We start from the raw sequence: 56,313 nt of genomic DNA, 5'->3' as shown, positions 1-56,313 counted from the left end.
TCCAGGCCAATGGCACGGCCTATCTGGTGATGGAGCTGGTCGACGGCGAGACGCTGCACGAGCGTATCGCTCGCGCCGGCCCGCTCGATGCTGCAGAGATCGACCGCATCCTTGCGCCGTTGCTCGATGGCCTGGAGCAGGTTCACGCCGCGGGCTTCCTGCATCGCGACATCAAGCCGGCGAACATCTTGCTCGATGCCAAGGGGCAGCCGACGCTGATCGATTTCGGTGCCTCGCGAGTTGCCATTGCCGGCCGCACGCAGGCCATGACGGCAGTGTTCACGCCGGGCTATGCGCCGGTCGAGCAGTTCACCTCCGCGCCGCAGGGCGCGTGGACAGACATCTACAGCCTGGCCGCCACGCTCTATCACGCCCTCACCGGCGAGCCTCCGCTGAACGCCATCGACCGCATGGTAGACGACGAGCTTGTGCCGCTGGCGGGCTCGGGGCGTGCCTTTCCGAAGGCGCTGCTCGCCGGAATCGACGCCGCCCTCGTCGTCCGAGCCGCCGGCCGGCCGCAATCCGTGGCGGCATGGCGGGTGCTCCTGACAGGCAGCGGCGGTGCCGCAGCGCCGGCGACGGTAGTGATGGCGGCCAAGTCCCCTGCATCGCCATCGCTTGCATCGTCGCCGCTCGCCGGGACGCCTTCCACGTCGCCGCGTGGCGCGCACGCTGGCATGAAGATCGCCGCCGCCGCCGCCGCCGCCGCTCTGCTGCTTGTCGCAGCGGGTGGCTGGTTCGCGCTGGGCTCCGGCGTGCCGCCTTCGACGAGGCCGCCGCCATCGTCGGCATCGCCGTCTCCGATGGCAGACCAGGCGCAGGAAGAACTGGAGCGGGCGCGCCGAGAGCAGCGCACGGCACAGGAGGAGGCGGCACGTCTGCGGGCGGAGGCGGAAGCGCGCCGCAAGGCCGACGAGGAGGCTGCACTCCGGACGCGCATCGAACAGGAACTTCGCGAGAAGGCGGCGGCGGAAGAGGCGGCTCGGCAGAAGGCGGCTGCCGATGCCAGACGCCAGGCCGAGGCGCAGGCTGCGGCCGACGCCGCGGCCAAAGCAAAGCCCGATGCCGAAGCCGATGCGAAGGCCCGGGAGGAAGCCGCGGCACGGCTACGCGCCGAGGAAGCCGATCGCAAGGGGGCCGAGGCCGCCGAGACGGCGTTGCGGCTCAGCCATTCGGACCGCCAGCGTCTTCAGGTCGCGCTCACGTCGCTGGGCTTCTCGACCGGCGGCACCGACGGCGTCTTCGGCGTCCGCTCGCGCGAGATGATCGCGGCGTGGCAGAAGAAGGCCGGCCAGGCCGCGACGGGATACCTCACGCACGACCAGCAAGCGACGTTGCAGCGCGAGGCGGCAACCGCCCTCGCGCGCTATGACGAAGAGCAGAAAAAGCTCGCCCTGGCCGCAGCCGCACCTGCCGTCGCACCGCCCGCTTCGGGGCCGGCAGCGCCGCCGGCATCGCCATCCGCAGCAGCACCGGCCGCCTCGGGGCGACAATGCGAAGGCACCTATCGGTCGCAATGGTGCCGTGCCGCGTACCAGGGATTCCCCCCGAGCTGCTGGTACGCCAGCATGACCATCCGCAACGGCGAGATCAGCGACGGCTGGGTGTCCCAGGCCGATGCCACCAAGCGCAACGTCGTCAGCGGCCGCATCGACGCGGCCGGCAACGTGTTTTTGACCTACGAGGGTATTGGCCAGCAAACGCACGTGAATCAGCGCTTCGTTGCGCAGATGTCGGGCAGGGTCGCCAATGGCCTGCTGACCGCCGCGGGGCGGGGCGGGACGAGCGGCCGGGATTTCAACGTTACCGTTCGGTGTCGCTAGGACCGCCCTTGCAGGCCGGCGTGGGGGTGTCGGGGGAGTATCCGGTGGAGCCAATGCCGAGAGCGCCCGGCCGGCCGTCCTACCAGCGGGTCCGGCGCTGCTGGCCTCGGCCGCCGTCGCGGCGGCCCGAACTGCCTACGGATTGAGTGACGTCCCGCAAGGTTCCCCACGCCATCAGAACGGGAGCCGAGTAGGCCATTCTTATTTTCTGAATCGGCTCATCCTGCGGCAAGCCTTCTTGGGTTAAGTCGTCTCGCGATGAGCTGTTCTGGTCATTATTGTCGTTCATCTCGCCCCAAGTCCCCAATCTGCACGATCAAGTCCCGCTCAATCGACAACCCCAGATTTTCTCGATTGCCGACGATCAGTCAACCTGGGAACTGGCCGATCACATGGCAGATGGGGGCCCGGCTCAGGGGATGTTCTGGCGCAGCCATTCCGTTCCCTCTTCCCTGGCGCGTGCGGTAGCCCAGCTCTTGGAAGGATCGAGCTCCAGCACGACCAGCGACTCGTCGCTGTCCAGATGAACCATGACCGCGTCGCGAAGTTCGACCGCGGTCCAGTCCAGGGAGATCAACCACAGCGAATCGAGGAGGCGAACGCCGCCGGCTTCTTCGAGGGCCGTCCGGAATGCCTGGTCGTCGCGCACCTTGTGGCAGTCGTAGCTGACGCAAAAGATCGCCAAGTCACCCTCCTGTCCCGGGGGCCGGTTCTGCGAACGGGCCGGCAGACCCGACCCGAAGGCCCGCTCCCAATCCTTGGCGATTCCGATGCTGGTCGAAACATCGGCCAAGCCTTCGATGCTATGGGGCTTCTTCAGCAAAGCAGCGCCGATACTCCGTCGGCAATTTGACGTCCTTTGGGCAATTCCCGGTGTTTTTCATGCGTCGGGTCGCAAACGCAACTTCGGTGCGGTGCGTCGCGTTGACGGGTTTCCGCGACTTCGAGGGCAAAGAAGATGATCGACGTCGAGAGCATTATGACGACCCTGGCAACCATCATGACGACGTACGGTCTGCGAGCCGTCGGCGCCATCGTGGTGATGATTGTCGGTTGGCTGGTGTCGCGGATGGCCTATCGCCTGATCAAACGCCTTTGCGATCGGGCGACGCAGATCGACAGGACATTGGTGCTGTTTCTGGCGAACGCTGCCCGCTATGCCGTGCTGACGTTCACCGTCGTCTCGGTCCTGACCACGTTCGGAATCGCCACGACGAGTTTCGTTGCCGCTCTCGGTGCTCTGGGGCTGGCGATAGGATTGGCTCTGCAGGGAACGCTCAGCCACTTCGCCGCCGGCATAATGCTGATCATCTTCCGACCCTTTCATGTCGGCGACACTGTCGAGACGGGCGGGGTCTCCGGCGTCATCAGCATCGTCAACGTCTTCTACACCGAGCTCGAGAACGAGAACGGCCGCGTCGTCGTGCCCAACGGAAAGCTCTGGGGCGAGATCGTCAAAGTGCCGCTCAAAGGACGCGGCTGAGAGACGACTGGCTGGCGAAGATGGAACGAGGAGCGGGGCGTCTCGTTTCCCATATCAGGTCGGCACAGGTCGCCGGCCTGCACGCTTGTCCGAGGGAGTAAGTCATGGAGAAAACGGTCGTCGCGAGTTTTGCCACACGACGCGATGCGGAGATCGCCGTGGAGCATCTTGTCCAGAAGCACGGCATCGAACGCGCGGACATCTTCATTCGAGCGCCCGGGCGCGCCAATACCGCTGGCGTCGAGCCTGCCGGGGCGGATGTCGAAAGCGGGCATCCGGGGGTGCCGCGAAGCGGGAAGCCGGAACTGAAAGGGCCGGTCGAAGTTTCGGTCGAATGTCATGGCAAGCACACCGATCATGTGCAGGCCACGTTCAAGGAGGCGGGAGCCCTGCGACTGCAGCTGCAGTAGCGCATGCCGGCGGGCTTGGTGTGCCGCACCGGGCGATGATGAGAACTACGTCAACGCCATGGCCCTCCAAGCGAAGTCCGGAGTGACCTGAGCCCCTAGATCTCTGTCAGATCTCCGCCAGTGGAAGCGACTGGTCATCGCTTCAATCCCAGCCTGATCTGCTTTTCGATCTCGATGATCGCGAAGAAGGCGGCACCTACGCCAACGATCAGGAGACCGTCCGCGAGAGGTACGGCTTTGGTGCCGAGGATCGCCTGGAGTGGGGGCAGGTAGGTGACCGCGAACTGCGCAGCTGTGATGACGATGACGACGATCCAGACCACGCGCGTGCCCTTCGCCGCATCCCAGGTCAGAGATGTGCTGTGTAGGTTGCGGATGAAGAAGAGGTGGAAGATTTCCAGCACCACCAGCATGTTCAACGCTATGGTCTGCGCGAGTTCGAGCGGGTATCCCCTGTCGATCGCGTAGGTGAAGACTCCAAATACCGCCGCGAAGAACAGCAGCGCGACAAGCAGCACGTGCCAGATCAGTTCCCCCGACAGGATCGGCGTGTGCCGGGGCCGCGGCAGGCGCCCCATGGTGCCGACTTCGGTGGGCTCGAAAGCCAGCGCGACGCCCAACGTGACGCCGGTAATCAGGTTGACCCATAGGATTTGCACTGCCGTCACCGGCAGCGTGAGGCCCGCGAGCAAGGCCAGGACCACCACTATCGACTCGCCGGCATTGGTGGGCAGTGTCCAGCTGATGACCTTCTTCAAGTTGTCGTAGACCGTGCGTCCCTCGCGCACGGCGGCGGCGATTGTGGCGAAGTTGTCGTCGGCCAGCACCAGATCGGCAGCTTCCTTGGCGGCTTCGGAGCCCTTGAGCCCCATGGCGATGCCCACATCGGCCCGCTTCAGGGCGGGCGCGTCGTTAACCCCGTCGCCGGTCATGGCGACCGACACGCCGTTCGCCTGCAGCGCGGTCACGAGGCGCAGTTTGTGTTCCGGGCTGGTGCGGGCAAAGACATCGGCCGAGGCAGCCTCCAGCGCCAGCTGCGCATCGTCCAGCTTGTCGAGATCGTGGCCCGTCAGCACGCGGTTTGGGTTTTCCAGCCCGATCTGGGCGGCGATCGCGGCGGCGGTTCCAGCATGGTCGCCGGTGATCATCTTCACCCGGATTCCGGCGCCGCGGCATTCGGCGACAGCAGCAATGGCTTCGGGGCGCGGCGGATCGATCAGGCCGACGAGGCCCAAAAAGGTCAGCCCGCTCTCCAGCGCGGCGGCGTCGAGCCGCTCACCCGTTTCGCTTCGCTCGGCCAGCGCCAGCACCCGCAGGCCCCGCCTTGCCAGCGTGTCGGCCCGGTCGTGCCAATGCGCGTAGTCCACCCCGCCGCACATGCGCAGTACCCGCTCCGGCGCGCCCTTGACGTAACTCGTGCGGCCCCAGGCGCCGTCTGCAAGCACAGCCATGAAGCGATGGCGACTGTCGAAGGGAAGGGTATCCAGCCGCCGCGCCGCCTGGTCGCCTCCAACCTTGGCCGCAAACGTCAGGAGCGCTCCTTCCATCGGGTCTCCTTCAACCGTCCATCTCCCGGCTCGCTCTTGCAGCGCCGCGTCATTGCACAGCGCAGCCGCCCTTGCGAGGCGCGAAAGGTCTCCCGCCGGCGTGATCTCCCCCAGGGGTGCGTAGCCCGTGCCCGCCACCGTGAAGCTGCCTTCGGGCGTCTCCGCCGCGACGACCACCATCTCATTGCGCGTCAGTGTCCCTGTCTTGTCGGTGCAGATGACCGAAACGGAGCCGATTGCCTCGATCGCCGGTAGTCGACGGACAATGGCGTGGCGTTTGGCCATGGCCTGCACGCCGATCGCCAGCGTAACTGTCATCACCGCCGGCAGCCCCTCGGGGATTGCCGCGACGGCGATGCCGACCACGGCCATGAACATCTCGGAAAACTCGTGATGCCCGACGAAATAGCCGTAGACGAGCAGAAGAGCGGCCGCGAGCAGGATCAAAAACGAAAGCCAGCGCGCGAAATGGTCCATCTGCGCGACAAGCGGCGTGGTCAACTGCTCCACCTCGGCCAGAAGCCCGCCGATGCGGCCGATTTCGGTGGCGGTGCCGGTCGCCACCACCAGCCCCCGCGCGGTGCCTTGCGTGACCAGCGTGCCCGACCAGAGCATCGAGCGCCGGTCGCCAAGGGGCGCATCGGCAATGACGGGATCCACGCTCTTCTCGACCGGCACCGATTCGCCCGTGAGGATCGCCTCCTGCGCGGCAAGCCCCCGCGCCTCGATCACGCGAAGGTCGGCAGGCACCTTGTCTCCCGCTTCGACCAGCACAATGTCGCCGGGCACGATCTCCGCCCCCTCCACCGTCAGCCGCTGCCCGTCGCGCAGAACGGCGGCGCGCGGTGCCAGCATCTGGCGGATCGCCGCCATTGCTGCCTCGGCCTTGCCCTCCTGGATGAAGCCGATCACCGCGTTGGCGCATACGACGGCCAGGATCACGCCGGTATCGACCCAGTGCTGTAGGATCGCTGTTACCACCGCTGCGCCCAAGAGCACGTAGATCAGCACGTTGTGGAACTGCATGAGGAACCGCAGAAAAGGCCCGCGCCCTTGCACCTCGGGCAGGCGGTTCGGCCCGTGCTCGGCCAGCCGCCGCGCCGCCTCGGCTCCGGTCAGTCCTTCCGGCCTGGCGCCCAGCGCCGAGAGGCAGGCATCGCTGGAACGAGCGTGGGGTTCTGTAAGCGGCGACGTCATGGAACAGTGAACCCGCCGACTATCACGATCTCATCCACGCGCCATTGGCTGTCGCATCATCCTCCTTGCGCGGAGCCGTCTCGCGAGCTTTCAGCAAGCACTTCAGATCGGCATCGGTTCGCCCTTGAGAGAGCGGGGGCGAGACGCAATTCGCCATAACGATGCTTGGCATGCTGTTGGGGTGGTCACTCAAGCGGTAACTCATGGCTGTCCTTCGTTACTTCGACGCGCGCGCAACCAACCTAGTGAGCCGGCCATATAACCAAGGTGTGCCACCCGCCGTCCCATCCCGTCATGTGCGGCCCCCTAACGTATCGGTCAGTTTCTGACGGCGCCTGCGCCCACGCAGTGCGCCGCAGAAGGAGCAAAGCGAGGCCTTTTATGGCGACCGACATCATCGAACCTTTACGCATCGGCTCGCTCCATCATTGACAATGACCTTTGTACGTCGGCGATCGACGCGGCACTTTGCGCTCGATCAAATGGAGCCGGCCAGCTTGATCGCCACTACAGTGACGGTCGGCTCAGGTAGCATGGTGGTCGAGGATCTTGCTGGGCTCGAGAGCCAGTGCGGCCGTCTTGTCTGGGATACCCTGGGTGGGGCGCCGCGGGAGCATGGTCGCTCAGACGAGGGGTGCAGTGGACCTTGCGCGTTGCGCGCAGCCGGTTCACCCAAGCATAGCCGCTGCGGCTGGTCGACCACGGGAGCAGCTGGCTTGTCTGCCCCGCGAGTGCCTGCAAAAAGGCCCGGAGCGACGCGGCACTCCGGGCCCGGGCGAGCGCTCGAAGCCTTTTGACTTCCTAGAGTTGCGGCAGATGGCGCGGCCACGACGCCGGCGGCGGCGGCGCAGCGCCCGGTCCGCCCTCGACCATTAGGTCGACCGTATCCACCAGGGCTGCGGCCGAGCATGGCTTGCTGATCTGCGGTCGATGGGCGTGATCGTGCGGCAGGGCGCTGGTGTTACTCACCAGGAACGCGAACGGCACCCCCGCCGCCGCCAGCCAGTCAGCCACCGAGTACGGTGCGCTCCGCCGGGAATCGGCGTCGATCACCGCCGCATCGAGGCCGCCACGGCGCACGAGGCGCGTAACCTCACTCTGGCTTCCGGCCGGACCGACGATGCCATACCCCGCGTTACGCAGAGTTCGCTGGATTTCGAGCGCCACGGGAACTTGGTCCTCGACGATGAGAACGCGGCCGCGTGGTGGCTCGTCGATGGTGGGCGACCTCGTAAAGGCTGCCGGATAGGCGGCCGACTCGTCGACCCTGGCGAAGGGGTCGGTAAGAACATCAGGCCGGTTGGCTGCCGACCATGCGATCATGACGAACCTCCTGAAACAGACAGGTAAGGAAGACGATGGGTGGAAGCTGCAGGGCAGGTGCCCGCCGCCCGTTACCGGAAGCGGCGGACCCTGTCCTCCAAGCGGGCTTTCGGCCCTATTGCTTGGTAATGCGCGGCGTCGAACCGGCCTCGATTCGGATCGCGCGCGCCTTCTTTTCCTCCGGGATCTCGCGCCTGAGCTCAATCGTCAGCAGCCCGTTGGCCAAGCTGGCGCCCATCACCTTCACATGGTCGGCGAGCTGGAAGCGCCGCTCGAATTCGCGGCTCGCGATGCCGCGATAGAGGAATTCTTTCTCCTCAGCGCCCGGCTGGACCTTGCCCGTGACCAGCAGTTCATCCTCCTTCTGCGTGACGTTCAGCTCGGCCTCGGCGAAGCCCGCCACTGCCATGACGATGCGGTAGGAATCATCGTTGGCTTTTTCGATGTTGTACGGTGGATAGCCGTCGGAAGAGCGCTGGCTCACCACGGAATCCAGCATATCGAACACCCGATCGAAGCCCACGGTGTCACGATAAAACGGCGAGAAATCGAAAACAGTGCGCATCTTCATCCTCCACTCTTGAGCGATGTTTTGCGGAGCGGCCCCCCCGAGAGGCAACCGCCGGGCAGCGCTTTGGGCGATGCCGGAAAACGATCTAGGAGCGCGTCAGGCGGCTTCAAGGCCAGTCTGGAAAATTTTTTGACCGGCCGGCTCCTGCCGCCATCTCGGGCCTCGGTGTCGCCGGAAGGGTCGAAAGGCCGATGCCAGGTCGGAGATAGGGGGCGAGAGAGAGCCGAACCGCTCGGCATCCTCGGACTTCTCGAAGGCGATACGCATTTCGGGACGAGGGCTTCGAACCGTCTGATGGGCAAATCTACCAGTCGGCGAAAGCCTGCACATGTCCGGGCGGCGAGATTGAGGCCCAGGCAATAAATGCCAGACAGATCCGGGCCCTTCGCGACCTGTCTTAAGCGTACGTCGGCCGGCCTGGTTCGAGCTGACCTCACATACCCGCCTTGGTTGCCGCATCAGACCATGCCACGCAGAAGGCCCAGCGCAGCGGTCAGCAGATTGTCGTAAACGGCGAAAGGATGGACATAGTCGGGAAAGCCTGTCGCAAGAGCTTTTGCACCCAGTCCCGTTTTCACCAGCACCCGGCGGCACCCGACATGAAACGCGGCTTTCAGATCGTCGGCCTGATCGCCGACAAAGGGTGTCTGGTCCGACCGCGCGCCATAGCGCTCCAGGGCTTCGCGCAGCATCCCGCCGCACGGCTTGCGGCGCGGATTCTTGGAGGCGCTCGTGCAGGCGAAGACGTGGTCAACCATGGCGCCTTGCTCTCTCAGCCGTAAGAGCAAGGCGGTGTGGACATTCTCGAGCTGGGCCAAGGTCATTGCCCCTCGCGCGACCTCCGGCTGGTTGGTACATATCGCAACCGTGAAGCCGGCGCCGTTCAGCCTGGAGATGGCTTCGGCGGACCCCTCGATGAGCGAGATGTCGGCCGCCGTCTTGACGTTGGTCGGACGGTTTACGAGCACGACGCCATCCCGGTCCAGAAGGGCGAGCTTCATGACGGCACCTTCCTCAATCTGGCGCGGCGTCAACGCCGCGAGCGGTAACGGCGTTGCACAGACGGGGCATGGCTCTCTTCGGCCAGAGCACCGGCCCTCAGCCGGTCGCCGCCGATGCGTGGATTGGCCCGACGGGAGATTCGCTTACGTTGTTGGCCCCGATTTGAAAACGAGTGGAACCGGCGGCCTCTGGCTGCGTTTTCTCCGCCGCTTGGGGAGGGACCGCCATGGACAATTTCGATGAGACGATTCGAAGCGCCTTGTTCGAGGCTTGCAGGAGCAAGGGCGTCGAAGTGCGGGCACTTTCGATCGATGTTGGGTTCGGCGTCCTGAATGTCAGAGGAACCCTGCCGACGGAGGAGCAGCGTCGTCGCCTGTGGTCGATCCTTGAGACGGTAGATCGCAGGGTGGGCGATATCGACTGCAAGGTAAGCGTCGTCCCCGCGGTCCCGGAGATCGCGACAATGCCCGTCCCCCCGCAGCGGAAAGCACCTGCCGGCGAAACCTGCTGAAGCTCTGCCGTTCAAACGCGGGGAGACCGCAAGGCTGCTGCGCGACGAGGCTCGAGCGGTCACGCCGGACGTACAGCGGTACTTCGAGGGGTTTCACCCTCAAGAACGACCGCTGCATATTAGGAGGTCATGCTGCCGGAGCCGCTAACGCGCGACACAACATAGTAGGCGAAGGTGGCGGCGATTGAGGTCAGGAACGTGCCCCAAGCACAGTCGACAAGGGTTACCACCAATGGCCAACTGCGCAACGTCGCCTGGTTGGTCAAGTCATAGGTTGCATAGGCAACGAGGCCCAGGCAGGCGCCAGAGAGAGACGCAGTAATCAAGGATCCGGCTTTGAGTGCCGGCACGACGGCGAAGACAACGATGCCGAATGTATAGATCAAATAGAAGAGAAGCGCCGGCATCAGGTCGAAACTATCGGCCAGGAGATGGCCGATATGCTGCCTGTATAGGCGCTCCGAGGCCAGATAGAGCCAAACGACATCGACCAGGAAGAATGTCAGGCCGGCGACGAGATAGGCGATCGCGTAGGTTTTCACAGTGTATTCTCCCGAGTTGGATACGAGCCGACGTCGGCGTTGGATCACGACCGGCGAGGCCTTCGTTGCGAGCGGACCGATTGGTCCTGCAACCCTTGCCCGGGCAACTGCAGCACCAGATGCGGCCCCTCCCCCTGAAGGGCGGGCCGCTTTTTGCGCTTCACGGCAAACGTCAACTGATCGATTGGGGCGGGAACGATCATTTGTTCAGCACGTAGCTCCTGTATCGCCGGCTCGCTTCCAATGAGCGTCGGCGACTGAGAGACAGCGGCATCATGCGATGTCCCGGGCTCCTGCTCGATGCGAAGCTCCGGAGCTGCAAATGCCCAAGGTCCACTGGCTGGACGTACCCCATACCTCTTCCTATCGCATGGTCATCGGCGTCATTCCGGCAGAGGAAGGGAGTGACATGCTCTATTCGACGGAGCTCAAATCCAATCTCTACCTGATTGCCCGGGCGTGCAGCAGGCTGCATCTGAAGGGACGGTATGCCCTCCAGGCCGTCCGCAGCCCGCAGCTCGAAGTACGGATGGTCTTTGAGAGAGCCGAGGATGCGGAGGCAGTCGGAGCCATCGTCGGCCTTGTGCCACCGCTGCCGGTCGAATCTTCATTTCTGCTGGATGCGCGAAATAGCGCCCAGCTGGAGATGATTGGCGGCCCCCCTGACCTTAGAGGGGCCGGTCGGCAGGCACGCGAGCGTGCAGCGAGGTAGGGAAGATCTGGCTCGACCACGGAAGAGCCTCGACCCGATGCCCCGACCCTGGAGCGGAATCAAAAAGGAGCAGGGCCTGCATCCAGTCGGATGCAGGCCCGTTTCGCTGGCGAATCAAGGGAGACTTTCATGAATATTGAACAGCGTAACGAGCTTCTGCAGCAGATGCTCGAGACCGAAATCGGTGGCGTCCCGGCTGAGCGCCAGCGGTCTACGGCTGGGGCCGGTTGCTAGGGACGCTTGCCACCGACCTCGCCCGCCAGGTGCGCAGCAGTTCCTCGCCAAGCGGAATCGCGCCCATCACGATCGCCGCGCCGATAACGGCAACAAGGTACCAAGAGGGTAGGGGCTGGTGCTTTGCGATCAAGTCGAAGCTCGGGGTTCCCTTGCCGAGCAGCGTCCGGACTTCGGACCAGTGAAGCATGGCTACAATCGCCGTTGCGATGGCCGGCGATGCTTCCAGCACCCCGTGCAGGTGCTGCTCCAGCGGCGGCACTCGGCGCGCCGCATTGGCATAGCGAACGTCCCACATTGCAGTCGCTTGATGGAGGACGACGCCAATGATCATGAGGAGCAGAACCGCGGCGTTCACCTGCAAGAAGAGCATCGCCAGGAGCGGCACGCCAACCAGGCCGAACTGCAGAAGGTGGAGCAGGGATTCCTTGAAGCCGCTAGTCCGTTCGATGCGGGCGATGCGGTGGCAAAAATAGTCACCCAATCCGGCAGCCAGCCAGAGCGGTACGACCACATACATCAGGAAGAGGAGCAACAGGTCCGCAACGGTCATCGTTATGGCTGACCAACGAAAATCCTAAACAGGTGGTTGCAATGCCCGCAGAAGGGGGCGCGGGCGGGTGACCTGCTGGCCATGGCCAAGGTGTAGAGCGCGGCCGGACGGTCTACTTTCGAGCCGATTTTACGTACGCCACCAAAGCTTCGATCTGCCCATCCTGGTAGAAGTGTTTGCCGAGCCTCGTCAGCGTGTACAGGTCCCGGTCTTTTGCGATGAGTGCGAGCTTTTCCAGGTGATCGAGGTCGCGTTTGGGTAGTTCGCGCCATGGCGGGACCCGATGAGCGACACGCCGTAGCGTGATCTCCGCATTCAGACTGAGGGGCGCAGTCTGACCTCTCGCCGTCGCATCCTCCTTGTCGGAGACAAGGTCAGCTAGCCCACTTTCTGCCGGCGGGCGCAAGGTCAACAAGCAGCCGTCGAACTGTAGACTGTGCTGCACGGCAGTCGAGGTCCGAGGGCGATGCGTGGTTCCGGAACAAAGCGTACCAGATGTCGTTGCCGGCGATGGGCGACATCGACCTGACGCCGGACGAGGCAAAAACCTTGGGCTTGATCGTACGGGGCCATCACCAGTGCCTGCGCGCCTACGATCTGGTGAAGCTCAACCTGCTTCGATTGATCATGACGAGAGGCACCACGACCTTTGAACCCACGGCGCTGGGCTGCGCCTGGTATCGGCAACACACGGAGGATCGGCATGGCGGCAAAGAAGAAGGCAGCAAAAAAGGGCAGCGCCAAGAAGGTGGCCCGCAAGAAGACGGCAAGGCGTGAGCTGATCGACACCGGCAGCAACAAGCTCTTCGTGCGCCGAAACGCTCGCGGCACCTCGTTCAAGGAGGTCGAGGATGTCGGCCGGTCGCTGGCCGCCGATCGTCGCAGGAAGGCCAAGACGGTGGCAAAGCCCGGGCAGGGGGATCGGGGCGATCGCGCCCGCCGCAAGAAGCGGACCTAGTGTCGGGTCGCACAACGCAAGGGAAATAATCCATCTTGAAGCGCAGCCCGGAGCCATCCGGCAACCTTTGAATGGTTGGTAACGACTCCAGCAAGGGAGGCTTGCATGGCGGGCTATGTTGAAAGGAAGCAGCAGAATCAGCCACCGCAACAGCAGGAAATGCCCGGGACGACCGCCGAGATGCGACCGCGCCCCGACCATGGCGAGATAAGTTACAAGGGGGCGGCACGCCTCGAGGGCAAGCGGGCTTTGATCACAGGTGGCGATTCCGGCATTGGCCGTGCCGTAGCGATCGCTTTCGCGCGCGAAGGTGCGGATATCCTCATCTCCTATCTTTGCGAGCATGAGGATGCGAACGAGACGAAGCGCTGGATTGAGGAAGCCGGCCGCAAGGCCGTGCTGGTGCCGGGCGACATTCAGGACTCGGCACACTGTCGCGAACTGGTCGACAGGGCGGTCAAGGAGTTGGGCGGCCTCGACATTCTGGTCAACAACGCCGCACACCAGGCGACCTTCAAATCTCTCGACGAGATTGGCGACGAGGAGTGGGAGGCGACTTTCCGCACCAATATTCATGCCATGTTCTGGCTGACGCGCGCGGCCGTGCCGCACATGAAGAAAGGCAGTTCGATCATCAATACCGCGTCGATCAATTCGGACGCGCCCAACCCGACGCTCTTGCCCTATGCGACGACGAAGGGCGCGATTCACAACTTTACGGGTGGCCTGGCGCAGATCTTGGCCAAGGACGGCATCAGGGTGAATGCCGTTGCTCCAGGACCCGTCTGGACACCCCTGATCCCATCGACGATGCCGCCGGAGACCGTGGCGAGCTTCGGCAGCAACGTTCCGATGAAACGGGCCGCACAGCCTGCCGAACTCGCAACGGCCTATGTCATGCTGGCGGATCCGCGCTCAAGCTACACTTCCGGTGCGACCGTGCCGGTAACGGGCGGCAGGCCATTCCTCTGAGCATCGAGCGTCCGACACCGCACGGCCGATAGGGGAAGTCGCGCTCTTCTGCATGACGCCATCTGAGACAAGTCGGCGTGCTCGCGCAGCTGGACCGAGCGCTATCTCAGCCTCGGTCAATCAATCTCGGCAAATCCATAAGTGAGAGCAACCTTCATCTCAATTCTCCTTTGAGCGCATGGCGAATTATCGCTCACCATTGGAGGACTTCATGAAGAAGGTAGTCGTGCTGGCCGTCGCTGCCGCTGCAGCCAGCATCGTGGCCACGCCCGTGTTGGCAGCCACGGATGCGGAGTGTCGGGACATGTGGGCCAAGGCCGATTCCGACAAGGACGGCAAACTCACCGGCATGGAGGGTGTTCGCTACATAGCGTTCATGAGGATCAACGATCGCATGCTGGCGACTGAAGGTACGGTTACCCAGGCCGAATTCATGGAGGCCTGCAAGGCCGACACCTACAAGACGCGTCAGAACGACGCCGGTGCGCCACTCAAGGGTGCCAACTCGTTCACGGAGGCTCAGGCCAGAGACCGTGCCGTCGCTCAGGGGATCACGAACGTCGCAGCGATGAAGAAGGACGACGATGGCATCTGGCGCGGCACTGGCACGGCCGAAGGCAAGCAGGTCCAGATTGCCGTCGACTACAAGGGCAACGTCGTCACCTCAGCTCAACAGTGATCGCACTTAGGAGAATCGGAATATGAAGACCATCAGCCGTGCGTACGACAGTTACGCGCAAGCCCGCGCCGCCGTCGAAGCGGTCGAGAAGGCGGGGATCCCGGGTGCCGATGTCAGCATCGTCGCTAACAAATACGTCTCGGCCGAGTATGCCGACGTCGACGACGTGAACGGCGCTGCCGCCGGCGCCGGCATTGGCGGCGCACTGGGTGCCGGGGCCGGTCTGCTGGCAGGGCTTGGTCTGCTCGCCATTCCGGGCCTCGGCCCGGTCGTGGCCGCAGGCTGGCTCGCCTCAGCCGCGGCGGTGGCTGCCGGAGGCGCCGTCGCCGGCGGCATTGTCGGCGCGTTGGTCGATGCAGGGACGGACCGCGAGCACGCCGACGTCTATGCCGAGTCGGTGCGCCGAGGCGGCACGCTGGTCACGGTTCGAGTACCCGACCAGGATGCCGCGCGGGCAGAGGCTCTCCTGGATCAGTACCGTCCGGTCGACCCGGTGGCGCGTGGCGCCGAATATCGTAAGGGCGGGTGGAAGACCTTCGATCCGAAGGCGCCGCCCTATCGGCCGACCGACACCGAGATCGAGCGCCTGCGCTCCAACTGGCCTCGTTGACCGGGGGCTCCCTCGACCGAAGGGGCGGGCTGCAAAGCCCGCCCTGGAGGGCGATAGGAACGCTGAAGCAAATCTGGTCCGCCTTGCGTTCGGAAGTGACTGCCACCAACCACGGAGCCGAGGTGCGTTGTCGGCCATGGACATCGACATGCTGATCGGCGGCGCAGCCGCTCTCCTGACCACCGCTTCGAACGTCCCTCAACTCAAGAAGTGCTGGGAAACCAGGTCGGCCGGCGATCTGTCCCTGAAGATGTTGCTCGCCTTGGCAAGTGGCGTCGCGCTCTGGATTGCCTACGGCGGCTTAAAGGCGGACTGGGTCATCGTCGCGGCCAACACTGTAAGCCTCGCGCTAGTCCTCGGCATTCTCTACTTCAGATTGCGTGAACCCTAAGGGGCCGCGGCAAGGCGTGCGGCCCCTTAGCTTGGGACAATCCGAACGGTTCTCCCGCCTGGCGTTATGTCGATGATCTCAACCGACGAGGCTACCCGCCCAAGCTGTCAGGTTCCGGCATGGAGCGGGCTGGTCGCTCATTGTGAACCGTACGAGGATGCAATTCATGCAAGAAGGCTGCGAGCTCCTCGCGCATGTTTGCCTTCGATGACTCGACCGCTGATTCGAAGAGTTCCTGTTGCACGTTCGTCGGGAGCTTTCCCCACACGGCGGTAACGGCGCGACCAAGCGCCGTCGTCAATTCTTCGGAGTTCATCTTTGAAGTCATCACGTCGGGTCCGCTTGATGGCGGCTCTGATGGGCCGATTCCTCCGAAGTGCCCGTCAAGGGCGAGCGGCCACGGCCGTCGGCGCTGTCGCTGGGCGGGACGTCCCGGACTTCCAGCTCAATCGCATGCGCTCCTGCAAGGGCCTCCAACGCGCGTGCGCGTTGCTCCGCCGATGGCACGGATCCGCGGATGGTCGCTTCACCGCTGTTCACTTCCACGTTCACCATGCGAGGGTCGACGCCGACTGCCGTCAGCCGATCGATGAGTTTGCCGCGGACCATTTCGTCACGTTCGTTCATGGTAGTCCTCCTGTCTTCGCCCGATCCGTCACGTGCTCAGTTTCGGCCACCCTTCAGAGCCGGATCACGAGTATGGTGGGAGTGGCGTTCGCCCCCGCCGCCGGAAATGCCAGTGCGCTTGTCGCTGAGGGAGTCCTCCGGGCGACTGCCCCGTGGCCGCGACTTCTCCGGGACTTTCCGGTTCTCATGAGCGGCTCCAGGTCCGCCGATGCGTTCGGTGCTTGGATGCTTTTTGGGCATGGCTAGCGATCCTGCTGATAGCCTTGGTGGCGCGTGTTCTGCTTGATATTGCCGGCCTCGCCCTGCTGCTTGAGATTGTCGATTCGGTTTGCGCGTTTGGCATCTTCGCGCGAGACCCTTTCCTTTGAGCCTTGCACTCCGCCCGCTCCTTTGGAGTTGTGGCTGCCTGGGGGGACGGGAATAGGCTTAGTCATCGAGGACCTCCTGGTTTTTGAAGCTGGATGGTCAACTTGCCTCCTGCATCGGCGTTCCCGCCAAGCAGCAAGGGCGACAGGGAGGAGCTCGGCCGTCCCCCATTAGAACGTGAAGGCCTTTCATCGGAGGAAACGCCAGGCATGGACGCCTGTTGCACATGCGGGCGGTTTTGGAATGGCGATGTACCCCGTGGCGTTTCAGTTCGCCGGGGCTGCTTTTGAAGGAATTGAGCCCGCAACTGATGAGCGGCAAACGGCATTCATCCACGGAGGGGAAGTTACACGTTGCGGCGGCGATGGCTGGTCGCTTCGTCCCTGACGGTCCTTACGGAAGTCCGCGTTTCCTGCCGCGTCTCGCACATGCGCAGGGACCGCGGGCTTCTTGCTGCGCCTCGGAGGACGCGCGTTCGCGGCAGCAATCAACGTGCTTCCAACGGCTGTGAATCCGACCGCGCGTCGTGCCGCGCCTGTGGCCGCCCGGCCCGAGCGGACCGCGAACACAAACCGACGCAAGGGGAGGGCGGCATGAGCAGGAAGCCGTCTCCCAAACTATCTCCCAAGACATCTCCCAAGACATCTCCCAAGACATCTCCCTCGGGCCTGCCTCCCGAGAAGGAATACCAGCGTCTCAACCCGGGGGCGGGCGGGCCGCCGAGCCAGCAACAGGAACGCGGCAAGCCCAGTCCCGAAGTTACGCGCGACGATGGCGGCGCCGGCATTCCGGGCAGCCAGAACGAGGACGTGAAGGGCCGCAAGCCGCGCGGCCCTCGTGGCGCCAGTACATGAACCCGGTGCAGCTTTGCCTGCCGGCGAACCGGGCCGGCAACGTCCTCCGCAGAGCGATCAGAGCGGCCGGCTGGAACGCTTCTCACGACCATTCACGCCCACTTCTCACCGGGCGCGAGAGTCCATGAAATCCATATTCTACGGAATCCGGCCTTGGCGCTCCCTACGGGATTCGAACCCGTGTTTCAGCCTTGAGAGGGCCGCGTCCTAGGCCTCTAGACGAAGGGAGCAGAGGCGGAGGGCGGACAGATAGTCGAACGGCTGCCCGCGCGCAACCCCTCCCGTTCAGGCGGGTTTTCGCCCCGTCACCCGCGACAGCACGCCCGGAACGAAGGGGTGGACCGCGACATCGGCAAAACCTGCGCCCTGCAGATATCCCTTCACCTCGGCTTCGGTGTGGGCGAGGCCGGTGCTGCCCTGGACGGCTTCGTTCAGGCCCCACAAGGCGGCCGACAGCGGACCGCTTCGGTCGTCGTGCAGGGTCTCGCCGATCAGGTGCATCTCGCCGCCGGGCTCCAGCGCTGCGAACGCCTTTTTGACGACGAGGCGGATCAGGGCGGGCTCGTATTGCGGCAGGTTGCTCGCCATCACCACGACGTCGACGCCGCTTGGAAACTCCGTGCTCGTGAAGTCGCCGGGCAGCGTGCTCACCCTGTCGGCCGCATCGTTGGCGGCGATGTACTCGTCGGCGACGACCGCGACGGGCGGCAGGTCGAGCACGATCGCCTTCAGCCCGGGATAGGTCTTGGTCGCCACGATGCTGTAGGCGCCGGAGCCGCCGCCGAGGTCGAGCAGCTTCTTGCGTCCGGTGAGATCGACGCTGCGGCTGAACAGACGCGCCGCGCCCATGCCGATGGAATAGGTGGCGGCGTGGTAGCGCCGGGCATCGTCGACCGAGAAGTCGACATAGGCGCCGAGCTTGGTCTCCTCCTTCCGCCGCAGCCGGTCCGACAGTTCGCCGAACGCCGTCCAGCGCGGCTTGGTGAACAGGATCCATGGCCCGGCATAACGCTCGCCATCCTTGACCAGGAAGCGCTGCACGTCGGGCGCATTGGTGAAGCGTTCGCCCTCACGCGACAGCAGCGTCATGGCCGCCAGCACGGTCAGGATGCGTTCGGCGTTGCGCTCGGTGATGCCGATGGCTTTGGCGACGGCCGGGATCGTGTCGTGGCCGTGGGCGATGGCCGTGAATATCTCCAGCTCGACCGCCGCCATCAGGGCGGCGCTCTCCCAATAGGCTTGGGCGATCTTCTGCAGGCGGGTCGTGTCCAGGCGCTGCTTGTCCGACATCGATATGTTTCCTCCTTGGTTGCCCGATCCTAGCGCGTGTGCCTAAGCTTCGTCGCTGCCTGCGGAGGGCTGGTCTGAAGGAGAGCGCGTGATGGATATGCCGATTGCGTCCGAACTGCCGCTCACCGGCATCGACATCGACACGCTGCCGCCCGGCGACGGCGAGTGGGTGTTGCGCCGCCAGCTCGCGGCCGCCTATCGCCTGGTGGATCATTTCGGCTGGACGGAACTGATCTATGGCCATCTCACCGCGCGAGTGCCCGGCGAGGCGCCGCACTTCCTGATCAATCCCTTCGGCCTCAACTACGACGAGGTGACAGCCTCGAACCTGGTGAAGATCGACCTCGACGGCAAGATCGTCGAGCCGAGCCCGCATCCCGTGAACTACGCGGGCTTCGTGATCCATTCGGCCGTCCACATGGCCCATGCCGAACGCCATAAGGTGGTGATGCACACGCACACCCGCGCCGGCATGGCGGTCTGTGCGCTGAAGGATGGCCTGCTGCCGATCTCCATGACGGCCACGGCCTTCCACGGCAAGCTGTCCTATCACGACTATGAAGGCCCCAGCCTCGACCTCGACGAGCGCGAGCGGCTCTTGAAGAACCTCGGCGACAACCAGGCGATGATGCTGCGCAACCACGGCCTGCTGACCACCGGCCGCTCGGTGCCGGAGGCCTTCCTGCGCCTCTACCGGCTGGAGCGGGCCTGCCAGATCCAGGTCGATGCGGCGGCGGCCGGCACGTTGAACGTCATGGGCGACAATCTCGCGGCCAAGTCGGGCGCCGACATGGATCGCTTCTCCGAGAGGGAGTCGGCCGTGGGCATCGGCGATCTCGAATTCGCCGCCTTGCTGCGCAAGCTCGACAAGACCGATACGAGCTGGCGCCACTGAGCGAGTCGAGTCCGCGAGGCGCTAGGCCCTGAACTCCGTGCGGTCGGTGCCGGCGTAGAGCGCCTTCACGGAGCGTTCGACGGAATCGCGATGGACAGCCAGCGCCGCCTCGTCGAGGTCGGCCTTGGGCGAGGGCTCCAGGTCGAAGTTGCCGTGGGTGTCGCGGCCGCGCACCAGCATGGCGGAGTCGCGCACCTTGAGCTGCTTCACATGGGGCGGGATGTAGCGCATGGCAAAGCCGATGCGCCGGTCGTGCGTGGTGTTGGGGCCCGAGCCGTGGACCAGCAACACGTGATGCAGCGACATGTCGCCGGCCTTCAGCGCCACGTCGACGCCTTCGCCGGCCGGCACGTCGACGGCGATCTCCTGGCCGCGGCTCAACAGGTTGTTCTTGTCGAACGTGTCGCGATGTTCGAGCTGGTTCTTGAGGTGGCTGCCCGGCCAGAACTTCATGGCGCCGCTCTCGACCGGCGCGTCGGCGAAGGCCACCCAGGCGGTGATGACGTCGTCGGTGCTGAGCCCCCAGTAGGTCGCGTCCTGATGCCAGGAGACGAAGGCGGGAGTCTGCGGCTCCTTGATGAAGAAGGTTGTGCTCCAGCAGAGAATGTTGGGGCCGATCACGTCCTCGACGGCATCGAGCACGGCGGGATGACGCGCCAGCTCGTTGGCCCAGGTGAAGAGAAGGTGCGTCTTGTGACGCATGTTGGACGCAATCGGTCCGCCGATCTGCTGCTCGTAGGTTTCGAGCTTGCGGCGATAGCCCAGGGCCTCGTCAGCCGAGAGGACCGGCAGGGGAAAATAGAATCCATCGCGGCGGTATTGGGCGACTGCTTCCGCGCTGAGACGTTTGGCCATTGGGTTTTTCCTCCAGCCGTCAGTTTAGGGCGGACGAAGGCTCAGAAGAAGCGCCAGAAGACGAAGATCATGGTCGCGTAGATCGCCATGATGACGCCGGCGCCGAGGAAATGGACGGCAAGGGCGTTCCTGTGGGCGGCAGGCTGCAACCACCAGCCGAAACGGTTGGCGACCCACGGCACGAGGAAGCCGGTGAGGCCGACGCTCACGATGTTGCCGATGAACAGCGAGGCCGCGAAGGAGAGGTTGGACAGGTATGGCAGGCCGATCCAGACGCTCCACAGGAAGACGATAGGGTAGAGCATCAGCAGGACGAGCATGTCCATCTTCCACACCGGTAGCTTCGCGCCTGCCGGAGCGACGTCGCGGAACCACTGCTCGAACCCTGCGCTGGCGATGCGGGCGTGGAATTCCTCGGTGAGCGGCGCGGCCTCGTCGACCAGCCTTTTACGTTCGGGCGAGTCGAGCCAGGCTTGGAGATTGGCTTCGGTGTCGAAGCGCAGGATGGCGACGTAATCCTCCTGCACGCCGGGCACCGGCGGCTCGAAACGGTAGCCCTGCAGGCCGCGCGCCTTGGACTGCGCGGCGGCGATCTTGCGTTCCCAGGCGCGATACTCGGCTTCCTTGCCCGGCAGGACGCGCGTCGAGATCACGGCCGACACCGGGGCCGGCTTGATGCCGCCGGTCTCGTCCTGGACGATATGCACGTCGTCGCGGCCGACCAGCATGGGCGCCGCGCCTTCGATGCGCTTCTGGCGTTCGGCGGAGCCCAGCCAGCGCCGAGCATCGGCCAGGCTGGCAAAGCGTTGCAGGATCACCCAGTCGACCTGCAGCGGCGGTGCGGGCGGCAGCAGGCGCTGTTCGATGAAGCCCGGGAAGCTCTGGATGAGCGAACTGGTCTCGCTCTGCCAGCGCGCAAAGTCGTCCGCACGCTCTGGCCGCACGCAGGTCTGGGTGACGATGCTGACGCTGCGGCTTGCGACGGAGGCGGCTTTGCTCATGACGTCGCCAGCTTGTCGAACAGGCGGTCCGGTGTGAAGGGCAGGTGGGCGAAGCGCACGCCCGTGGCATCGGCCAGCGCGTTCGAGACCGCGGGCGCGACCGGATTGATGGCGCATTCGCCCTGGGACTTGGCGCCGAGCGGCCCGATCGTGTCGACGGTGCCCGCCAGGAAGAGGTCGGTGCGCGGCGCGTCTGCCCAGGCGGGGATGCGGTAGTTGCGGATCTGCGCGTTCACCATGTGGCCGCCGTCATGGACCATGTTTTCGGTGAGTGCCCAGCCATAGCCCATGGTGATGGCGCCATCGAGCTGGCCGCGGCACTGCATGGGATTGATCGGCCGGCCGATGTCGGCAGCGTGGATGCTGTGCAGGATGCGGATCTCGCCGGTCACGCGATGCACGGCCAGCCGCACGCCCTGCACGTTGAAGGCGATGGTGCGCGGAGACAGGTAGGCCTTCCGGCTCACGGCAAAGCGATGTTCGGCCTTGGCGCCGGCCGCGTGCAGCTCGGCGAGAGGCACCCGCTTGTTGCCGCAGATCACGGCATCGCTGTCGAGGCGGCAGTTGGCCCGGTCGGCACCGGTGTGGCGGCTGGCGAAGTCGAGGATGTCCTCGCGCATCGCCTCCGCGGTGAGGTGGACGGCCTTGCCTGCCACCACCGTGCCAGTGCTGGCGAAGGTGCCGGTATCGTAGGGGGTGCGGTCGGTGTCGGCGATGACGACGTGGATGTCGCGTGCCCGCACGCCCACGATGGAAGCGGCGATCTGCTGATGGGCGGTCGCGATGCCGTTGCCCATCTCGCAGGAGCCGACGGCGAGGTGGTAGCTGCCGTCGGCCATCAGCCGCATTTCCGCACCGGAGCGGTGCTCGGTCGGCGGGCCGCATTCCAGCATGGCGAGCGCCACGCCTGTGCCGGTGGCCCAGTCCTCGCCGGCGGGCTTCTCGACGCCGTTCCCCTTGGTCAGTTCGCGCTCGACGATATCCAGGCACTCGTCGATGCCGTAGCTGCCGAAGCTGGCGTCGCTCGGCTCCTTCCAGATCGATTCGATATTGTCGCCGGGGCGGACCACGTTCTTGCGCCGCATCGCCATCGGGTCGATGTCGAGCTTGCGCGCCAGGTCGTCGATGGCGCATTCGATGGCGAAGGTCGTCTGCGAGGCGCCGTAGCCGCGGAAGCCGCCGGCCGGGATCATGTTGGTGTAGACGGCGTAGCCCACGCCCTTCTTGTTCTCGCAGCGATAGGCCGCGATCGGGCTCGCCATGGCGGCCGCCAGCGTCTCGCTGCCGTGGTTGCCATAGGCCCCGGTGTTGGAGACGACCTCGACATCCATCGCCGTCAGGGTGCCGTCCTTGCGGGCGCCGAGCCTGATCCTGGTCGTCATCTGGTGCCGCGTCGTGGCGCCGATGAACTCCTCCTCGCGCGTCCATTCCCACTTCACGGGGCGGCCGAGCTTCATGGTTGCAAACAGCACGAGGTCTTCGGAGACCATCTCCTGCTTGCCGCCGAAGCCGCCGCCGACCCGCTCGGTGAAGACGTGCAGGTCGCGGGCACGCAGGCCCATCAGGTAACAGAGCTTCTTCTGGGCGGCGAACGGCCCCTGCGAACTGGTCCGCACATGCCAGCGTTTGTCCTCGCCCTGCCAGGCGATCGAGCCGTGTGTTTCGAGATGGACATGCTGCACGCGCGAGGTCGAATAGGTCGCCTCGTGCACGACATCGGCCTCGGCGAAGCCCTTGGCCACGTCGCCGATCTCGCCGTGCAGGTCGCAGTAGATGTTGCCGTTGTCGGTGAGGACATCCTTGTCGTGCAGCAGCGGCGCGCCGGGCGCCATGGCCTCGACCGGGTCGAAGACGGCCGGCAGCAGCTCGTAGTCGACATGGACCGTCCGGCAGCCTGCTTCGGCTGCGGCTTCGCTTTCGGCAACGACGGCGACGAGGCGCTGGCCGACGAAGCGCGCGACATTGTCGAGCATGTAGGTGTCGTCGGGATCGACGAGATGGTCCTCGTGCAGGGCCGTGCTGTAGAGCCGCCGCGGCACGTCCTCCCAGGTATAGACCGCGACGACGCCGGGCACGGCTTCCGCCTTGCTCTTGTCGATGCGAATGACGCGGGCATGGGCGTGCGGGGAGCGCAGCACCTTGAGGTGCAGCAGGCCCGGCACCGCGACATCCATCGTGTAGGGAGCCTTGCCGGTCAGGATCGCGTCGCTGAATGGGTTGGGCAGGCTGGCGCCGAGAGCCTTGCCGGCAACGTCTTCCTCGATGTTCGAGCGGCCGTGCAGCGCATCCTCGATGGAGCGATAGCCAGTACAGCGGCAGAGATTGCCTTTCAGCGCGTGCGGCAGGTCCTCGCGCTGTTCCAGGCTGAGGCTCGCGACCGTCATCACCATGCCGGCGGCGCAGTAGCCGCACTGGAAGGCCTGGGCGTCGCAGAAAGCCTTCTGGACCGGGTGCATGTCGGTGCCGTCGCCGCAGGTCTGGGCAAGGCCCTCGATGGTGGTGATCTTGCGGCCCTCGCCGCGGAAGGCGGGCACCAGGCAGGAATGGAACGGCTTGCCGTCCATCCATACCGTGCAGGCGCCGCAGTCGCCGGCGTCGCAGCCCTTTTTGACCCCGAACACCTCCAGGTCGCGCAGGAAGGTGCGCAGACACTGGCCGGGCTTGGGGGCCGCCGAGTAGGAGCGGCCGTTGATCTCGTAGGTGCTCATGCCAGCTCCGCGCGAACCTGTTCGGCAAGGTAGTGGGTGACGTGACGCTTGTAGGGCGCCGAGCCATGGACGTCCTGGAACCAGGCGTCGGCCGGCAGGCGTTCGTCGATGGCCCCCCGCAGTTCGGCAGCCGAGGGTGTCTTGTCGAAGCGCAGATGGACCGGCCGCGGCGTCGCCGCACTGATCGTCAGCAGGAAGTTGTCGTCGTTGTCGTCGACCGTGGCGACGATCAGCGCGGCAGAGCGGCCGAGATGGGTGAGCGACACCTGGCGCATGGCGAAGCGCTTCCTGAGCGCCGAGGCGGGCAGGTGGATCGAGCGCAGGAGCTCGCCCGGCTGCAACACGTTCTGGTGGTTGCCGGTGACGAAATCGACGACGGGTATCTGGCGTGGCTCGCCTTTACGCGGCCACAGGGTCAGCACGCCTTCGAGCGCCGCGGTGAGCGAGACCATCGCGCCGGCCGGCAGGGACATGATGATGTTGCCGCCGACGGTCGCGGCATTCCAGATCTTGAACGACATCAGGAAGGCGTCGATGCACTTGTCGAACAGCGGCACTGCACGCCATTCCGGCGGCCCCTTGAAGTCATGCAGCTCGACGATCTTGCAGGTCGCTGCGATGTCGAGGCCCTGTTCTGTCACGGTCAACGCCGGCCAGCCGAACCGTTCGAGGTCGACCAGCGTATGGGTGTCGACCTGAGGTTCGGAGAACAGCCAGGTGCCGCCGGCCAGCCAGGCATGGCCTTCGCCCCATTCGACCTTGTCGAACGACTCCGGTCGTTTCACGTCGACGATCGTATTGAGATTCATGCCGTTCCCCGCGCAGAGCCGTTTGCCGCGAGGCGGGGCGCCGGACGCTCCGCCTCGCAGGTCGTGTTGGAAAGAGCCCCCTACTTGAGGTCGTCGAGGGAGGTGGGGCCGGGGCCGGGCGTGACCAGAGCGGGCCACTGCTTGGAGCCGAACGGGACGGCCGGCGGCAGGAAGGCCTCGCGGCCACGCGCTTTCATCTCGGTGACGATGGTCTTGCGCGCATCGCCGCCCATCAGCTCGAAGTCCATCAGCTTGTAGTTGCCGAAGAACAGTTCGCCGACGGAGCGGTCGGCGACGATGCGGGTCAGCGCCGCCAGCATGTCCTCGGGCGTGGTGGTGAAGTTGATGGTCTCGATCAGCATCAGCCGGTCGTTGATCGCCTCGGGGCCGAAATACTGCGCCAGCACGCTGAACAGCACGTTGTTCTGGCGGGCGACGTAGATGGCGTTGGAGGCGGCGTAGGTCTTGTCGAAGTCGGGGCCGAGATTGGCCTTCCAGCCGTCGAGCACGCCCATCCAGTGCTTCACCTGGGTCGAGGCGGCCCAGTTGATGATGAGCTTCACGTCGGGCGCCTGCTTCCTGGCGAAGGCCTGGAGGTCGGCGATGTTGATGACGCCCTTGGCGAGGCAGTCGTCCATGTAGGCGACGTTGTTGCCCAGGATGGTCTTGAGGGTGGGCTTCCAGTCCGCCTGGATGGCCAGCGCGTCGACGCCGTCGAGGGCGGCCTTCATCTGGGTGCGGTAGGCGGCGAGCGGCGTCACCCAGCTCTTGTCGGCGGCATTGCCGATATAGGGCACGACGACCTGGGAGATCGCCATGACGCTGTGCCCGGCCGATTTCATGACCTGGTAGACCATCGGCACCGAGGGCGCTTCCTCGGGCGGCCGGCCGGGCTTGTAGAGGATCATGCGGCCGCCGGCGCCGGAGAACAGAGCCAGGATGATGGGGTGGTTGGCCATGATGTTGCGGCGGAAGGTGCGGGCTGCATTGTCGTAGAGTGCGAACATCGTGGTGTTGAGCTGCAGCACGTCGCGGTTGGCCAGCTCCGGCGGGGTCGGCGCCGTCGTCCCCGAGATGTTCTTCAGATAGTCGGGCAGGCTGCCGGTCTGGGCAGAGGCCGAGCCGGAGCCCGAGCCCATGACGGCTCCGGTCGCCATCAAACCGATCGCCAGCCGCGACAGAATTCCAACGCCCCTCATCAGATCCGCTCCCCCGCGCACGCCATTCTTACGATGCAATTTGTCACTGTTTTTCTCCTTTGGAAAAGCACCGTCGGCCACAGAGCCGTGGCCGGCCCGGGCACGGGCCTGCTTGTCGGTCGGTGGGGGGCGAGGGGGCATTCGGCCACGATGGCGATGCGCCACCGCACTCGAATGGGCGCCTGGCGCAGATGGAACAACCCCCAGGATGAACATAGTTGCAGATGCAAAAATCCTCTCCAGGATTCTCGCAGCTCTGGCATTATTGCCTCAATCCTCGCGCGGGAGGTGAGGGTCCGATGTCTCAAAGCAGCCCGGCGAAACTTAATCCAGCGTCTCACCCGTCAGAGCCGTCCGGCTACGGCCGCCTGGTCGAACTGAGCACCGACGGTATCCCGGCCGCAGACCGTCTCGCCTTCTGGCGGGACACGGTTCTCAAGCGAACGCAGCCGCGCGCCGTCCGCAACGGGCAGCCCTTCGAGGCCCGGTTGAAGCGCATCGTCCTCGAACGCTGCGAACTGGTGGAACATGCCTCCGACGCCGTCCAGGCCCTGCGGGCGCCCGGTCGGTCGCGCTTCGAGGGCGGCGACGATATCGCCGTCGAACTGATGCGGGAGTGCCGTACCGCCTTGCTCGATCACGACGGCGAGCACCGGATAAAGGCGGACGACCTCTATGTCGTGGACTATGCGAAGCCGCTGCAGATCATCCGCTCGCGCCACTGTTCGAGCGGTATCGTGCTGTCGCGGCGGCAGGTGATGGAGGCCATGGGCGAGGATCTGTCGTCGCTGGCCGGCCGGCGCATCGCCACGCGCGGCATGGCGAGCATCCTGCGCCAGCACCTCAAGTCCACAATGGACGAGGCGCCGTATATGTCCGAGGCCGAGCGGGTCGTGGCCACGACCGCGGCGGCGGAGATGGCGCTGGCGATCCTGCAGTCGACGCGGGTGGGGGCCTGCGATGCGGAGCAGTTCGTCGACGGCTTTCACGTTGCGGCGAGCCGCCTGATCGACAGGCATTGCGGCGATCCCGATCTCACGCCCGACCGGGTGGCAAGCGGGCTCGGCTGCTCGCGGGCCTCGCTCTATCGCGTCTTCGCGCGGCGCGGGGAGGGGGTGGCCGAAGCCATCTGGTCCGCGCGCATCGAGCGGGCGTGGCGCCTGCTGACGTCGCCGGAAGGGGCCGGCCTGCGGATTTCGGACGTCGCGATGCTCTGCGGTTTCCGCGAGCTGCCGACCTTCACCCGCATGTTCAAGCGCCGCTACGGCGCGACGCCGCGCGATACCCGCCAGCGCAGCCGCCTGCTGGACTGAGAGGAGGGAGCCCGGCGTGCAATCGCTTGCACGCCGGGCATCTTGCCTACTTCGTCAGGATCAGCTTCTCGGACGCCGTGACGCGCAGGCGGTAGGTGCTGGCGCCGTGGCGAATGAGTAGCTCGCGGCGGCCGCTCATGAGCTGGCTGCTCTCCACGCTCGGCACGTCGCGGTCCGGCTTGCCGCGCGCGGTCGTCTCCGCGGCGGGATGCAATTGCACGATCTGATCCATGGTCGCCTCACCCTTACAAATGCAACTCACTCTCATTTGCAGATTAAATGCCCGCTTTGTCAATGCCCAAGGACCCGCCTGCTTGTCCGTCAGACGGTCGGCTGGCACCCTGCGCGCCGCGTCCCGGAGTAGCAGCATGTCGCTTCCCAGTTTGGTGATTCGCAACGGCACCATCGTCGACGGGTCGGGGAACGATCCCTACGAAGCAGACCTCGCCATCGCCGACGGCAGGATTGCCGCGATCGGCAAGAACCTCCCCAAGGGGACCGAGGAGATCAACGCGCGCGGCAAGCTGGTCACGCCGGGCTTCGTCGACGTGCACACGCATTACGACGCGCAGGCGACCTGGAGCCATCGGCTCTCGCCGTCGACCTGGAACGGCGTGACGACCGTCCTGCTCGGCAATTGCGGCGTGGGCTTCGCGCCCTGCCATGCCGATCAGCACGATCTGCTGATCAACCTGATGGAAGGGGTGGAGGACATTCCCGAGGTCGTGCTGTCCGAAGGGCTGCCGTGGAACTGGCACAGCTTCCCGGACTTCCTCGATGCGCTGGCTGCGCGCTCCTACGACGCCGATGTCGCCACCCAGGTGCCGCATGCCGCGTTGCGCGTCTATGTGATGGGCGAGCGCGGCGCCAACCGCGAACCGGCCACCGAACAGGACCGCCGGCGCATGGCCGAACTGACGGTCGAGGGCCTGCGCGCCGGCGCCTTCGGCTTCTCGACCTCGCGCACGCTCAATCATCGCGCGGCCGATGGACGGCACATCCCGACCCTGCGCGCCGAGGAAGCGGAGTTGACGGCCATCGCGCAGGCGATGCGCTCGGTGGGCTCGGGCTGGCTGCAGATCGTGTCGGACTTCGAGGACCAGCAGGGCGAGATCGGCCTGTTCCGGCGGCTGGCGCGCGAGTCGGGCCGTCCCGTCACCATCACGATGATCCAGTCGGATGCGCGTCCCAATGGCTGGCGCGAGCTGATGGGCGAGATCGACCGGGCCAACGCCGAGGGCCTGCGCCTCACCGCGCAAATCCGCTCGCGGCCGACCAGCGTGCTCCTGGGTTTCGAGCTGTCGCAGAACCCGTTCAGCGGCCGGCCGACCTACAAGAAGATCGCCCATCTTCCCTTCGCCGAACGCGTGGCGTTGCTGCGCCAGCCGGAGTTCCGCGCCCGGGTGGTGGCCGATTCCATCGACGAGTCCGAATACGCCTCCCGCCGCGTCGAACGCTGGAAGCGCATGTTTCCGTTCGGCGATCCGCCGGACTACGAGCCCGCGGCCGACCAGAGCGTCGCCGCCCGCGCGGCCTGCGAAGGCCGTTCGCCCGACGAGGTCGCCTACGACCTGCTGATGGAGCGCGACGGCCGGGGCATCCTCTATCTGCCGGTGACGAACTACGCGGCGGGCAATCTCGACGTGGTGGGAGAGATGCTGGCCGCGCCCAACAGCCTGATCGGGCTCGGCGACGGCGGCGCCCATGTCGGCATCATGTGCGACGCCACCGCGACCAGCTACACGCTGACCCATTGGACGCGCGACCGCCGGCGCGGTTCGCTGTTTCCCGTCGCGTGGGGCATCAAGCGCCTGACCGCCGACAATGCGGTCGAGATGGGCCTGCGCGACCGCGGCCTGCTCAGGCCTGGCCTGAAAGCCGACATCAACGTGCTGGATTACGACAACATGCGGCTGCGGCGGCCCGAGATCGCCTACGACCTTCCGGCCGGCGGCAAGCGTCTGGTCCAGCGCACCGACGGCTTCGACGCTACCATCGTCTCGGGCGAGATCGTCTATCGCAACGGCGAGCCGACCGGCGCATTGCCCGGCCGCCTCGTGCGCAGTTCCTGACGGCGTAACGCCGTCAACGCCCGGCGAACGTCGGCGGTTGGTGGGCCGTTACCGCCGGCGCTGGCCCATCGAACCGCTCGATCTCGACCAGGCAGGTTTGGGCGATGCAGCCCTGGCTGAGCTTCGAGGCGCCGATATCGAGGGTGAGCGCGTTGGGGTTGCCGTGCTTCTCAAGCGGCCGGTTGGAGCCGGCATCGGCCGGATCGAACCACGCGCCGGTCGAGAGCCGCACCACGCCGCGGCGGATGCGGTCGCTCACGCGGGCGGCCGCCAGGCAGGCGCCGCGGTCGTTGAACACGCGCACCAGGTCGCCGGCGGCGATGCCGCGCGCCGTCGCATCGTCGGGATGCAGGGTGATGGGCTGGCGTCCCTTGATCTTGGTCGCCTTGGCGTGCGGGCTGTGGTCGAGCTGGCTGTGCAGCTTGTCGGCCGGCTGGTCTGACAGCATGTGCAGCGGATAGCGCTCGGCCGTCTTGGCGCCCAGCCATTCGATGGGCTCCAGCCAGGTTGCGTGGCCGGGGCAGTCGTCGTAGCCGAAGCTTGCGATGGTCTCGGAGAAGATCTCGAACTTGCCCGATGGCGTCTTGAGCTTGTTCTTCTCGGGATCGGCGCGGAAGGCGGCGAGCATCACCGGGTCGCGGCTCTCGCCCCTGGCTTCGGCGATGCCGGCTTCCCAGAACTCCGCGTAGGGCGGCAGGGTGACGCCGGCCTTGGCCGATTTCACGCGCGCTTCTTCGTAGAGGTGCGAAAGCCATTCCTGCGTTGTCTTGCGACCTTCGGAATGCGCTTCGCCGACGCCCAGCCGCTCGGCCAGCGCGTTGAAGATGTCGTAGTCGTTGCGTGATTCACCCAAGGGCTCGCGCGCTTTCTTCATGGCGATGACATAGGGCTCGCGCGTGCCGTAGCCGATATCGTCGCGTTCCAGGCTGGTGGTCGCGGGCAGCACGACGTCGGCCATCTTGGCGGCCGGCGTCCAGAACTGCTCGTGGAACACGATCGTGTCCGGCTTGCGCCATGCCTGACGCAGGCGGTTGAGGTCCTGGTGGTGATGATAGGGGTTGCCGCCCGCCCAGTAGACCAGACGGATGTCGGGATAGACGTGGCTCCGGCCGTTGTAGTCGAAGCGCTCGCCGGGATGCAGCAACATGTCGGTGAAGCGCGCGACGGGGATGAAGTCCGGCACCGGGTTCTTGCCTTGCGGCAGGGTCGGGCCGGAGTAGCGCGGATGCGGGCTGCCCATCAGGTTGACGGGGCCGTAGCCCACGCCGAAGCCGCCGCCCGGCAGGCCGATCTGGCCCAGCATGCAGGCGAGCGTCACCAGCGCCCAGAAAGGCTGCTCGCCGTGATGGCTGCGCTGCAGCGACCAGCCGATGGAGAGCATCGTGCGCGTCGCGGCCATCTCGCGGGCGAGCGAGACGATGCGGTGTGCCGGAATGCCGGTGATCTTCTCGGCCCACGCCGCGTCCTTGCCCTTGAGCGTCGCGGCGAACTTGTCGAAGCCCACCGTGTAGCGGTCGAGGAAGGCGCGGTCGTGCAGGTTCTCGGCCAGCAGGGTGTGGCAGAGCGCCAGCATCAGGGCGGCGTCGGTGTTGGGCCGGATGGCCAGCCATTCGACGTCGCCGCCATTGTCGAGGTCTTCGGCGGTCGGCGTCACGTTGACGAAGCGCACGCCCGCTTCGCGCATGGCGTAGAGGCCGCCCTTCACGTGATGCAGCGTGGCGCCGCCGGCATTGATCTGCGCGTTCTTGTGCGGCACGCCGCCGAAGGTCACGAAGAGCTTGCACTCCTTGGCCAGCACGTCCCAGCGCGTATGCATGGCCATCAGCTCTTCCATGCTGGCCACGATGTGCGGCATCAGCACGCGCGCAGCTCCCAGGCTGTAGGAATCCTGGTGGCGCACGAAGCCGCCGTAGCAGTTGAGGAAGCGCTTCACCTGGCTCTGCGCGTGGTGGAAGCGGCCGGCGCTCGACCAGCCGTAGGAGCCGCCGAAGATCGCGCGGTTTGAATAGGTCTCCTTCACGCGCTTCAGTTCGCCGGCGAGGAGATCGAGCGCCTCGTCCCACGGCACTTCGACGAACGGCTCCTGGCCGCGCAGCTCGGGATTGGCGCCGGGGCCTTTCTCCAGCCAGCTCTTGCGGATCGACGGACGCAGCACGCGCAGCCGGGACACCTCGTCGGACAGCATGTGCAGGCCGATGGGCGAGGGGTCCGGGTCCTTGGAGAAGGGGTGCAGCTTCGTGGCGTTGCCGGCGTCGTCGTATTCGACTTCGTAGACGCCCCAATGGGCGGCGGTGAGCGTGCGCTGGTGGGTCATGGGAACTGTACTCTCAGGCAGCCTTGGCAATGGACAGGAACTTGTCGACGTCGTCGGCATCGGTGTCGAAGGCCGTGACGAGACGGAAGGCACGCTCGCCCGGCCGGTCCGACGGCCAGGGGTGATACTGCGCGCCCGCGTCCTGCAGCGCATCATGCATGCGCGAGGGCAGGATGACGAAGATCTCGTTGGCGTCGACCGGGTAGAGGAGCTGTGTGCCCTTCATGGTCGTGAGGCCGGCAACGAGGCGGCGCGCCATCGTGTTCGCATGGCGGGCGTTGCTGAGCCACAGCCCGTCGGAGAGATAGGCGTCGAGCTGGGCGGAGAGGAAGCGCATCTTGGAGAAGAGGTGGCCGCCGCGCTTGCGGCGGAACTCGAATTCGCGCGCCAGTTCCGGCTCAAAGAAGACCACGGCCTCGGCCGCCAGCGCGCCGTTCTTGGTCGCGCCGAAGCTCAACACGTCGACGCCCGCGCGCCACGACATCTCGGCGGCGGAGCAGCCGACATAGGAGAGCGCATTGGCGAAGCGCGCGCCGTCCATGTGCAGCCGGAGCCCGTGGCGGTGCGCGGTGGTGGCGATCGAGACGATCTCGTCGGGATCGTAGACCGTGCCGCATTCCGTCGCCTGCGTGATGCTGACGGCCGCGGGCTGAGGGTGGTGGACGACACCGTAGACCGGCTGGGCCAGCGCCTCGGCGAGCTTCTTCTGGTCCATCTTGCCGGCCGGGCCGGGAATGGGGGCGAGCTTGGCGCCCGAGGTGAAGAACTCCGGCGCATTGGCCTCGTCGACCACGATATGCGCCTCGGGGTGGCAGTAGATCGAGCCCCAGGACGGCGTGCAGCAGGACAGCGCCAGCACGTTCGCTGCCGTGCCCGTAGCCACCGGGAAGGCCAGCAGGTCGGGCTTCTCGAAGATCTCGCGCAGACGCCTCTCCACTTTGTGCGTCCATTCGTCGGCGCCGTAGGACGGCGCGGTGCCGGAGGTGAAGGCGCGTTTGACCGCTTCGAGAATGTCGGGATGCGCGCCGACTTCGTTATCGCTGCGAAAGTTCATGCTCATTCCCCAAGTCCCCGTTTCTCAGGCCCTTGTTGTTCGGGCTGGCGCGTCACGGCCTCGAGGCGGTTGCCGTCGGGATCGCGTACGAATGCTGCGTAGTAGTCGGGACTGTAGATCGCGCGAAGGCCGGGCGGGCCGTCGTCGGTTCCGCCTTGGGCGAGCGCAGCGCGATGGAAGGCGCGGACGGCGGCCCGGCTGGGCGCCCGGAAGCACCAGTGGCGATTGTCCGCCACCACGCCCGTGTCGAGGTCGGTGTTGAGATAGATCGAAAGGTAGCAGGGGCCGCCATCGGCGTCGGGCCGTTCGCCATAGCCCACCGACCGCTCGCGGCGGTTGACCCGCGGCACGCCCAGCGGCGCCAGCACCGCGTCGTAGAACGATTGCGCGCGGTCGAGATCGGTCGTGGTGATCGACAGGTGGTCGAACATCGCTACCGGCCGGCGGCGGGGGGGAACTCGACAGTGCCCAGCAGGGCGCCGTTGCGCGGATCGACGATATAGGCGGCGGAGGGGCCGCCCTGCGTCTCGACATGGACGATCAGCCGGTCGCCCGCCGCGTTCATCGACACGACGCGCGCGCCGGACGGCAGCGCGATGCGTTCGGTGAATCTCGTGCCGGGGGCCGGCGCTGGCGAACCTGCGGCGTTGGGCGTAGAGATGCGCCGGCCGATTTCGGCCACGATGACAACGAAGCCCGCTACGATCAGCAGGCCCATCGAGATAACCAGCACCTTCAGCCAAATCGGTGCAGAGGCCCGAGCAGGGGACGCCAAGACAACTCCATGAGCGACACGTGACGATCAACGCGGGGCGCCACTTCGTGACCATCGACGAGAGTGCTGCCGGCGAGCGGCTGGACCGCGCGCTGGCGGCTGCCTTGCCGGCCCTCACGCGAAGCCGCGTAAAGGCGCTGATCGAGGGCCGCCGGGTAGCGCTGGCGGGAGGGCAGACGATAGAAGAGCCGTCCCGCAAGGTCAAAACGGGCGAGCGTTTCGAGGTCGATATTCCGGAGCCCGAACCGGCGGAGCCGGTGCCTCAGGCGCTGGCGCTCGACATCCTTTACGAGGACGGGGACCTGCTGGTCCTGAACAAGCCGGCAGGGATGGTGGTCCATCCGGCGCCGGGCAACCCGGACAGTACCCTGGTGAATGCCCTGCTGGCCCATTGCGGGAACAGCCTCTCGGGCATTGGCGGCGTGCGTCGGCCAGGGATCGTGCATCGGCTCGACAAGGATACGTCGGGCGTCATGGTGGTGGCCAAGAACGACCGCACCCATGTGGCTCTCTCGAAACTCTTTGCCGCCCACGACCTCACGCGCATCTATCAGGCGCTGGTCTGGGGCGCCCCCAAGGCCGACCGGGGCAGGGTCGAGGCGGCCATCGGCCGCCACCCCGTGGACCGCAAGCGCATGGCGGTCCGCAAGAGCAGCGGCCGCAATGCCATCACCGACTACTGGATCGAGAAGCGCTTCGGCCCGCCCCTCCATCCGATCGCCAGCCTGGTCGGGGCCAGGCTGGGGACGGGCCGCACTCATCAAGTTCGCGTGCACTTGGCCCACCTCGGCTGCCCGGTCGTCGGCGATCCAGTCTATGGCCGCAAGAGCCGCAACGCGAAGGCGCCCGCTGCGTTGGTGGATTTCGCGAGACAGGCGCTCCATGCGGCTGTCCTGGAATTCCGACATCCTACGACCGGCGAGGAAATGCGCTTCGCCACAGAATTGCCTCAAGATTTCAGCAAGTTGGTGCAATCACTGAACAGCGTTAAGTAAATCCCCAAAGTCCGAGTGGATTAGTCGGATTTAGATTGACCGAGGAGCTATCCGACTAATATAGTCGGATTTAGCAGTCGGGGGACGAGAGTGCTAAATGCTCGTTCACCGACCGTACTGCCTATGAAAGGGGGAGTAGCCATGAGTGCAGCCACTGCTAACCTTCCCGCCCTGCCGTCTTCGCTGACGCCCGAGGGCAATCTCAGCCGGTACCTGTCTGAGATTCGGAAGTTTCCGCTGCTGGAGCCCCAGGAAGAATTCATGCTGGCCAAGCGCTGGCGCGAGCACGGCGATTCGAAAGCCGCCCATAAGCTCGTCACAAGTCATCTGCGTCTCGTCGCCAAGATCGCCATGGGCTATCGCGGCTACGGCCTGCCGGTGGCCGAGCTGATCTCCGAGGGCAATGTCGGCATGATGCAGGCGGTCAAGCGGTTCGATCCGGACCGCGGCTTCCGCCTGGCCACCTATGCCATGTGGTGGATCCGTGCCTCGATCCAGGAATACATCCTGCACAGCTGGTCGCTGGTGAAGATGGGTACGACGGCGGCGCAGAAGAAGCTGTTCTTCAACCTGCGCAAGCTGAAGGGCCAGATGCAGGCCATCGAGGAGGGCGACCTGTCGCCCGAGCAGGTGACGAAGATCGCCACCCGCCTCGGCGTGCCCGAGGAGGAGGTGGTGAACATGAACCGCCGCCTCGCCGCCCCGGACTCGTCGCTCAACGCCCCGGTGAAGGCGGAAGGCGACATGGAGTGGCAGGACTGGCTGGTCGATGACTCGCCCAACCAGGAAGCGCGCCTCGGCGAGAGCCAGGAGCTGAACCAGCGCAAGCACATGCTGGCCGCGGCTCTGAAGCAGCTCACCGACCGCGAGCGCCACATCATCGTGGAGCGCCGTCTGGTCGACGAGCCCAAGACGCTCGAGGACCTGAGCTCCAAGTACGGCATCAGCCGCGAGCGCGTGCGCCAGATCGAGGTGCGCGCCTTCGACAAGCTGCAGAAGGCCATGAAGAACATGGTGGTCGAGGCTGCGCAGCGGCCGCCGACCCGGCCCGCCGTCGAGGCGGCCGGCGCGCGGTAGGCGCTTCGGACCAGGACACGAAAAGGAAGGGCCGGCCTCCTCGGGGGGCCGGCCCTTTTCGTTGGGGCGGGAAGGGCCCGGGGCCGCATATCTGGTGGCCGGCCCAACGGGGCTCATGCCTGCGATGAGAAAGAACACTGAAGGCGCGGCGGGCTGCCTCGTTCCGGCCTCGAGGGCGGTCCTGTATTGTTGCGCCATGAACGCTCAAAACATCGCCATTGTCGGCGCCACGGGCGCGGTGGGTGTCGAAATCCTCCGCGTCCTCGAGCGACGGAACTTCCCCGTTGCCTCCCTCAAGCTGCTCGCCTCGGCCCGCTCGGTCGGCAAGACGCTCGAGTTCAAAGGCAAAACCTGGCCGGTCGAGGAACTGACTGCGGACGCCTTCAAGGGCGTGGACATCGCCTTCTTCAGCGCCGGCGCCACGCGCAGCCGCGAGTTCGTGCCGGCCGCCAAGGCGGCGGGCGCGGTCGTGATCGACAATTCGTCGGCGTTTCGTATGGACCCCAACACGCCGCTGGTCGTGCCGGAAGTGAACGCGGGCGATCTCGCGCAGCACAAGGGCGTGATCGCCAACCCCAACTGCACGGCGGCGATCCTCGCCACGGCGGTGTGGCCGATCCATCAGGCCGCCGGCATCAAGCGCATCGTGGTCGCGACCTACCAGTCGGCCTCGGGCGCGGGCGCCGCGGCGATGCAGGAGCTCGAAGACCAGGTGCGCCAGTACGGCGAGGGCAAGGAGATCACGCGTTCGGTGTTCCCGCACCAGATCGCCTTCAACGTCTTCTCGCACAACACCAAGGTGGCCGAGAACGGCTACAACGAGGAAGAGAACAAGGTGGTCGAGGAGATGCGGAAGATGTTCCACATGCCCGACCTCCCGATCACGCCGACCTGCATCCGCGTGCCGGTGCTGCGCGCGCACTCGGAAGCGATCACCCTGGAACTCGAGAAGCCGCTCTCGCCTGCCGAGGCGCGTGCGTTGCTGGAGAAGGCGCCGGGCGTGAAGGTGGTGGACGATGCCGCCGCCAATCACTTCCCGATGCCGCTTGAAGCCAGTGGCGATCTCGACATCCATGTCGGACGCATCCGCCGCGATCTCTCGAACCCCAACGGCCTCGTGCTGTTCGCCGCGGGCGATCAGCTCCTGAAGGGTGCGGCATGGAACGCGGTCCAGATCGCCGAGGAACTCGCCAAACCCGCCCGCGCGCAGGCGGCGGAATAGCGCCTCAGCGGTAGCCGATCCGCTCGAAGAAGCGCCCGATCTCTGCTGCGGCGAGATCGGGCCTCTCGTAGTGGACGAAGTGGCCGGCCTCCTCGGCGATGCTGGCCTCCACATTCTCGAAATACTCCGGCACGACGTCGATCCAGGCCGACTTCAGCACGGGATCGTGCCGTCCCCACAGCACCCGCGCGGGCTGGGTGATCTTGGGCGGCTTGGGCGCGGTGCCGGACATCACCGCGAGCCTTCCGGCATTCTGCGAGATGTACCAATTGAAGCCGCCCTGCAGGTTGCCGGGGCGCAGGAAGTTATCGACCCAGCGTTCGAGTACGGCGTCGAAGGTATCCTTGCGATGGCACCAGTGCGTGAGGAAATGCCGGAAGTAGGCACGGCAGGTTTCGCGCGAAGCGCCGACGATGGCGGACGCAAACGGCATCTGATGGAAGGTCTGGTACCAGATCTCGTTGATCTGTGCGGGATCGCGCCAGCGCGCCCCGACGCCATGCGTGCCGCAGTTGAAGAAGAAAAGCCCGGCGACCCTGTCGGGATGACGCAGCGCCAAGCGTTGCATGACGAAGGCGCCGACATCGTGGCCGACGAAGCCTGCCTTGGCGATTCCGAGCCTGTCCATCAGCGCGGCGATATCGTCGGCCAGGATGTCTGGTCCTGCCTGATCCGAGGGACCTGATGCCGGATTCTCGCTGTCGCCGAAGCCGCGGAAGTCGGGCGCGATCAGGCGCCAGCGATCGGCCAGGCGCTCGAACATCGGCTCCCAGGTCGCCCAGAACTCCGGCCAGCCGTGCAGGAGGAGGAGCGGGGCGCCGTGCCCGGCTTCCGCAAGGTGAGTGGTGAAACCGCGTGTCTCGACGAAGGTGTGCTTTACTGTGGGCATAACGAAAACAACCCTGGTTCGCGGGAGGAAGAGATGACCGATCCGATCCTGTATGACGTGCCGAAGCCCGGCATTGCGCACATCGTCCTCAACCGCGCCGACACGCGCAATGCCCAGGACACGGCTTTCCTCTATGCGCTGAACGAGGCCTTCGACCGCGCGTCGCTCGACGACAGCGTGAAGGTGATCGTGCTTTCGGCCAACGGTCCGCATTTCTCTTCGGGTCACGACCTGCGCGAGGTCGACGGCCACGGCAACATGGCCAAGCACGAGACGGTCGGCACCTGGGGCGGCTTCGGCAAGCCCGGCGCCGAAGCGCAGTATGCCCGCGAGCAGGAAATCTACGTTGGCTTCTGCGAACGCTGGCGCAACATTCCCAAGCCGACGCTGGCGCTGGTGCATGGCAAGGTGATCGCCGGCGGCCTGATGCTGATGTGGCCCTGCGATCTCATCGTCGCGGCCGAGGATGCGGAGTTCCTCGACCACACGGTGGCAATGGGCGTGGGCGGCGCAGAGTTCTTCGCCCACCCCTGGGAGATGGGCGTGCGCAAGGCCAAGGAGTTCCTGTTCACGGCCGATTGGCTCACCGCGCAAGAGGCTCATCGCGTCGGCATGGTGAACCACGTCGTGCCGCGAGCCGAGTTGCAGACGTTCGGCCTCGCGATGGCGGAGCGCATCGCGCAGAAGCCGCTGTTTGCGCTGAAGCTCGTCAAGCAGGCCGTGAATGCCGCCCAGGATGCGCAGGGCCGGGTGAGCGCCATGCAGACGTCATTCGCGCTCCATCATCTCGCGCACACCCATAACATGCTGGTGCACGGCAAGCTGATCGACCCGACCGGCCTGATGCCCGCGATCAAGAAGCAGGAGAAGGCGGCGGATTAGCCGCGGACCTCATTGTCATCCTGAGCGAAGCGAAGGATCTCATCGCCGCCTGCCGTCGGTGAGGCAACTGGCATGAGATCCTTCGCTAACGCTCAGGATGACATGAAGTCAGTATCAAGCCTTCTTCACCATCACCTCGATCAAGGTCGGGCCGTCGGTGCGGGCGAGCGCCTTGTCGAGGGCGGCGTCGAAGCCGGCGGTCGTGTCGACCCGTTCTGCCGCGACGCCGAAGCCCTGGGCAATGGCGGTGATGTTCATCGGCGGATCGTTGAAATCCATGCCGATCGGCGTGTCGTTGCCGTGGAACAGCTTCAGGCGGTTCTTGAGGATCTGGTAGCCCTCGTTGTTGGTGATCAGGAAGATCACCGGCAGCTTCTGGTTGGCCGCACTCCACAGCGCGGTGATGGAGTACATGGCGCTGCCGTCGCCGATCACCGCGACGACGCGGCGCTTGGGCTCGGCGATCTGCACGCCGACCGCGGCGGCGATGCCCCAGCCGATGCCGCCGCTGACATTGCCGAAGAAGCTGTTGCGGTCGCGGAAGGGGAAGTAGCTCGGCAAGGTCGTCGTGCTGGTGAGGCCTTCCTCGACCACGATGGCGTCCTTGGGCAGCTTCTCGCTCAGGCGCATCATCACCCATTCGGCCGGCAGCGGCTTGTCGGTGGCGGCAGGAGCGGTGAGCTTGGCCTTGCGCTGCGCGCGCTGGGCGCTCCAGTTGCGCGGCGCGATCTCGGCGAGCGATCCCTTGGCGCGGTCGGCGAGCGCCGTGCCGCCCAGCTTCTTCAGGAGCGGCACGAGGGCTTTCAGCGTTTCCTTCACGTCGGCGCGCAGCGCGATCTCGGCCGGGAAGTTCTTGCCCATCTCCCAGTCACGCTGGCCGATCATCGCCACCTTGGTGGTCTCGGGCAGCGGCTCGGTCTCGCTCCACACCGACATCTTCAAAAGGTCGGCGCCGACGCAGAGCATGAAGTCGTAGTCGGACAGCACGCGGCGCACATGCTTCTGGTCGCGGTTCAGCGCGCCGAGATAGGCGGGATGCTCCGACGGGAAATGCGCGCCCCAGGCCACGGTCTGCTGCAGTACCGGCGCGCCCAGCGCCTCGGCGAGCGCCGCGGCCTCGGCGAAGGCATCAGACGTCGCGATCTCGTGGCCGGCCAGGATCACCGGCTTCCTGGCCGCGAGCAGGCGGCGGGCGAGCTGGTCGAGCGCGGCGTCGCTCGGACGTACCGCGGTGTCGACGCGGGTCACTTCGCCCATGTCGATGGCGGCTTCGTTGTTCAGGATGTCACCCGGCAGCGAGATGAAGACCGGGCCGGTCGGCTCGGTGGTCGCGACCTTGGCCGCGCGGCGCAGGATGCGCGGCAGGTCCTCGATGCGGTTGACCTCGGTGGCCCACTTCACGACCGGCTGGGCAATCGGCACCAGCGGCGCGTAGAGCAGAGGCTCGGTGAGGCCGTGGCCCTGTTCCTGCTGGCCGGCGGTCACGATCATCGGCGTGCCCGACATGAACGAGGTGTAGATCGAGCCGATGGCGTTGCCGAGACCCGGCGCGACATGGACGTTGCAAGAGACCAGCTTGCCCGAGGCGCGGGCATAGCCGTCGGCCATGGCGATCACGATGGCTTCCTGCAGGCCGAGCACATAGCCCATCTCCGGCGCCGAGGAGAGCGCATGCATGATCGGCAGTTCGGTCGTGCCGGGATTGCCGAACATCTTGGAGACGCCTTCGTCCTTCAGCACGCGCAGAAAGGCGTCGCGGCCGGTGATGGTGTTGGTGACGCGTGCGTCGGGCATGGGGGCCTGCTCCTTCTTCAATTCGGGGGCGACCGTAGCGCGGGCGTGCAGGCCGTGGAATGATCCCGTGCAGGCTGGTGAAAGGCGACGCCGCGATGCGAAAGCCGGAGGAAGACCTGGAGCGGAGGATCGAGCGCCTGCCGTGCTGGCGCGGGCCGGTCGCGCTCTCGCTCCTGACCGGCGGCCTGACGAACATCTCCTATGTTGCGGATGACGGCCGCGAAAAGTTCGTCGTGCGCTGCGGCGAGGACATTCCCGTCCACCACGTCTTCCGCGACCGAGAGCGCGCCGCGTCCAAGGCGGCCCATGCGGCGGGCCTGTCGCCCGAAATCGTCCATCTCGAACCGAGCCTGATGGTGATGCGCCACCTCGATGCGCGGACCTTCACCGAGGCCGACCTGCGCGCCGACATCGGCCGCCTGGCGCCGCTCCTGAAGCGCTGCCATCGCGAGGTCGGCCGACACATCGCCGGACCGCCCAACTTCTTCTCCGTCTTCCGCGTGATCCGCGACTATGCCCGCTCCATCGCGGTGGCGGAGAGCCCGTTCGCGCCCGATCTGCCGCGCTACCTAGAAGCGGCCGAGCGGCTGGAGCACCGGCAGGCGCCGATGCCGGTCGTATTCGGTCATCACGACCTGCTGCCGGGCAACGTGATGGACGACGGCAAGCGGCTCTGGTTGATCGACTGGGAATATGGCGGCTTCGGTACGCCCCTGTTCGATCTCGCCAACCTCTCGTCCAACGGCGCCTTCACCGAAGCCGACGACACGGCCCTGCTCGACGCCTACTTCGAGGGCGGGGCGACGCCGGCGGTCCGCCGCTCCTTCGAGGCCATGAAGGCGGCGAGCGCCCTGCGCGAGGCGATGTGGGCGATGGTGTCGGACGCGCACCTGCATGTGCCCGGCGCCGACTACAAGGCGCACGCCCGCGACTATCTGGATCGCTTCGACGAGCTCATGGCCCGCTGAAGGGCCGGGCCGGCCGCTACTGCTTGGCGCAGAGGACCGGCACCTTCGAGAGGATCTCGAAGGAGCAGGTCTCGGTAGGAAACAGCGCCCAGACGGCAATGAAGACGAAGCCGAGGAAAATGACGGGCCGCAGGATGCGCAGCACTGTCGGCAGGACGATCCGCAGGGCCCAGTAGGCGACCAGCAGGCCCACGACGACGGCGAGCACGCGATACTGCGTGCTCCACGTTTCCCAGGCGCCGAGGCCGGCCCGGTTCACCAATTCCTTGAGATACTCCACTGACCGATCAGATAGCCCGAACCGGCTCTCCGGTACAGGCCAGCGTGACGGTCACACCAGCCAGCCGTTCCCGTAGGAGCTGGTGAAGTCGAGCTGCACCAGCAGGTCGTTGTAGTCGTGGTCGCCGCCGCCACGCACGTCCTCCCAGCCCCATGTGTTGAGGCCGTAGTTCCAGACGTGGTTGACGTTCTGGCCGCCGGCGCTCTCGTTGGCCTGGGAAAATGCCCAGAAGGTCGAGCCGGACGTCTGGTTGGTGAGCTGCATGGCGATCAGGTCGCCGGAGTCGACATTGCTCAGCCCGGCCTGGGTGTAGTTGCCGTAGCCCGGTCCGGCCAGCGCATTTCCGCCGCTCGTGAACTGGTAGGCGCGGCCCTGGGCGGCGGCGGCATAGCCCGCGTCACCCGGCGCCAGTCCGCCGATCGTTCCAGAGAGATCGTCGACCCGGTAGAGGCTGAGGGACAGCTTGTCCTCGCCGTTCTGGCGCACCCGCACGACGGCAACCTGATCGTCGAGGCCGTTCACGGTCTCGGCCACGGCGACCGGGCGTGCCACACGCACGGCGCTCGTGCCGGTCACGAAGTCGGCGAAGCCAAAGGGGCTGCTCAGCGAGCCCTGGATCGCGTCGGCCTCCGAGGCATTGATCGACACGCCGACACTCTCGCCGGCCGAGACCGACGCCTGCATCACCGCGCCCTGGCCGGCCTTGTCGAACAGCCGCACCAGGGCGGGATCGAAATCGGCCTGCAGGGATTGCTGCGCCAGCCGCGCGGTCCAGGCGTAGGTGGAGGAGGCGCCGCTCAGGAAATCGACCGAGCTGCCGCCGAGGTCGAGCCCGACCATCGCGCTGCCGGCGGACATGGTCTGGAACAGCAGGCTCTGGCTGGCGCCGCTCGCCCAGCCGTCGCCCGCGGCGTCGAGCATGTCGGGACTGTCGGCGTAGGTGGTCTGGGCATGGGCAATGGTGGTCAGCGCACGGGCCAGCAGGACGCCGTTGGGCGAGCCGAGGCCGGTCGCCAGGTCGTATCCAGGAATCGCCGAATAGCCGAAGCCGGTCGGCGTCAGGTCGGTGCCATTGGAGTGGTAGCTGCCGCCCAGGGTGAACGACGAGGTGTTGTTGCCCATGGTGATGTCGTTGAACGCCGCCGGGGCGATCGCGGAGGCGATGTAGAGCAGGTCGTTCATGTAGCCGAGGTTGGGCAGCCCCTGATCCGCGAAGATCGTGTTGAGCTGCACGCCGAGCGAGGCCCAGAGCGGCGTGGCGGCGCTGGTGCCGCCGTCCGGCCCGGTACCCACCATGTCGGCGTTGGGCGTGAGGTAGGAGAGGTTGCCGCCGGCATTGGCCGAAACGTCCGGCGCCCCGCGGCCCGTCTGCGCGGTCGGGTCGGAGGTGACCGGCCGCAGGCCGTAGGCAAGCTGATAGTCCGGAATCGGTTGCGTCGGGTCGACGCCGCCGGAGGTCGTGGTGTTGACGAGATAGCCGCCCTCGAACGGCGAGTTGCTGATCGTGATGTGGTTGCCGACGACGAAATACTGGTTCCACACCGTTTCGGCGAAGGTCTGCAGCGCGGCGAGGTTCTGCGGCAGGGCGGTCAGGCCGCCGGCCATCAGCCGCCATAGCGTCGCCTGGTCGTTGGCGAGCGCCGGCGCGACCAGCGACGGGTTGAGCGTGACGTCATTCTCGGCGGCGTCGAAGGTCGAGAACGACGTGCCGCCGACCATCACGTTGTACGGGCTGGTCTCGTTGTAGGAGAGGTTGGTGAGGCCGTTGCCGGTCTCGTTGCCCGATCCGCCGTCGCCCAGCGCGTTGAACAGCGAGACGTTCTTTAATGCCGCGTCGAGCTGGAGCTGCCGGTACGCCGCGTAGAAGGGCGAGTTCGGGCTCATGCTCTGGTCGTCGCCGAACGAGCTGGAGAGCACCGCGGCCGTCAGCGCGGGATCCCACAGCGCGCTCTGGATCGCCGTGAAGGTCGAGGCGTCGGCGTTGCCGTTGTAGCCCGAGCCGTTGAACAGATAGATGTCGCTGTTCGGATTGATGCTGGCCACCACGCCAACATCGAGCGAACGTTCGCCCGCGCCGCTGTTGTAGGTCTGGCCGTTCTCGCCCTGGACCGAGACGGTGCCGTTGCCGGTCTGGCCCACCGAGGCGAGATATTCGGTCAGCAATTCCTGGAACGTCTTGGTCTGGCTGGGATGCAGAGCCGAACCGATGCCCGGCTCGATCAGGCCGATCGCGCCGGTCTCCACGTCCAGACCGGCCAGCGGGAAGTTGTAGAGCTCGGAAATCTGCTGCGGCGAGAGCGTGAGGCCCAGGCTCGAATTGTTGCCGGGGCTCTGCGCGCCCTGCGGCAAGGTCGTCGAAACGCCGGGCGTCATGTTGGACGGCGGCGGCACATTCTCGGTGTCGAACCACAGGCCCTGGATGTTCCATTCTTCCGGCAACAGCAGGTCGCCGTTCCAGAAGACGAATTCGTTGTCCTCCTGCGTGCTCTGGTAGAGCGTCGTGCCGAACAGGCTGGCGAACTGCTCCGCAGTGTTGAGTTCGACCCAGATGGTCCGCGACTCGGCGGAGGAGACATAGTCGCCCTTGTTCGCCGAATCGGTGCCGTCGAGGATCGTCAGGCCGTAAGTGGTCGTCAGTTGCTCGACGACGGAATTGTAGAGCGTCTGGTCGGCGCCGTAGGTGGTCCACAGCGTACCGTTGTCGTTCATTTCGGCCAGCGTCTGCTGGCGCGTGCCCCAGTCCTCGGCCAGCAGCGCCGTCGGGTCCTGGGCGCGGTCGAGGATCAGCGCGACGTTGAGGCCGGCGAACGTCGCTTCCGAGACGTCGCTCGCCTCAAGCCCGTAGGCATCCATCACGCTGGTCGCGTCGTTGATGCGCCAGCCCGTGAAGTCGAGATAGCTCGAATGCTCGACCGCAGTACCGGCCAGCAGGTTGACGTTCGAGGTCTGCAGCGAGGAGAGCGTGACGCCCTGGAGCTGCGCCATATCGGAGATCGCGAGCGTGGAGCCGCCGGCGGTGTCCGTGAAGGAGCCGCCGCCGCCCTGGATGCTCATGTCGGCGATGCGGACATTGCCGCCGGTGTCCTGGTAGGCGACGAGATAGTGGTTCAGCGCCCCGTCCTGCGGACCTGCGAAGGTGATGGGGTTGGCCTGGAGGGCAGCGGCAAGGTCGGCCGCGCCCACGAAGCCGCCGGGGCTGTCGATGCGAATGACCGTGGCGTCGTCGACGGTGATCGTGCCACCGGGGCCGACGATGTTGCTGAAGATGGCTGCGCCGGGCCGCGGCGCATCGCCGTCGGCGGAGCGGATGAGGTTGCTGAAGGCGGCCAGCGAGATGTCGATCATGTCGCCCGAGCCGCCCGAACCGACGACGAAGTTCTGGACCGTCGTCATGTCCGCGCTGGTGCCGGTGCCCATGCCGCCGTTGGTGCTGGCATTGGTCACCGGCCCGCCGAGCTGGCCGGTCGCCTGGCCCCACCAGCCGAGCTGCGGGATGTCGTTGGCATCGACGACGCTGCCGGTGATCGGCGACACCGACGAACCCGGCTGCAGGGCGTCAGCATTGGTGAGGCTGTTGCCGGCGAAGAGCTGGACGCGGGTGCTTGCGGTGTGGCCGGCCGCCAGGATGATCGTGTCGGCGCCGCCGCCGGTATAGATCGTGTCGGCCAGCACAAGGCTCGCGGTGCCGGTGATCTTGTCGTTGCCGATCGAGCCACCCAGCACGTTGCCGGCCGTCGTCGAGCCGGTGATCGTGGCGCCGATGCTGCCGTGGACCGACAGCGAGTAGGAGAAGTCGTGCGAGCCGACGGGCATGATCAGCCCGCCGTCGGTGTTCACGTAGGACTGCTGCACGACGCCCAGATAGGTCGCGACCGTATCCGAATCGCCGGTGTTGTAGATGCCGCCGACCACGTTCTGGTAGGCAATGTTGCCGGTCAGCAGCTCGCTGCCCGGGAGCTGGATGGCAGTCCATACCGCGTCGCCGAACGTACCGTCGGGGTTGAGCGTGATCGCGGCCATGGCAGGGCCGCTGTCGGTGGTGGCGACCAGATTGAAGCCGCCAGGAACCGCCGTGATGTTCTCGAAGTGGGTGAGCAGGCCACCGGCCTTGTTGAAGCCGTTGTAGAAGGTGAGGTTGGAGAATTCGCCGGTGGAGGCGTTGTAGGTCTGCAGGAACGCCGCGTTGAGGCCGGTGCCGTCCTTCGATCCGCCGGCGATGGTGTAGGTGTCGCTGCCGACGCCGTTCTGCCAGATGCCGTACAGCGATGTCAGGTTGTCGTAGCTGCCGTTGACGTTCATCAACGTGTATTGGCCGGTGGCGATGTTGTAGATGAAGCCGTTGGCGCCGAGCAGGATGCCGCCCGGCCCCGAGATATCGTAGTTGCCGACCACGAGGTTGCCCTGCGTGCTGTGCAGGATCGTGTTGGCGACCGTGCCGGGCACCGTCACGCCGCCCACGACATTGACGCCGTTCGAGGGAACGGTGACCTCGGTCCAGGTCCCGCCGATGCCGGTGATCGGGCCCTCGTAGATCATGCCGTGATTGAAGACGCCGGCCGGATTCTCGGCATACTGATAGCTGCCGACCGCCCGCACGTTGCCGAGGCCGATTCCAGGCGTGAAGATCGCCGTGTCGGGGCCGTAGAAGGTCGCCGTCGTCACGGTCTGGCCGGCGAAGGTCGGATCGAGCACGTAGAACTCGCCGGCGGCCGTGTTGTTCAGCGGCCCGTGATAAAGATAGGCCTCGGTGCCGGTGGAGCCTTCCACGGTCTTGCTGCCGGTCAGGATGACGGTGCCGTCGAGGCTGGCGCGCACGCCGGTGGTGATGTTGCCGGGCTCGAGGATCGACTGATACTCGACCTGGGTGTGCGTGCCGCTCATCAGGGCGTCGGTGGCGGCCTGCGAGTTGAACAGCGTCGTGCCGTTGGTGACGCCCGAGACCGCGCCCTGCATTTCGGCGAGGCTCGGCGGGTCGAGCGGCGTGGACGCGAAGGCGGTCGTGAAATAGGACGCCGCGAGGATCTTGGCGTTCATCGCCACGACGTCGTTGTTCTGCGCCGAGGAGGCGATGTCGTAGACGAGATTGGCGAAGGGGATGGCGCCGTCGAAGAACGCCTCGCGCCAGATCGTCTGTTCGGAGGTGGTGGCGTTGCGGCCGAACAGATTGTTGAAGCTCTGGTTGATGAAGCCGTTGGTGAGGGCGATCTGCTCCAGAGTGGGCGACGTGACCGGCGTGGTCAGGCTGGCCAGTGGCGCATAGATGCCGATTGCCGGCGAGGCGGCGAAGTCCTCCGACGCCTTCAGCATCGCCGCGGCAATCGAATCGCCGCCCAGCATCAGGCTCAGCACCTCTTCCATGTCCTGGCGGAAGCCCACGGGATCGGCGGCGCGGCCGAACCAGCCGATGAACAGCGATTCGAGCTGCCCGGTCGGCGACTGCCAGGGCAGCGCCCCGTGGGCGCCGTTGCCGTAGATCAGGTTGACGCCGCCGTCGTTTTGGATCGCGCCGCCGCCGTTCGGCAGCACCGGCTGGGCCACGATGTTGAGCCCGATATAGTTGTTGATGACGGCATTGTAGTTGGTGCCGGCGGCCAGGGTGACGCCGGGGCCGGTATTACCGCTGATGACGTTATACGAAACGGCGGGCGAGGGCAGCGGCGTCCAGCCGACCAATGGCGATCCCACGATGTTGCCGACGCCGGTGCTCGATACCAGCACGCCGCCCAGGCCGTTGGCGATCGCCGCCAGCTCCTGGATGTTGGTGCCGATGGCGCTGTCGGCGATGACATTGTTGTAGGCGGTGCCGGTGATCTCGATGCCGTAGCCCGCATTGCCGGAAACGGTGTTCTGGCGGATCACCGACAGGTTGCCGATGAGGTCGGTGCCGCCCACGAAATTGTCGTGCGCATTGCCCGAGAAGACGATGCCCGAACCGCCGTTGGGGAAGGCGCCGTCGCCGCGGGTGTCGAGGCCGACGATGTTGGGCACGATGGAGACGCCCCAGGCGTTGCCGGAAATCTCGATGCCGTTGCCGGTATTGCCCGAGATGACGTTGGTCTGGATCGTCTGGTTGCCGCCGGTCGAGGTGACCAGGATGCCGTTGGCCCCGTTCGGCGCGGCGCCGAAGAATGCCGTGGTGCCGCCGAAGGTATTGAGCGTGCTGAAGCCGCTCGCCGTGTCCGCTACCTCGATGCCGTTCTGGACGTTGCCCGAGATGACGTTGCCGAGCGGGATGACGCCGCCCACCTGGGTGTTGCGTGAATTGCCGTCGATCAGCAGGCCGTCGAGCTGGTTGCCGACGATGGTGTTGTTGTCCGCGCCGAGGCCCAGGAAGTTGGCCTGGATGACGACGTTGTCGGCATTGGTGACGTGGACGCCGTTGCCGAGATTGCCGCCGATGACGTTGTAATAGATGAACGGATTGTCGACGAAGACGCAGCCGCTCAAGGTCACGGAATCGGACTCGAGGATGGCGACGCCGTCGCCGGTGTTGCCGAGGGCGGCGAGGCCGTTGGCGGTCGTGCCGACGAAGTTGCCGCTGAGTGTGTTGCTGTTCGAGCCGGTGTCGATCTGGATGCCGTTGCCGCCGTTGCCGGACACCAGGTTGCCGAGCGGCGGCGTCACCACGACGACGTCGGCGATGTTGCCCTTGTTGCCCGTCGGGTTGTTCTGGTCGCCGCTGGCGTCGTTGCCGGCGACGGCGCCGCCGATCATGTTGCCGGTCGCGCCGTTGGTCAGCCAGATGCCGTGGCCGCCGTTGGCCATCGCGGTGTTGCCGTCGGTGCTGGTGCCGATCCGGTTGGAGACGATTTCGTTGTTGTCGGCGCCGTTCAGCGTGATGCCGTTGCCGCCGTTGGCCGAGATGACGTTGGACACCACGCCGGTCGCGGGCTGGCCGCTCTCGGCCAGGGTCGCCGCGTCGGGGTTGAAACCTAGATTGTTGCCGGACGAGGTGGCAGCCACGAACACGCCGTCGCCGGTGTTGCCGGCGGCCGAACCGTCGAGGGCGAGGCCGATATAGTTGTTGTTGAGGGTGATGCTGCCGGCATGGAGGGTGACGCCGTTGCCGGTTGCATTGCCCAGCGACAGGCCGACCAGCTCCGAGCCTTCCGAACCGGCCGCGAAGACCAGGCCGGCATTGCCGTTGAAGTCGATCCCGACGGTCGGCGGGTTCCCCGTGGCCGGGTTGCCGGCGACGATATCCACCGGCCTGGTGAGCGACGGCAGGTCGCTTCCCAGGACGATCGTTCCCGTTACTGCGAACTCGATGGTGTTGGTGACGCCGGCTGGTTCGGCATTGGAGGCTTCGATGGCTGCTCGTAGTGAACCCGCACCGCTGTCATTGAGGTTCACGACAGTGAAAGTAGCCATCCAGCGCTCCGTCTGCTCACACAACGATTCCGAGGTAATCCGAAATCGCGCGGACGATATCACGACAAAATCACACGGTGTGAGCAGCGTTCGATGAAGAGAGCGATTCTTCCGACGAATAAGCCTATCGGACGCATATCTGGCGGCTTTGTTTGCACGCCTCGATGCCAAGGTTCGTCAGGTAGCGGACAACGCGTGGACGCAGTGCAATCTTCTCTTGGAATCACTGCATCGAAGACTCGATATGATGCAAAAAGGTTGGAGCGGATGGCGCTGGATCGAGCGGGCCAGCACCATCCGGGTCGTGACGGTCCCGCCTAATCGCGGAACGGATCGGTCATGAGGATCGTGTCTTCGCGCTCCGGGCTGGTGCTGAGCAGCGCTACCGGGCAGCCGACCAGTTCCTCGACGCGGCGCACGTACTTGATGCAAGTGGCCGGCAGCTCGGCGAAGGAGCGCGCGCCCCTGGTGCTTTCGCTCCAGCCCTCGAAGGTTTCCCAGACCGGCTTGATCTTGGCCTGCGCGCCCATGGTGAAGGGAAAGCGCTCGATGCGCTTGCCGTCCAGCTCGTAGCCGACGCAGACCTTGATCTCCGACATGCCGTCCAGCACGTCGAGCTTGGTGAGCGCGATGCCGTCGATGCCGTTCAGCTTCACCGCCTGGCGCACCATCACCGCATCGAACCAGCCGCAGCGGCGGCGGCGGCCGGTGTTGGTGCCGAACTCGTTGCCGCGGTCGCCCAGGCCCTGGCCGATCTCGTCGGTCAGCTCCGTGGGGAAGGGGCCGTCGCCGACGCGTGTCGTGTAGGCCTTGGCGATGCCCAGCACATAGCCCACGGCGCCGTTGCCCATGCCCGAGCCGATCATCGCCTGCGCCGCCACCGTGTTCGACGAGGTGACGAACGGGTAGGTGCCGTGGTCGATGTCGAGCATCGTGGCCTGCGCGCCCTCGAACAGGATGCGCTTGCCGTCGGCGCGCAGCGCGTCGAGCCGCTCCCATACGTCTTCGGCAAAGGGCAGGATCTTGGGCGCGAGTTCGATCAGGTCGGCGAGGAGCTGCTTGGCGTCGACCGTCGGCCGGCCCAGCCCCTGGCGCAGCGCATTGTGGTGCGCCAGCAGGGTGTTGACCTTCTTCTCCAACACCTCGGGTTCGCCGAGATCGCCGACGCGGATGGCGCGGCGGCCGACCTTGTCCTCGTAGGCCGGGCCGATGCCGCGGCGCGTGGTGCCGATCTTGATGGTGCCGGGCACGTCTTCGCGCCAGCCGTCGAGATCGCGGTGCAGCGGCAGGATCAGCACGGCGTGGTTGGCGATCTTCAGCGTCTCGGGCGTCACGGAAACGCCCTGGCTCGTCACCTTCTTCACCTCTTCGAGGAAGTGCCAGGGATCGACCACGACGCCGTTGCCGATGATCGAGAGCTTGCCCTTGCGCACCACGCCCGACGGCAGGAGCGCCAGCTTGTAGGTCTGGTTGCCGATGACGAGCGTATGGCCGGCATTGTGGCCACCCTGGAAACGCACCACCACCTCGGCGCGCTCGCTGAGCCAATCCACGATCTTGCCCTTGCCCTCGTCGCCCCATTGGGCGCCGATCACTGCCACGTTGGCCATTCCACTGTCCCTTCACACATGAAAACGCCTCCCCGGGGCCGATGCCGGAGAGGCGTGAGGTCGGATAGCACTTCCCCCCGCCTCGGGCGAGGTCAAATGCGTCCTCCGCAGGGGGTGGGGGCCCGGCCTTTTGGCGCAGCCAAGCCCATGCACGGTCGCTGCCGGTTTGCCGCCGGCCGAGGCGCGCGGGCTTGCCGCCCGGTCCGTCGTTTCTCTAGAGGTCGATGGCGAGGCGGAGTTTGAACATCTGCCGCTGGAACAGCGCCACGTCCAGCGTCGGATCGAGGCCCGTCGTCTGCCCCCAGGCCTGAATGTTCCAGGCGCCGGACAGGGATACCCCCTTTCCCAAAGTGGCGTAGAAGGTCGGCCCCAGAAAGACGGCTTGCCCCGTCAGATTCCCGAAGGCGAGGGCATCGAAGCCGCGCCGGTAACGCACCTCGCCGCCCAGATAGACGCCCTCCCAAAGCCGGGCGGTGGCTGCCGCCGAGAAGGCCAGTTCCGATCCATCGAGGTACAGGCCGGTCGAATAGTTGCGGACCTCTCCGAAACCGTAGGAGAGGTTGAGCGCGGCAAACAGAATTCCGGGCACGATCTCGCGATCGGCGGCGGCGGCGATGGTGGCTTCCGTGCGGGTGTAGCCGGGTCGACGCTGCGCCATCATTTGTTCGATCGTCCTGCGCAGAGGCGAAAGTTCGGATCGTCGCCGGCCCTGCTACAGCGGCACCGCGTCTCCGTCGATCAGGGCGTGGCTGCAGCGCAGGCGCTTGGCTTCGGCGCGAGGTTCGGGCGCGGCCAAGACCGCGCGCACGACGGCATAGCCCTTGGCCTGCCACGGGGCCGCGTCGCGCCACGGCGTGCCCAACTCGACATAGAGGCGTGGCCGTTCGGGCGGGGCCTCGGAGGCGGCCAGCACGGCGTCCATGTAGAGCGTGAAGCCGGTTGCCGGTTCGCTGACGCCGTCTTCGGGATAGCCCGCGGAATAGCGGCCGCCGCGCGCCAGTTCCTCGCGCCCCTTCAGCGCGAACACGCAGAAGGAAACGCCGGTCTGATATTCGAGGCCGCGATACTCCACCGGATCGATGGTGAGCGGCAGGTCGGGCTCGGCCGCCTGGATGAGCTTCACCACCTCGGCAAGCCGTGCGGCTTCGGCGGCCGCCGCGGCGGGGAGCTTGAGTTTGCCGAGCTGGGCAATGCCCTGATCGGCCGGACCCGCCGCGCGCAGCAGGCCCGCGAACATCTCCGTCACCTTCTTGTCGGTGGAGGCCTTGGCGATGGCGCCTTCGTCCTTGCGGTCGAGCGCGCGGCGGAGTTTCTGCATCGCCTCGGCCGGTTGCTTCAGGCCGGCGGCGACGGTGGCCACCAGGGTCGGCAGGTTGAGGTCCACCGAAAGTTCGGCGACGCCGATGGCGCGCAGCGCATCGACCGTGAGCAGCACGGCTTCGGCATCGGCTTCGGCGCTGTCGACACCGATCAGCTCGGAACCGACCTGCGCGAATTGGCGTTCGGGCTTCAAGGCGCTGCCGCGCACGCGGATGACGTTGCCGCCGTAGGAGAGGCGCAACGGCCGCGGCTCGTGCTTCAGCCGCGTGACGGCGATGCGCGCCACCTGCACGGTCATGTCGGGCCGCACGCCCATCATGCGCTGCGAAACGGGATCCATCAGCCGGAAGGTCTGCGAGGCGAGCGCCGCGCCGGGCCCCCCCAGCAGGGACTCTTCGAATTCGACCATGGGCGGCTTCACGCGCTCGTAACCGAAGGCCGCAAAGCGCTCGATGGCGACGTCGATGGCGCGGGCCTCGCGCGTCGCATCCGGGGGCAGAAGATCGGCGAGGCCAGCCGGCAGGAGGCCACGATGGTCGTTGTCGTTTGAAGTCATGATGCCGCTTGATAGCCGATTGGCGCCGCCATGGGGAGCAGCAAGGAGGGGGCGGCAGGAAGGACGGCAAGGGGCAGGTTGAGGAGGTCTCAGCGGGCCTGTACTGTCGCCTCTCGAAGCCTGCGACCTACTCCACCAAACTGGAGGAAGAATGAGCTTGAAAGTGCTCATGGTCTTCCCTCGCTTCAACGAGAATTCGTTCTGGAGCCTGAGGGCGGCCTGCAAGATCTACGGTGCGCAATGTCCGACGCCGCCGCTCGGGCTCCTGACCCTGGCGGCGCTGCTGCCGCAGGAATGGACCATGCGGCTGGTCGATCGCAACGTCCGCACGCTGAAGCCGGCCGATCTCGCCTGGGCCGATGTCGTGATGACGGGGGGCATGCTGCCGCAGCGGGTCGATGCGCTCGACGTGATCCGGCTCTGCCGGGAGGCGGGCAAGCCCGTGGTGGTGGGCGGTCCCGATTCGACCTCGTGTCCGGAAATCTACGACGCCGCCGACTTCCTGGTGCTGGGCGAGGCCGAGGGCATCATCTCGGAATTCGTCGCAGCGTGGAATCGCGGCGAGCGCAGAGGCAGGCTCCGGGCGGAGAAGTTCACGGCCGACGTCACCGCCAGCCCGGTGCCGCGCTTCGACCTGATCAACGCCCGCGACTATCTCTATGTCGGCGTGCAGTTCTCGCGCGGCTGTCCGTTCAACTGCGAGTTCTGCGACATCATCGAACTCTACGGCCGCGTGCCGCGCTCCAAGACCAACGAGCAGATGCTGGCCGAGCTGCAGGCGCTCTACGACACCGGCCATCGCGGCCATGTCGATTTCGTCGACGACAATCTGATCGGCAACAAGAAGGCGCTGAAGCTTTTCCTGCCGCTGCTGGAGCAGTGGCAGGCCGAGCGCGGCTATCCGTTCATGTTCTCGACCGAGGCGTCGATCAATCTGTCCGACGACGCGCAGCTTCTGCAGATGCTGGCGCGCGCCAACTTCTTCGTGGTGTTCGTCGGCATCGAGAGTCCCGATACCGATACGCTGGTCTCGACGCGCAAGAAGCAGAACACGCGGCGCAGCCTGGCCGAGAGCGTGCACAGGATCTACGCCGCCGGCATCTTCGTCATTGCCGGTTTCATCGTCGGCTTCGACACGGAGAAGGGCGATGTCGCCGAAGGCATGATCGACTGCATCGAGGCGACCAGCATTCCCGCCGCCATGGTCGGCCTGCTGACGGCGCTGCCCAACACGCAGCTCCATCGCCGCCTCGACAAGGAGCAGCGCCTGCTGCCGTTCCAGAGCGACTTCAGCGGCGATCAATGCACCGCCGGCATCAACTTCATCCCGAAGCGGCCGCGCCGCGAGATCCTCGCCGACTATCGCGAGATCCTGGCCTCGGTCTATGCGCCCGACGCCTATTTCGACCGCGTGCGTACCGTGGCGCTGGCGCTGCGCCGCCCGACATTGGGCGACGGCGCGCCGAAGAAGATCGGCTGGCGCGAGGCCGTCGCGCTCGCGAAGATCATGGTGCAGATGAACATCCTGCGCCCGCAGCTTCGTCGCCCGTTCTGGCGCACCGTCGTCGAGGTGGCGAAGAAGAATCCGGCGGCGCTGGAAGCCTGCCTGATCCAGCTCGTGCTCTACCTCCACCTCGGTCCGTTCGCGCAATACGTGCAACGCGAACTCGACCGCCAGATTGCCGAACTCGACAACGCGCCCGCCGAAGTCTACGTGCCGCCCGCCGCCGCCATCGCCGCGCAATAGTCGCTGCGTTCATCGAATGGTGTCGGCTGACATTTGAAGGAGTGGAAGTGCAAGGGCGGAAGATGTAGGCAGTCGCATCATGCGTTTGCTCTTCATCTATGGTCCTGTTGCGTCGGGAAAGCTGACCATTGCCCGGCTCGTCGCTGAACGAACCGGCCTGTCGCTGTTCCACAATCATCTGATCGTCGATGCCGTTGCCGCGGTATTCCCGTTCGGCTCGCAGGAGTTCATCGACTTACGCGAACGCTTCTGGATCGAAACAATCTCGACAGCGGCCAGGACGGGGCGATCCCTTGTCTTCACCTTCGCTCCGGAACCTACCGTCGCCAACGACTTCCCGGATCGCATCTCTCGTTTGGTTGAAGCGGCTGGCGGTGAAGTGACCTATGTGGCGTTGGATGTAGGGCCGGAGGAGCAGGAACGCCGCCTCGTTGCCCCCGATCGCGGTGCTTTCGGCAAGCTTCGATCCACGGAGATCCTTCGCGACCTGCGAAGCTCTATGGACACTTGCATGCAGGCCATGCCGCAGCCGGCGATGCGCATCGATACTGGAGCAACGACACCCGACCAGGCCGCCGACTCGATCGTTCAGATGATGAAAAGGCTCTAACGGGCAATCGCGCCGAAACGTTCTTGGAGCAGTCCAGAAAATCGGGCTTGCGACAATCGCCCCACATTGACGGAACGCGCCTCTCCCCGTATATCGGCGCCGGGCCACGCTCCCCCACCGGAGTGCAGCTCTTCTGTAAGGGAGAGGTTATGATGACTAAGCCGAACATGCGTCCGGCGCGTCCCGATTTTTCATCCGGACCCTGCGCCAAGCGTCCTGGCTGGACGCCCCAAGCTCTCAACGATGCCGCCACAGGGCGGTCCCACCGATCCAAGCTCGGCAAGAAGAAGATTGTCGAAGCGGTCGATCGCACGCGCAGTGTACTGGGCATTCCGGCGGACTATCGCATCGCCATCGTGCCGGCGTCGGATACCGGCGCGGTCGAGATGGCGCTGTGGTCGCTGCTCGGTGCGCGGCCGGTCGACATGCTGACCTGGGAAAGCTTCGGCGAAGGCTGGGTCACGGACGTCGTGAAGCAGCTCAAGCTCAAGGACGTGCGCACGCTGAAGGCGCCGTATGGCCAGATCGCCGACCTCAAGGCGGTCGACTGGACGCACGATGTCGTCTTCACCTGGAACGGCACGACCTCCGGCGTGAAGGTGCCGAACGGCGACTGGATCGCCGACGACCGCGAAGGTCTTGCGATCTGCGACGCGACTTCGGCCGTCTTCGCCATGGACCTGCCGTGGCAGAAGCTCGATGTCGTCACCTGGTCCTGGCAGAAGGTGATGGGCGGCGAGGGCGCGCACGGCATGCTGGTGCTGAGCCCGCGCGCGGTAAAGCGCCTGGAGAGCTACACGCCGGCCTGGCCGATGCCGAAGATCTTCCGCCTGACCTCGGGCGGCAAGTTCTCCGAAGGCATCTTCAAGGGCGAGACGATCAACACGCCGTCGATGCTTTGCGTCGAAGACGCGATCGACGGCCTGCGCTGGGGCGAGAGCGTCGGCGGGCTGAAGGGCCTGATGGCGCGCTCCGAGGCCAACCTCGGCGTGCTCGAAAAGTTCGTGGCGGACCGAAAGTGGGCCGCCTTCCTCGCGGCCGACAAGACCGTGCGCTCCAACACCTCGGTGTGCCTCGTCATTTCCGCGCCATGGTTCACCGCTCTGCCGGCCGACAAGCAGGCGGCGGCGGCCAAGAAGATGGCCGACCTGCTCGAGACCGAGAAGGCGGGCTACGACGTCGGCTCCTACCGCGACGCCCCGCCGGGCCTGCGCATCTGGTGCGGCGCCACGGTCGAGAAGAGCGACCTCGAAGCCCTGCTGCCGTGGCTCGACTGGGCCTACGGCGAGATCGAGCGCGAGTTCGGCAAACAAGCGGCGTGATTTTCTCCTCCCCCGTCATC

Annotated in this window: 51 protein-coding genes and 1 tRNA gene (1 of these 52 cut by a window edge); 23 read left to right on the top strand and 29 right to left on the bottom strand. The window is 65.9% G+C overall.

Features of this window, described 5'->3' with window-relative positions; genetic code table 11:
• A protein-coding gene (locus BN60_RS28950; protein ID WP_020696730.1) for a serine/threonine-protein kinase crosses the window boundary here: on the top strand, positions 1-1,823 show its 3' portion. The gene continues 358 nt to the left of window position 1, outside the view; 1,823 of the gene's 2,181 nt are visible here — the last part of the coding sequence; the start codon falls outside the window, past its left edge; it ends in the stop codon at positions 1,821-1,823.
• Positions 1,824-1,902: 79 nt separating this feature from the next.
• Here BN60_RS28950 and BN60_RS31820 read toward each other — a convergent pair whose 3' ends face one another.
• Positions 1,903-2,022 (bottom strand): lasso RiPP family leader peptide-containing protein, encoded by a 120-nt coding sequence (locus BN60_RS31820; protein ID WP_177324822.1) that lies wholly within the window; start codon positions 2,020-2,022, stop codon positions 1,903-1,905.
• 213 nt (positions 2,023-2,235) lie between these two features.
• Positions 2,236-2,508 (bottom strand): hypothetical protein, encoded by a 273-nt coding sequence (locus BN60_RS28945; protein WP_148283423.1) that lies wholly within the window; start codon positions 2,506-2,508, stop codon positions 2,236-2,238.
• Between the two features lie 294 nt (positions 2,509-2,802).
• Here BN60_RS28945 and BN60_RS14105 point away from each other — a divergent pair, with 294 nt between their 5' ends.
• Complete coding sequence (locus tag BN60_RS14105; protein WP_177324820.1) at positions 2,803-3,306, top strand: mechanosensitive ion channel family protein; 504 nt, start codon at positions 2,803-2,805, stop codon at positions 3,304-3,306.
• A gap of 104 nt (positions 3,307-3,410) precedes the next feature.
• Positions 3,411-3,716 (top strand): hypothetical protein, encoded by a 306-nt coding sequence (locus tag BN60_RS14100; RefSeq protein ID WP_020696727.1) that lies wholly within the window; start codon positions 3,411-3,413, stop codon positions 3,714-3,716.
• A gap of 134 nt (positions 3,717-3,850) precedes the next feature.
• On the opposite strand, the gene BN60_RS14095 is transcribed toward BN60_RS14100, so the two are convergent.
• The 4 genes from BN60_RS14095 to BN60_RS14080 form a co-directional block, all read right to left on the bottom strand.
• Positions 3,851-6,460, bottom strand: a complete 2,610-nt coding sequence (locus tag BN60_RS14095) for a cation-transporting P-type ATPase (RefSeq protein ID WP_020696726.1) — start codon at positions 6,458-6,460, stop codon at positions 3,851-3,853.
• Positions 6,461-7,261: 801 nt separating this feature from the next.
• Complete coding sequence (locus BN60_RS28940; protein ID WP_020696725.1) at positions 7,262-7,783, bottom strand: response regulator; 522 nt, start codon at positions 7,781-7,783, stop codon at positions 7,262-7,264.
• A gap of 115 nt (positions 7,784-7,898) precedes the next feature.
• Positions 7,899-8,348: an Hsp20 family protein gene (locus BN60_RS14085; protein ID WP_043283926.1), complete on the bottom strand. Its 450-nt coding sequence runs from the start codon at positions 8,346-8,348 to the stop codon at positions 7,899-7,901.
• 464 nt (positions 8,349-8,812) lie between these two features.
• Positions 8,813-9,355: a D-glycero-alpha-D-manno-heptose-1,7-bisphosphate 7-phosphatase gene (locus BN60_RS14080; protein ID WP_020696723.1), complete on the bottom strand. Its 543-nt coding sequence runs from the start codon at positions 9,353-9,355 to the stop codon at positions 8,813-8,815.
• 227 nt (positions 9,356-9,582) lie between these two features.
• Between BN60_RS14080 and BN60_RS31315 the strand changes: the two genes are divergently transcribed.
• Positions 9,583-9,867, top strand: a complete 285-nt coding sequence (locus BN60_RS31315; RefSeq protein WP_020696722.1) for a hypothetical protein — start codon at positions 9,583-9,585, stop codon at positions 9,865-9,867.
• Between the two features lie 119 nt (positions 9,868-9,986).
• On the opposite strand, the gene BN60_RS14070 is transcribed toward BN60_RS31315, so the two are convergent.
• On the bottom strand, positions 9,987-10,409 hold the full coding sequence (locus BN60_RS14070; protein ID WP_020696721.1) for a DUF2177 family protein: 423 nt from the start codon (positions 10,407-10,409) through the stop codon (positions 9,987-9,989).
• Positions 10,410-10,731: 322 nt separating this feature from the next.
• Between BN60_RS14070 and BN60_RS14065 the strand changes: the two genes are divergently transcribed.
• The gene (locus BN60_RS14065; RefSeq protein WP_020696719.1) at positions 10,732-11,121 is read left to right on the top strand and encodes a hypothetical protein; all 390 of its coding nucleotides are present in this window, start codon (positions 10,732-10,734) and stop codon (positions 11,119-11,121) included.
• A gap of 211 nt (positions 11,122-11,332) precedes the next feature.
• Here the strand turns inward: BN60_RS14065 and BN60_RS14060 are convergent, their stop codons facing one another.
• A complete protein-coding gene (locus tag BN60_RS14060) occupies positions 11,333-11,908 on the bottom strand; it encodes a hypothetical protein (protein WP_020696717.1) in 576 nt (191 codons plus the stop codon).
• A gap of 495 nt (positions 11,909-12,403) precedes the next feature.
• On the opposite strand from BN60_RS14060, the gene BN60_RS14050 reads away from it, so the two are divergent.
• The 6 genes from BN60_RS14050 (at position 12,404) to BN60_RS14025 (ending at position 15,518) form a co-directional block, all read left to right on the top strand.
• Entirely contained in the window at positions 12,404-12,685 is a 282-nt protein-coding gene (locus BN60_RS14050) for a hypothetical protein (RefSeq protein WP_020696715.1), read from the top strand.
• Positions 12,657-12,866: a hypothetical protein gene (locus BN60_RS14045; RefSeq protein WP_020696714.1), complete on the top strand. Its 210-nt coding sequence runs from the start codon at positions 12,657-12,659 to the stop codon at positions 12,864-12,866. Before BN60_RS14050 ends, BN60_RS14045 begins: the two co-directional genes overlap by 29 nt.
• A 105-nt stretch (positions 12,867-12,971) precedes the next feature.
• Positions 12,972-13,838 (top strand): SDR family oxidoreductase, encoded by an 867-nt coding sequence (locus BN60_RS14040; protein WP_020696713.1) that lies wholly within the window; start codon positions 12,972-12,974, stop codon positions 13,836-13,838.
• Positions 13,839-14,049: 211 nt separating this feature from the next.
• Positions 14,050-14,517 carry a hypothetical protein gene (locus BN60_RS28935; RefSeq protein ID WP_020696712.1) on the top strand — a complete coding sequence of 156 codons (468 nt, stop codon included), beginning with the start codon at positions 14,050-14,052 and terminating at the stop codon, positions 14,515-14,517.
• Between the two features lie 22 nt (positions 14,518-14,539).
• Positions 14,540-15,127 (top strand): hypothetical protein, encoded by a 588-nt coding sequence (locus BN60_RS14030; protein WP_020696711.1) that lies wholly within the window; start codon positions 14,540-14,542, stop codon positions 15,125-15,127.
• 136 nt (positions 15,128-15,263) lie between these two features.
• Positions 15,264-15,518, top strand: a complete 255-nt coding sequence (locus BN60_RS14025) for a SemiSWEET family sugar transporter (protein WP_020696710.1) — start codon at positions 15,264-15,266, stop codon at positions 15,516-15,518.
• A gap of 327 nt (positions 15,519-15,845) precedes the next feature.
• On the opposite strand, the gene BN60_RS14020 is transcribed toward BN60_RS14025, so the two are convergent.
• Both BN60_RS14020 and BN60_RS29665 read right to left on the bottom strand, forming a co-directional pair.
• A complete protein-coding gene (locus tag BN60_RS14020) occupies positions 15,846-16,145 on the bottom strand; it encodes a BON domain-containing protein (RefSeq protein ID WP_020696708.1) in 300 nt (99 codons plus the stop codon).
• A gap of 242 nt (positions 16,146-16,387) precedes the next feature.
• Positions 16,388-16,579, bottom strand: coding sequence for a hypothetical protein (locus tag BN60_RS29665; RefSeq protein ID WP_043283922.1), 192 nt, complete (start codon positions 16,577-16,579; stop codon positions 16,388-16,390).
• A 525-nt stretch (positions 16,580-17,104) separates the two neighbouring features.
• Between BN60_RS29665 and BN60_RS30395 the strand changes: the two genes are divergently transcribed.
• The gene (locus tag BN60_RS30395) at positions 17,105-17,365 is read left to right on the top strand and encodes a hypothetical protein (RefSeq protein ID WP_148283421.1); all 261 of its coding nucleotides are present in this window, start codon (positions 17,105-17,107) and stop codon (positions 17,363-17,365) included.
• Positions 17,366-17,519: 154 nt separating this feature from the next.
• On the opposite strand, the gene BN60_RS14010 is transcribed toward BN60_RS30395, so the two are convergent.
• Positions 17,520-17,595: transfer RNA gene (locus BN60_RS14010), tRNA-Glu, on the bottom strand.
• A gap of 55 nt (positions 17,596-17,650) precedes the next feature.
• Positions 17,651-18,655 carry a methyltransferase gene (locus tag BN60_RS14005; protein WP_020696706.1) on the bottom strand — a complete coding sequence of 335 codons (1,005 nt, stop codon included), beginning with the start codon at positions 18,653-18,655 and terminating at the stop codon, positions 17,651-17,653.
• Positions 18,656-18,746: 91 nt separating this feature from the next.
• On the opposite strand from BN60_RS14005, the gene BN60_RS14000 reads away from it, so the two are divergent.
• Positions 18,747-19,550, top strand: a complete 804-nt coding sequence (locus BN60_RS14000) for a class II aldolase/adducin family protein (protein ID WP_020696705.1) — start codon at positions 18,747-18,749, stop codon at positions 19,548-19,550.
• Positions 19,551-19,571: 21 nt separating this feature from the next.
• On the opposite strand, the gene BN60_RS13995 is transcribed toward BN60_RS14000, so the two are convergent.
• The 5 genes from BN60_RS13995 to BN60_RS13975 form a co-directional block, all read right to left on the bottom strand.
• Positions 19,572-20,405, bottom strand: coding sequence for a phytanoyl-CoA dioxygenase family protein (locus BN60_RS13995; RefSeq protein WP_020696704.1), 834 nt, complete (start codon positions 20,403-20,405; stop codon positions 19,572-19,574).
• 41 nt (positions 20,406-20,446) lie between these two features.
• Positions 20,447-21,406, bottom strand: coding sequence for a putative antibiotic biosynthesis monooxygenase (locus BN60_RS13990; protein ID WP_020696703.1), 960 nt, complete (start codon positions 21,404-21,406; stop codon positions 20,447-20,449).
• On the bottom strand, positions 21,403-24,114 hold the full coding sequence (locus BN60_RS13985) for a molybdopterin-dependent oxidoreductase (RefSeq protein WP_020696702.1): 2,712 nt from the start codon (positions 24,112-24,114) through the stop codon (positions 21,403-21,405). Before BN60_RS13985 ends, BN60_RS13990 begins: the two co-directional genes overlap by 4 nt.
• The gene (locus BN60_RS13980; RefSeq protein WP_020696701.1) at positions 24,111-24,923 is read right to left on the bottom strand and encodes an FAD binding domain-containing protein; all 813 of its coding nucleotides are present in this window, start codon (positions 24,921-24,923) and stop codon (positions 24,111-24,113) included. The genes BN60_RS13985 and BN60_RS13980 overlap by 4 nt, the downstream gene beginning before the upstream one ends.
• An 80-nt stretch (positions 24,924-25,003) precedes the next feature.
• The gene (locus BN60_RS13975) at positions 25,004-26,122 is read right to left on the bottom strand and encodes a hypothetical protein (RefSeq protein ID WP_020696700.1); all 1,119 of its coding nucleotides are present in this window, start codon (positions 26,120-26,122) and stop codon (positions 25,004-25,006) included.
• A 488-nt stretch (positions 26,123-26,610) separates the two neighbouring features.
• On the opposite strand from BN60_RS13975, the gene BN60_RS13970 reads away from it, so the two are divergent.
• Positions 26,611-27,435 (top strand): helix-turn-helix domain-containing protein, encoded by an 825-nt coding sequence (locus tag BN60_RS13970; RefSeq protein ID WP_177324818.1) that lies wholly within the window; start codon positions 26,611-26,613, stop codon positions 27,433-27,435.
• A 46-nt stretch (positions 27,436-27,481) separates the two neighbouring features.
• Here the strand turns inward: BN60_RS13970 and hemP are convergent, their stop codons facing one another.
• Positions 27,482-27,667, bottom strand: a complete 186-nt coding sequence (gene hemP, locus BN60_RS13965) for a hemin uptake protein HemP (protein ID WP_020696698.1) — start codon at positions 27,665-27,667, stop codon at positions 27,482-27,484.
• A gap of 136 nt (positions 27,668-27,803) precedes the next feature.
• Here hemP and BN60_RS13960 point away from each other — a divergent pair, with 136 nt between their 5' ends.
• A complete protein-coding gene (locus BN60_RS13960; RefSeq protein WP_020696697.1) occupies positions 27,804-29,507 on the top strand; it encodes an N-acyl-D-amino-acid deacylase family protein in 1,704 nt (567 codons plus the stop codon).
• Positions 29,508-29,520: 13 nt separating this feature from the next.
• On the opposite strand, the gene BN60_RS13955 is transcribed toward BN60_RS13960, so the two are convergent.
• The 4 genes from BN60_RS13955 to BN60_RS13940 are packed head-to-tail and all read right to left on the bottom strand — an operon-like array spanning position 29,521 to position 33,650.
• Positions 29,521-31,821: a molybdopterin-dependent oxidoreductase gene (locus tag BN60_RS13955; protein ID WP_020696696.1), complete on the bottom strand. Its 2,301-nt coding sequence runs from the start codon at positions 31,819-31,821 to the stop codon at positions 29,521-29,523.
• 13 nt (positions 31,822-31,834) lie between these two features.
• Positions 31,835-32,875: a threonine aldolase family protein gene (locus tag BN60_RS13950; RefSeq protein ID WP_043283919.1), complete on the bottom strand. Its 1,041-nt coding sequence runs from the start codon at positions 32,873-32,875 to the stop codon at positions 31,835-31,837.
• A 2-nt stretch (positions 32,876-32,877) separates the two neighbouring features.
• Positions 32,878-33,306: a VOC family protein gene (locus BN60_RS13945; RefSeq protein ID WP_020696694.1), complete on the bottom strand. Its 429-nt coding sequence runs from the start codon at positions 33,304-33,306 to the stop codon at positions 32,878-32,880.
• Positions 33,307-33,308: 2 nt separating this feature from the next.
• The gene (locus BN60_RS13940; RefSeq protein ID WP_148283419.1) at positions 33,309-33,650 is read right to left on the bottom strand and encodes a DUF6476 family protein; all 342 of its coding nucleotides are present in this window, start codon (positions 33,648-33,650) and stop codon (positions 33,309-33,311) included.
• Positions 33,651-33,670: 20 nt separating this feature from the next.
• On the opposite strand from BN60_RS13940, the gene BN60_RS13935 reads away from it, so the two are divergent.
• From BN60_RS13935 to BN60_RS13925, 3 genes are all read left to right on the top strand, one after another.
• Positions 33,671-34,645 carry an RluA family pseudouridine synthase gene (locus tag BN60_RS13935; protein ID WP_020696692.1) on the top strand — a complete coding sequence of 325 codons (975 nt, stop codon included), beginning with the start codon at positions 33,671-33,673 and terminating at the stop codon, positions 34,643-34,645.
• Positions 34,646-34,786: 141 nt separating this feature from the next.
• Positions 34,787-35,722, top strand: a complete 936-nt coding sequence (gene rpoH, locus BN60_RS13930) for an RNA polymerase sigma factor RpoH (RefSeq protein WP_020696691.1) — start codon at positions 34,787-34,789, stop codon at positions 35,720-35,722.
• 196 nt (positions 35,723-35,918) lie between these two features.
• Positions 35,919-36,944, top strand: coding sequence for an aspartate-semialdehyde dehydrogenase (locus BN60_RS13925; RefSeq protein WP_020696690.1), 1,026 nt, complete (start codon positions 35,919-35,921; stop codon positions 36,942-36,944).
• Between the two features lie 4 nt (positions 36,945-36,948).
• On the opposite strand, the gene BN60_RS13920 is transcribed toward BN60_RS13925, so the two are convergent.
• Complete coding sequence (locus BN60_RS13920) at positions 36,949-37,833, bottom strand: alpha/beta fold hydrolase (protein WP_020696689.1); 885 nt, start codon at positions 37,831-37,833, stop codon at positions 36,949-36,951.
• A gap of 33 nt (positions 37,834-37,866) precedes the next feature.
• Between BN60_RS13920 and BN60_RS13915 the strand changes: the two genes are divergently transcribed.
• Positions 37,867-38,715: an enoyl-CoA hydratase gene (locus BN60_RS13915; RefSeq protein WP_020696688.1), complete on the top strand. Its 849-nt coding sequence runs from the start codon at positions 37,867-37,869 to the stop codon at positions 38,713-38,715.
• A gap of 114 nt (positions 38,716-38,829) precedes the next feature.
• On the opposite strand, the gene BN60_RS13910 is transcribed toward BN60_RS13915, so the two are convergent.
• A complete protein-coding gene (locus BN60_RS13910; protein ID WP_020696687.1) occupies positions 38,830-40,509 on the bottom strand; it encodes a thiamine pyrophosphate-binding protein in 1,680 nt (559 codons plus the stop codon).
• A gap of 59 nt (positions 40,510-40,568) precedes the next feature.
• Between BN60_RS13910 and BN60_RS13905 the strand changes: the two genes are divergently transcribed.
• Complete coding sequence (locus BN60_RS13905; RefSeq protein WP_020696686.1) at positions 40,569-41,477, top strand: choline kinase family protein; 909 nt, start codon at positions 40,569-40,571, stop codon at positions 41,475-41,477.
• A 16-nt stretch (positions 41,478-41,493) separates the two neighbouring features.
• Here BN60_RS13905 and BN60_RS13900 read toward each other — a convergent pair whose 3' ends face one another.
• The 5 genes from BN60_RS13900 to BN60_RS13880 all read right to left on the bottom strand — a co-directional run bounded on the left by BN60_RS13900 (position 41,494) and on the right by BN60_RS13880 (position 52,614).
• The gene (locus tag BN60_RS13900; protein WP_020696685.1) at positions 41,494-41,757 is read right to left on the bottom strand and encodes a hypothetical protein; all 264 of its coding nucleotides are present in this window, start codon (positions 41,755-41,757) and stop codon (positions 41,494-41,496) included.
• A gap of 51 nt (positions 41,758-41,808) precedes the next feature.
• Positions 41,809-49,128, bottom strand: coding sequence for a DUF4114 domain-containing protein (locus tag BN60_RS13895; protein WP_020696684.1), 7,320 nt, complete (start codon positions 49,126-49,128; stop codon positions 41,809-41,811).
• 317 nt (positions 49,129-49,445) lie between these two features.
• Positions 49,446-50,738 carry an adenylosuccinate synthase gene (locus BN60_RS13890; protein WP_020696683.1) on the bottom strand — a complete coding sequence of 431 codons (1,293 nt, stop codon included), beginning with the start codon at positions 50,736-50,738 and terminating at the stop codon, positions 49,446-49,448.
• A 214-nt stretch (positions 50,739-50,952) separates the two neighbouring features.
• A complete protein-coding gene (locus BN60_RS13885; protein ID WP_020696682.1) occupies positions 50,953-51,399 on the bottom strand; it encodes a hypothetical protein in 447 nt (148 codons plus the stop codon).
• 51 nt (positions 51,400-51,450) lie between these two features.
• Complete coding sequence (locus tag BN60_RS13880) at positions 51,451-52,614, bottom strand: ATP phosphoribosyltransferase regulatory subunit (protein WP_020696681.1); 1,164 nt, start codon at positions 52,612-52,614, stop codon at positions 51,451-51,453.
• A 151-nt stretch (positions 52,615-52,765) separates the two neighbouring features.
• On the opposite strand from BN60_RS13880, the gene BN60_RS13875 reads away from it, so the two are divergent.
• The 3 genes from BN60_RS13875 (at position 52,766) to BN60_RS13865 (ending at position 56,293) form a co-directional block, all read left to right on the top strand.
• Complete coding sequence (locus BN60_RS13875) at positions 52,766-54,361, top strand: B12-binding domain-containing radical SAM protein (RefSeq protein WP_020696680.1); 1,596 nt, start codon at positions 52,766-52,768, stop codon at positions 54,359-54,361.
• A 79-nt stretch (positions 54,362-54,440) separates the two neighbouring features.
• Positions 54,441-54,971 carry a P-loop nucleotide/nucleoside kinase family protein gene (locus tag BN60_RS13870; RefSeq protein WP_020696679.1) on the top strand — a complete coding sequence of 177 codons (531 nt, stop codon included), beginning with the start codon at positions 54,441-54,443 and terminating at the stop codon, positions 54,969-54,971.
• 149 nt (positions 54,972-55,120) lie between these two features.
• Positions 55,121-56,293, top strand: a complete 1,173-nt coding sequence (locus tag BN60_RS13865) for a phosphoserine transaminase (protein WP_020696678.1) — start codon at positions 55,121-55,123, stop codon at positions 56,291-56,293.
• Positions 56,294-56,313 lie beyond the last annotated feature (20 nt).

Source organism: Reyranella massiliensis 521 (assembly GCF_000312425.1).
GTDB classification, from domain to species: Bacteria; Pseudomonadota; Alphaproteobacteria; order Reyranellales; family Reyranellaceae; genus Reyranella; species Reyranella massiliensis.
The sequence above is the reverse complement of the archived record's forward strand: the minus strand, read 5'-3'. Positions and strand labels throughout refer to the sequence as shown.

Coding starts and splice junctions, on each gene's coding strand:
- BN60_RS14095 (WP_020696726.1), bottom strand. CDS start 6,460: ATGACGTCGCCGCTTACAGAACCCCACGCTCGTTCCAGCGATGCCTGC.
- BN60_RS13980 (WP_020696701.1), bottom strand. CDS start 24,923: ATGAATCTCAATACGATCGTCGACGTGAAACGACCGGAGTCGTTCGAC.
- BN60_RS13985 (WP_020696702.1), bottom strand. CDS start 24,114: ATGAGCACCTACGAGATCAACGGCCGCTCCTACTCGGCGGCCCCCAAG.
- BN60_RS13915 (WP_020696688.1), top strand. CDS start 37,867: ATGACCGATCCGATCCTGTATGACGTGCCGAAGCCCGGCATTGCGCAC.
- BN60_RS14000 (WP_020696705.1), top strand. CDS start 18,747: ATGGATATGCCGATTGCGTCCGAACTGCCGCTCACCGGCATCGACATC.
- BN60_RS13925 (WP_020696690.1), top strand. CDS start 35,919: ATGAACGCTCAAAACATCGCCATTGTCGGCGCCACGGGCGCGGTGGGT.
- BN60_RS13920 (WP_020696689.1), bottom strand. CDS start 37,833: ATGCCCACAGTAAAGCACACCTTCGTCGAGACACGCGGTTTCACCACT.
- BN60_RS14025 (WP_020696710.1), top strand. CDS start 15,264: ATGGACATCGACATGCTGATCGGCGGCGCAGCCGCTCTCCTGACCACC.
- BN60_RS28940 (WP_020696725.1), bottom strand. CDS start 7,783: ATGATCGCATGGTCGGCAGCCAACCGGCCTGATGTTCTTACCGACCCC.
- BN60_RS30395 (WP_148283421.1), top strand. CDS start 17,105: ATGAGCAGGAAGCCGTCTCCCAAACTATCTCCCAAGACATCTCCCAAG.
- BN60_RS29665 (WP_043283922.1), bottom strand. CDS start 16,579: ATGACTAAGCCTATTCCCGTCCCCCCAGGCAGCCACAACTCCAAAGGA.
- BN60_RS14030 (WP_020696711.1), top strand. CDS start 14,540: ATGAAGACCATCAGCCGTGCGTACGACAGTTACGCGCAAGCCCGCGCC.
- BN60_RS31820 (WP_177324822.1), bottom strand. CDS start 2,022: ATGGCCTACTCGGCTCCCGTTCTGATGGCGTGGGGAACCTTGCGGGAC.
- BN60_RS13870 (WP_020696679.1), top strand. CDS start 54,441: ATGCGTTTGCTCTTCATCTATGGTCCTGTTGCGTCGGGAAAGCTGACC.
- BN60_RS14100 (WP_020696727.1), top strand. CDS start 3,411: ATGGAGAAAACGGTCGTCGCGAGTTTTGCCACACGACGCGATGCGGAG.
- BN60_RS13995 (WP_020696704.1), bottom strand. CDS start 20,405: ATGGCCAAACGTCTCAGCGCGGAAGCAGTCGCCCAATACCGCCGCGAT.
- BN60_RS13890 (WP_020696683.1), bottom strand. CDS start 50,738: ATGGCCAACGTGGCAGTGATCGGCGCCCAATGGGGCGACGAGGGCAAG.
- BN60_RS14085 (WP_043283926.1), bottom strand. CDS start 8,348: ATGCGCACTGTTTTCGATTTCTCGCCGTTTTATCGTGACACCGTGGGC.
- BN60_RS13950 (WP_043283919.1), bottom strand. CDS start 32,875: ATGAACTTTCGCAGCGATAACGAAGTCGGCGCGCATCCCGACATTCTC.
- BN60_RS13880 (WP_020696681.1), bottom strand. CDS start 52,614: ATGACTTCAAACGACAACGACCATCGTGGCCTCCTGCCGGCTGGCCTC.
- BN60_RS14020 (WP_020696708.1), bottom strand. CDS start 16,145: ATGAACGAACGTGACGAAATGGTCCGCGGCAAACTCATCGATCGGCTG.
- BN60_RS14065 (WP_020696719.1), top strand. CDS start 10,732: ATGCCCAAGGTCCACTGGCTGGACGTACCCCATACCTCTTCCTATCGC.
- BN60_RS14040 (WP_020696713.1), top strand. CDS start 12,972: ATGGCGGGCTATGTTGAAAGGAAGCAGCAGAATCAGCCACCGCAACAG.
- BN60_RS14080 (WP_020696723.1), bottom strand. CDS start 9,355: ATGAAGCTCGCCCTTCTGGACCGGGATGGCGTCGTGCTCGTAAACCGT.
- BN60_RS13945 (WP_020696694.1), bottom strand. CDS start 33,306: ATGTTCGACCACCTGTCGATCACCACGACCGATCTCGACCGCGCGCAA.
- BN60_RS13905 (WP_020696686.1), top strand. CDS start 40,569: ATGATCCCGTGCAGGCTGGTGAAAGGCGACGCCGCGATGCGAAAGCCG.
- BN60_RS31315 (WP_020696722.1), top strand. CDS start 9,583: ATGGACAATTTCGATGAGACGATTCGAAGCGCCTTGTTCGAGGCTTGC.
- BN60_RS28935 (WP_020696712.1), top strand. CDS start 14,050: ATGAAGAAGGTAGTCGTGCTGGCCGTCGCTGCCGCTGCAGCCAGCATC.
- BN60_RS14060 (WP_020696717.1), bottom strand. CDS start 11,908: ATGACCGTTGCGGACCTGTTGCTCCTCTTCCTGATGTATGTGGTCGTA.
- BN60_RS13865 (WP_020696678.1), top strand. CDS start 55,121: ATGATGACTAAGCCGAACATGCGTCCGGCGCGTCCCGATTTTTCATCC.
- BN60_RS13895 (WP_020696684.1), bottom strand. CDS start 49,128: ATGGCTACTTTCACTGTCGTGAACCTCAATGACAGCGGTGCGGGTTCA.
- BN60_RS14050 (WP_020696715.1), top strand. CDS start 12,404: ATGTCGTTGCCGGCGATGGGCGACATCGACCTGACGCCGGACGAGGCA.
- hemP (WP_020696698.1), bottom strand. CDS start 27,667: ATGGATCAGATCGTGCAATTGCATCCCGCCGCGGAGACGACCGCGCGC.
- BN60_RS13910 (WP_020696687.1), bottom strand. CDS start 40,509: ATGCCCGACGCACGCGTCACCAACACCATCACCGGCCGCGACGCCTTT.
- BN60_RS13975 (WP_020696700.1), bottom strand. CDS start 26,122: ATGAGGGGCGTTGGAATTCTGTCGCGGCTGGCGATCGGTTTGATGGCG.
- BN60_RS13875 (WP_020696680.1), top strand. CDS start 52,766: ATGAGCTTGAAAGTGCTCATGGTCTTCCCTCGCTTCAACGAGAATTCG.
- BN60_RS14105 (WP_177324820.1), top strand. CDS start 2,803: ATGACGACCCTGGCAACCATCATGACGACGTACGGTCTGCGAGCCGTC.
- BN60_RS13990 (WP_020696703.1), bottom strand. CDS start 21,406: ATGAGCAAAGCCGCCTCCGTCGCAAGCCGCAGCGTCAGCATCGTCACC.
- BN60_RS13955 (WP_020696696.1), bottom strand. CDS start 31,821: ATGACCCACCAGCGCACGCTCACCGCCGCCCATTGGGGCGTCTACGAA.
- BN60_RS14005 (WP_020696706.1), bottom strand. CDS start 18,655: ATGTCGGACAAGCAGCGCCTGGACACGACCCGCCTGCAGAAGATCGCC.
- BN60_RS13885 (WP_020696682.1), bottom strand. CDS start 51,399: ATGATGGCGCAGCGTCGACCCGGCTACACCCGCACGGAAGCCACCATC.
- BN60_RS13960 (WP_020696697.1), top strand. CDS start 27,804: ATGTCGCTTCCCAGTTTGGTGATTCGCAACGGCACCATCGTCGACGGG.
- rpoH (WP_020696691.1), top strand. CDS start 34,787: ATGAGTGCAGCCACTGCTAACCTTCCCGCCCTGCCGTCTTCGCTGACG.